This window comes from Pelagovum sp. HNIBRBA483 (genome assembly GCF_040931995.1).
Taxonomy (GTDB): domain Bacteria; phylum Pseudomonadota; class Alphaproteobacteria; order Rhodobacterales; family Rhodobacteraceae; genus JAEPMR01.
Genome location: NZ_CP162412.1, coordinates 1349310 through 1406759 on the forward strand (window position 1 = coordinate 1349310; position 57450 = coordinate 1406759).

50 protein-coding genes and 4 tRNA genes (2 of these 54 running past the window's edge) are annotated in these 57450 nt (G+C 57.1%); 28 read left to right on the top strand and 26 right to left on the bottom strand.

What is annotated here, in order from left to right; genetic code table 11:
* Positions 1 to 866 carry the 3' portion of a tRNA guanosine(34) transglycosylase Tgt gene (gene tgt / locus AB1E42_RS06685; RefSeq protein WP_368346209.1) on the top strand. It extends 262 nt beyond the left edge of the window, so only the last 866 of its 1128 coding nucleotides appear in the window; the start codon falls outside the window, past its left edge; its stop codon occupies positions 864 to 866.
* 2 nt (positions 867 to 868) lie between these two features.
* On the opposite strand, the gene AB1E42_RS06690 is transcribed toward tgt, so the two are convergent.
* The gene (locus tag AB1E42_RS06690) at positions 869 to 1927 is read right to left on the bottom strand and encodes a Hint domain-containing protein (protein ID WP_368346210.1); all 1059 of its coding nucleotides are present in this window, start codon (positions 1925 to 1927) and stop codon (positions 869 to 871) included.
* Between the two features lie 306 nt (positions 1928 to 2233).
* Here AB1E42_RS06690 and lon point away from each other — a divergent pair, with 306 nt between their 5' ends.
* The 5 genes from lon (at position 2234) to AB1E42_RS06715 (ending at position 6060) form a co-directional block, all read left to right on the top strand.
* Positions 2234 to 4651, top strand: coding sequence for an endopeptidase La (gene lon / locus AB1E42_RS06695; RefSeq protein ID WP_368346211.1), 2418 nt, complete (start codon positions 2234 to 2236; stop codon positions 4649 to 4651).
* A 132-nt stretch (positions 4652 to 4783) separates the two neighbouring features.
* The gene (locus tag AB1E42_RS06700) at positions 4784 to 5176 is read left to right on the top strand and encodes an HU family DNA-binding protein (RefSeq protein WP_368346212.1); all 393 of its coding nucleotides are present in this window, start codon (positions 4784 to 4786) and stop codon (positions 5174 to 5176) included.
* A 35-nt stretch (positions 5177 to 5211) separates the two neighbouring features.
* Positions 5212 to 5286, top strand: a tRNA-Val gene (locus AB1E42_RS06705).
* A gap of 74 nt (positions 5287 to 5360) precedes the next feature.
* Complete coding sequence (locus AB1E42_RS06710; protein ID WP_368346213.1) at positions 5361 to 5939, top strand: histidine phosphatase family protein; 579 nt, start codon at positions 5361 to 5363, stop codon at positions 5937 to 5939.
* Positions 5940 to 5984: 45 nt separating this feature from the next.
* Positions 5985 to 6060, top strand: a tRNA-Val gene (locus AB1E42_RS06715).
* Positions 6061 to 6146: 86 nt separating this feature from the next.
* Here the strand turns inward: AB1E42_RS06715 and AB1E42_RS06720 are convergent.
* The gene (locus AB1E42_RS06720) at positions 6147 to 6845 is read right to left on the bottom strand and encodes a LytTR family DNA-binding domain-containing protein (RefSeq protein ID WP_368346214.1); all 699 of its coding nucleotides are present in this window, start codon (positions 6843 to 6845) and stop codon (positions 6147 to 6149) included.
* Positions 6846 to 7244: 399 nt separating this feature from the next.
* Positions 7245 to 7931: a polysaccharide deacetylase family protein gene (locus tag AB1E42_RS06725; protein WP_368346215.1), complete on the bottom strand. Its 687-nt coding sequence runs from the start codon at positions 7929 to 7931 to the stop codon at positions 7245 to 7247.
* 208 nt (positions 7932 to 8139) lie between these two features.
* Between AB1E42_RS06725 and AB1E42_RS06730 the strand changes: the two genes are divergently transcribed.
* A tRNA-Asp gene (locus AB1E42_RS06730) sits at positions 8140 to 8216 on the top strand.
* Positions 8217 to 8241: 25 nt separating this feature from the next.
* Positions 8242 to 8318, top strand: a tRNA-Asp gene (locus AB1E42_RS06735).
* A 40-nt stretch (positions 8319 to 8358) separates the two neighbouring features.
* On the opposite strand, the gene AB1E42_RS06740 is transcribed toward AB1E42_RS06735, so the two are convergent.
* Positions 8359 to 9738, bottom strand: a complete 1380-nt coding sequence (locus AB1E42_RS06740) for a M20/M25/M40 family metallo-hydrolase (RefSeq protein WP_368346216.1) — start codon at positions 9736 to 9738, stop codon at positions 8359 to 8361.
* A 188-nt stretch (positions 9739 to 9926) separates the two neighbouring features.
* On the opposite strand from AB1E42_RS06740, the gene hemA reads away from it, so the two are divergent.
* The 3 genes from hemA to ispG all read left to right on the top strand — a co-directional run bounded on the left by hemA (position 9927) and on the right by ispG (position 13693).
* A complete protein-coding gene (gene hemA / locus AB1E42_RS06745) occupies positions 9927 to 11150 on the top strand; it encodes a 5-aminolevulinate synthase (protein WP_368346217.1) in 1224 nt (407 codons plus the stop codon).
* A 111-nt stretch (positions 11151 to 11261) separates the two neighbouring features.
* On the top strand, positions 11262 to 12473 hold the full coding sequence (locus tag AB1E42_RS06750) for a helix-turn-helix domain-containing protein (protein ID WP_368346218.1): 1212 nt from the start codon (positions 11262 to 11264) through the stop codon (positions 12471 to 12473).
* A gap of 104 nt (positions 12474 to 12577) precedes the next feature.
* The gene (ispG, locus tag AB1E42_RS06755) at positions 12578 to 13693 is read left to right on the top strand and encodes a flavodoxin-dependent (E)-4-hydroxy-3-methylbut-2-enyl-diphosphate synthase (protein ID WP_368346219.1); all 1116 of its coding nucleotides are present in this window, start codon (positions 12578 to 12580) and stop codon (positions 13691 to 13693) included.
* A gap of 12 nt (positions 13694 to 13705) precedes the next feature.
* On the opposite strand, the gene AB1E42_RS06760 is transcribed toward ispG, so the two are convergent.
* Positions 13706 to 14464: a DsbA family protein gene (locus tag AB1E42_RS06760; RefSeq protein ID WP_368346220.1), complete on the bottom strand. Its 759-nt coding sequence runs from the start codon at positions 14462 to 14464 to the stop codon at positions 13706 to 13708.
* A gap of 169 nt (positions 14465 to 14633) precedes the next feature.
* Between AB1E42_RS06760 and AB1E42_RS06765 the strand changes: the two genes are divergently transcribed.
* From AB1E42_RS06765 to AB1E42_RS06785, 5 genes are all read left to right on the top strand, one after another.
* Positions 14634 to 15776, top strand: coding sequence for a pyridoxal phosphate-dependent aminotransferase (locus AB1E42_RS06765; RefSeq protein WP_368346221.1), 1143 nt, complete (start codon positions 14634 to 14636; stop codon positions 15774 to 15776).
* A gap of 5 nt (positions 15777 to 15781) precedes the next feature.
* On the top strand, positions 15782 to 16996 hold the full coding sequence (locus tag AB1E42_RS06770; RefSeq protein WP_368346222.1) for an N-acetylmuramoyl-L-alanine amidase: 1215 nt from the start codon (positions 15782 to 15784) through the stop codon (positions 16994 to 16996).
* Positions 16997 to 17104: 108 nt separating this feature from the next.
* Complete coding sequence (locus AB1E42_RS06775) at positions 17105 to 19624, top strand: penicillin-binding protein 1A (RefSeq protein WP_368346223.1); 2520 nt, start codon at positions 17105 to 17107, stop codon at positions 19622 to 19624.
* 88 nt (positions 19625 to 19712) lie between these two features.
* Complete coding sequence (gene prfB, locus AB1E42_RS06780; RefSeq protein WP_368346224.1) at positions 19713 to 20840, top strand: peptide chain release factor 2; 1128 nt, start codon at positions 19713 to 19715, stop codon at positions 20838 to 20840.
* Between the two features lie 71 nt (positions 20841 to 20911).
* Positions 20912 to 21703 (top strand): DUF2189 domain-containing protein, encoded by a 792-nt coding sequence (locus AB1E42_RS06785; RefSeq protein WP_368346225.1) that lies wholly within the window; start codon positions 20912 to 20914, stop codon positions 21701 to 21703.
* Between the two features lie 51 nt (positions 21704 to 21754).
* Here AB1E42_RS06785 and AB1E42_RS06790 read toward each other — a convergent pair whose 3' ends face one another.
* The 4 genes from AB1E42_RS06790 to bcp all read right to left on the bottom strand — a co-directional run bounded on the left by AB1E42_RS06790 (position 21755) and on the right by bcp (position 25076).
* A complete protein-coding gene (locus tag AB1E42_RS06790) occupies positions 21755 to 22258 on the bottom strand; it encodes a polymer-forming cytoskeletal protein (protein ID WP_368346226.1) in 504 nt (167 codons plus the stop codon).
* Positions 22248 to 23552, bottom strand: a complete 1305-nt coding sequence (locus AB1E42_RS06795) for a DUF5930 domain-containing protein (protein ID WP_368346227.1) — start codon at positions 23550 to 23552, stop codon at positions 22248 to 22250. The genes AB1E42_RS06790 and AB1E42_RS06795 overlap by 11 nt, the downstream gene beginning before the upstream one ends.
* A 177-nt stretch (positions 23553 to 23729) precedes the next feature.
* The gene (locus AB1E42_RS06800) at positions 23730 to 24557 is read right to left on the bottom strand and encodes a ferritin-like domain-containing protein (RefSeq protein ID WP_368346228.1); all 828 of its coding nucleotides are present in this window, start codon (positions 24555 to 24557) and stop codon (positions 23730 to 23732) included.
* Positions 24558 to 24602: 45 nt separating this feature from the next.
* On the bottom strand, positions 24603 to 25076 hold the full coding sequence (gene bcp / locus AB1E42_RS06805) for a thioredoxin-dependent thiol peroxidase (protein ID WP_368346229.1): 474 nt from the start codon (positions 25074 to 25076) through the stop codon (positions 24603 to 24605).
* 208 nt (positions 25077 to 25284) lie between these two features.
* Here bcp and AB1E42_RS06810 point away from each other — a divergent pair, with 208 nt between their 5' ends.
* The 5 genes from AB1E42_RS06810 to lpdA all read left to right on the top strand — a co-directional run bounded on the left by AB1E42_RS06810 (position 25285) and on the right by lpdA (position 33314).
* The gene (locus tag AB1E42_RS06810) at positions 25285 to 28503 is read left to right on the top strand and encodes a DUF3971 domain-containing protein (RefSeq protein ID WP_368346230.1); all 3219 of its coding nucleotides are present in this window, start codon (positions 25285 to 25287) and stop codon (positions 28501 to 28503) included.
* 16 nt (positions 28504 to 28519) lie between these two features.
* Positions 28520 to 29593, top strand: a complete 1074-nt coding sequence (gene queA / locus AB1E42_RS06815) for a tRNA preQ1(34) S-adenosylmethionine ribosyltransferase-isomerase QueA (RefSeq protein WP_368346231.1) — start codon at positions 28520 to 28522, stop codon at positions 29591 to 29593.
* A 104-nt stretch (positions 29594 to 29697) separates the two neighbouring features.
* The gene (locus AB1E42_RS06820) at positions 29698 to 30975 is read left to right on the top strand and encodes an MFS transporter (protein ID WP_368346232.1); all 1278 of its coding nucleotides are present in this window, start codon (positions 29698 to 29700) and stop codon (positions 30973 to 30975) included.
* A 64-nt stretch (positions 30976 to 31039) separates the two neighbouring features.
* Positions 31040 to 31630 carry a DUF924 family protein gene (locus tag AB1E42_RS06825; RefSeq protein ID WP_368346233.1) on the top strand — a complete coding sequence of 197 codons (591 nt, stop codon included), beginning with the start codon at positions 31040 to 31042 and terminating at the stop codon, positions 31628 to 31630.
* A 289-nt stretch (positions 31631 to 31919) separates the two neighbouring features.
* Entirely contained in the window at positions 31920 to 33314 is a 1395-nt protein-coding gene (lpdA, locus tag AB1E42_RS06830; protein ID WP_368346234.1) for a dihydrolipoyl dehydrogenase, read from the top strand.
* 56 nt (positions 33315 to 33370) lie between these two features.
* Here lpdA and AB1E42_RS06835 read toward each other — a convergent pair whose 3' ends face one another.
* On the bottom strand, positions 33371 to 33706 hold the full coding sequence (locus AB1E42_RS06835; protein WP_368346235.1) for a rhodanese-like domain-containing protein: 336 nt from the start codon (positions 33704 to 33706) through the stop codon (positions 33371 to 33373).
* Positions 33707 to 33869: 163 nt separating this feature from the next.
* Here AB1E42_RS06835 and uvrA point away from each other — a divergent pair, with 163 nt between their 5' ends.
* On the top strand, positions 33870 to 36728 hold the full coding sequence (gene uvrA, locus AB1E42_RS06840) for an excinuclease ABC subunit UvrA (protein ID WP_368346236.1): 2859 nt from the start codon (positions 33870 to 33872) through the stop codon (positions 36726 to 36728).
* Positions 36729 to 36777: 49 nt separating this feature from the next.
* On the opposite strand, the gene AB1E42_RS06845 is transcribed toward uvrA, so the two are convergent.
* Both AB1E42_RS06845 and AB1E42_RS06850 read right to left on the bottom strand, forming a co-directional pair.
* Positions 36778 to 38127 (bottom strand): alpha-amylase family glycosyl hydrolase, encoded by a 1350-nt coding sequence (locus AB1E42_RS06845; RefSeq protein WP_368346237.1) that lies wholly within the window; start codon positions 38125 to 38127, stop codon positions 36778 to 36780.
* A 213-nt stretch (positions 38128 to 38340) separates the two neighbouring features.
* On the bottom strand, positions 38341 to 39840 hold the full coding sequence (locus AB1E42_RS06850) for a CoA-acylating methylmalonate-semialdehyde dehydrogenase (protein WP_368346238.1): 1500 nt from the start codon (positions 39838 to 39840) through the stop codon (positions 38341 to 38343).
* Positions 39841 to 39951: 111 nt separating this feature from the next.
* Here AB1E42_RS06850 and AB1E42_RS06855 point away from each other — a divergent pair, with 111 nt between their 5' ends.
* From AB1E42_RS06855 to coaD, 3 genes are all read left to right on the top strand, one after another.
* A complete protein-coding gene (locus tag AB1E42_RS06855) occupies positions 39952 to 40830 on the top strand; it encodes a LysR family transcriptional regulator (RefSeq protein ID WP_368346239.1) in 879 nt (292 codons plus the stop codon).
* Between the two features lie 55 nt (positions 40831 to 40885).
* Positions 40886 to 41320 (top strand): CBS domain-containing protein, encoded by a 435-nt coding sequence (locus AB1E42_RS06860; RefSeq protein ID WP_368346240.1) that lies wholly within the window; start codon positions 40886 to 40888, stop codon positions 41318 to 41320.
* A gap of 72 nt (positions 41321 to 41392) precedes the next feature.
* Positions 41393 to 41884, top strand: coding sequence for a pantetheine-phosphate adenylyltransferase (gene coaD, locus AB1E42_RS06865; RefSeq protein WP_368346241.1), 492 nt, complete (start codon positions 41393 to 41395; stop codon positions 41882 to 41884).
* 68 nt (positions 41885 to 41952) lie between these two features.
* Here the strand turns inward: coaD and gap (AB1E42_RS06870) are convergent, their stop codons facing one another.
* Together gap (AB1E42_RS06870) and gap (AB1E42_RS06875) are read right to left on the bottom strand one after the other, a co-directional pair.
* Positions 41953 to 42954: a type I glyceraldehyde-3-phosphate dehydrogenase gene (gene gap, locus AB1E42_RS06870; RefSeq protein ID WP_368346242.1), complete on the bottom strand. Its 1002-nt coding sequence runs from the start codon at positions 42952 to 42954 to the stop codon at positions 41953 to 41955.
* Between the two features lie 326 nt (positions 42955 to 43280).
* Entirely contained in the window at positions 43281 to 44282 is a 1002-nt protein-coding gene (gap, locus tag AB1E42_RS06875) for a type I glyceraldehyde-3-phosphate dehydrogenase (protein ID WP_368346243.1), read from the bottom strand.
* Positions 44283 to 44500: 218 nt separating this feature from the next.
* On the opposite strand from gap (AB1E42_RS06875), the gene AB1E42_RS06880 reads away from it, so the two are divergent.
* Complete coding sequence (locus AB1E42_RS06880; RefSeq protein ID WP_368346244.1) at positions 44501 to 45466, top strand: DUF808 domain-containing protein; 966 nt, start codon at positions 44501 to 44503, stop codon at positions 45464 to 45466.
* Positions 45467 to 45513: 47 nt separating this feature from the next.
* Here AB1E42_RS06880 and tkt read toward each other — a convergent pair whose 3' ends face one another.
* Positions 45514 to 47535 (bottom strand): transketolase, encoded by a 2022-nt coding sequence (tkt, locus tag AB1E42_RS06885; protein WP_368346245.1) that lies wholly within the window; start codon positions 47533 to 47535, stop codon positions 45514 to 45516.
* A gap of 200 nt (positions 47536 to 47735) precedes the next feature.
* On the opposite strand from tkt, the gene AB1E42_RS06890 reads away from it, so the two are divergent.
* Positions 47736 to 48221, top strand: a complete 486-nt coding sequence (locus tag AB1E42_RS06890) for a hypothetical protein (protein WP_368346246.1) — start codon at positions 47736 to 47738, stop codon at positions 48219 to 48221.
* On the top strand, positions 48221 to 48565 hold the full coding sequence (locus AB1E42_RS06895; protein ID WP_368346247.1) for a cell division protein ZapA: 345 nt from the start codon (positions 48221 to 48223) through the stop codon (positions 48563 to 48565). The genes AB1E42_RS06890 and AB1E42_RS06895 overlap by 1 nt, the downstream gene beginning before the upstream one ends.
* Before the next feature lie 122 nt (positions 48566 to 48687).
* On the opposite strand, the gene grxD is transcribed toward AB1E42_RS06895, so the two are convergent.
* From grxD to AB1E42_RS06950, 11 genes are all read right to left on the bottom strand, one after another.
* Entirely contained in the window at positions 48688 to 49047 is a 360-nt protein-coding gene (gene grxD / locus AB1E42_RS06900) for a Grx4 family monothiol glutaredoxin (protein WP_368346248.1), read from the bottom strand.
* A 15-nt stretch (positions 49048 to 49062) separates the two neighbouring features.
* The gene (locus tag AB1E42_RS06905) at positions 49063 to 49305 is read right to left on the bottom strand and encodes a BolA/IbaG family iron-sulfur metabolism protein (protein ID WP_368346249.1); all 243 of its coding nucleotides are present in this window, start codon (positions 49303 to 49305) and stop codon (positions 49063 to 49065) included.
* A gap of 571 nt (positions 49306 to 49876) precedes the next feature.
* Complete coding sequence (locus AB1E42_RS06910) at positions 49877 to 50572, bottom strand: RraA family protein (protein ID WP_368346250.1); 696 nt, start codon at positions 50570 to 50572, stop codon at positions 49877 to 49879.
* On the bottom strand, positions 50565 to 51278 hold the full coding sequence (locus AB1E42_RS06915; RefSeq protein ID WP_368346251.1) for an alpha/beta fold hydrolase: 714 nt from the start codon (positions 51276 to 51278) through the stop codon (positions 50565 to 50567). The genes AB1E42_RS06910 and AB1E42_RS06915 overlap by 8 nt, the downstream gene beginning before the upstream one ends.
* A 3-nt stretch (positions 51279 to 51281) precedes the next feature.
* Positions 51282 to 52406 carry a cobalamin-independent methionine synthase II family protein gene (locus AB1E42_RS06920; protein WP_368346252.1) on the bottom strand — a complete coding sequence of 375 codons (1125 nt, stop codon included), beginning with the start codon at positions 52404 to 52406 and terminating at the stop codon, positions 51282 to 51284.
* Positions 52407 to 52460: 54 nt separating this feature from the next.
* Positions 52461 to 53426: a cupin domain-containing protein gene (locus AB1E42_RS06925; RefSeq protein ID WP_368346254.1), complete on the bottom strand. Its 966-nt coding sequence runs from the start codon at positions 53424 to 53426 to the stop codon at positions 52461 to 52463.
* 302 nt (positions 53427 to 53728) lie between these two features.
* Positions 53729 to 54712 carry an ester cyclase gene (locus tag AB1E42_RS06930; RefSeq protein ID WP_368346255.1) on the bottom strand — a complete coding sequence of 328 codons (984 nt, stop codon included), beginning with the start codon at positions 54710 to 54712 and terminating at the stop codon, positions 53729 to 53731.
* Positions 54712 to 55728 (bottom strand): LacI family DNA-binding transcriptional regulator, encoded by a 1017-nt coding sequence (locus AB1E42_RS06935; protein ID WP_368346256.1) that lies wholly within the window; start codon positions 55726 to 55728, stop codon positions 54712 to 54714. Before AB1E42_RS06935 ends, AB1E42_RS06930 begins: the two co-directional genes overlap by 1 nt.
* The gene (locus AB1E42_RS06940) at positions 55728 to 56492 is read right to left on the bottom strand and encodes an SDR family NAD(P)-dependent oxidoreductase (RefSeq protein ID WP_368346257.1); all 765 of its coding nucleotides are present in this window, start codon (positions 56490 to 56492) and stop codon (positions 55728 to 55730) included. The genes AB1E42_RS06935 and AB1E42_RS06940 overlap by 1 nt, the downstream gene beginning before the upstream one ends.
* Positions 56489 to 56920 (bottom strand): VOC family protein, encoded by a 432-nt coding sequence (locus AB1E42_RS06945; RefSeq protein WP_368346258.1) that lies wholly within the window; start codon positions 56918 to 56920, stop codon positions 56489 to 56491. The genes AB1E42_RS06940 and AB1E42_RS06945 overlap by 4 nt, the downstream gene beginning before the upstream one ends.
* Positions 56920 to 57450 carry the 3' portion of an ester cyclase gene (locus AB1E42_RS06950; RefSeq protein ID WP_368346259.1) on the bottom strand. The gene runs 510 nt beyond the window's last position, so only the last 531 of its 1041 coding nucleotides appear in the window; its start codon lies off the right edge, out of view — the gene reads right to left on this strand; its stop codon occupies positions 56920 to 56922. The genes AB1E42_RS06945 and AB1E42_RS06950 overlap by 1 nt, the downstream gene beginning before the upstream one ends.

Sequence of the window (57450 nt, forward strand, 5' to 3'; positions counted from 1 at the left end):
CGATCTTGACGGATTCAGGCGGCTTTCAGGTGATGAGCCTTGCGGAACTGCGCAAGCTGACTGAGCACGGCGTCACGTTCCGCAGCCATATCGATGGCTCGCGACATGAGATCACCCCTGAGCGCTCAATGGAGATTCAGAAGCTGTTAGGGTCTGATATCGTCATGGCGTTTGATGAATGTCCTGCGCTTCCCGCAAGCGAAGAGCGCGTGGCCGAGAGCATGCGGCTATCGATGCGATGGGCGCAGAGGTCGCGCGATGCGTTTGGCGACCGTCCGGGGCATGCGCTGTTTGGGATCCAGCAAGGGGGCGTAACGCAAGAACTGCGCGCGGAGAGTGCCGAAGCCTTGGTATCAATCGGGTTTGATGGATACGCGGTTGGTGGCCTTGCCGTGGGAGAGGGGCAGGAGGCGATGTTTGGTGTGCTCGACTATGCACCGGATATGCTGCCGCAAGACAAACCTCGTTATTTGATGGGCGTGGGAAAGCCGGATGACATCGTGGGTGCCGTCAAACGCGGGATTGATATGATGGATTGCGTGCTGCCTTCGCGCAGCGGTCGGACGGGACAGGCATGGACCCGTCGCGGGCAGGTCAACATCAAGAATGCCCGCCACGCCGATGACCCAAGGCCACTGGACGAGGCGTGTACCTGTCCGGCCTGCCGGAATTACTCACGCGCTTATTTGCATCATGTGTTCCGGTCTGGAGAGATGATTTCAGGTATGCTGCTGACTTGGCATAACCTGCATTATTATCAAGAGCTTATGCAGGGCATGCGCGATGCAATCGAGGTAGACAGTTTCGATGCGTTCGAGCGTGAGTTCCATGCACTGCGCGCGGGTGGCGATATCGAGCCGCTCTAGGCTCAGGCAGCGAGCGCCTCGACCGTCGGCTGCAGATCGCTGCATCCATTGGTAAGTTTCAGGCCGCAAGCTTCGATTAGAACCCGTGCTTCATGGGCGCGGAGCGCTTGATGTGCGTCGGGGCGTGCTGTCGGCACAGTTGGTGCATCGGGGAAGAGTGCCGATATCTCGGCGGCGTCGTCAGGGCTGAGGCTGCCTAATCCGCGCGTTCCCGGCTGGAAGCTCTCGCTGGCAAGGCCGTTCGCGAGGATCACCTCATGCTGATCGAAAAGCAGGTGGAAGTACTCGACGCCCATTTCCGGTGCCGCTGGTACAACACCATCCATGAGGAATTTCGCAGCGAAGAGAACTTCCGTCGCGCCGAAAAGGACTTCGGTCTGCCAACCGCCAAAGGAGATGCGGTGTTGCGGGGAAAGCGTCAGCGGGCGGTTGGGGAGCCCCGGGCCGAACTGGTCACGCGGTATCGTAATCGGGCGCAATGCTGGGAACAGTTTTAGCTGTAGCGGGGAAAGCGCCTTTTTTCCGATCCAACGGATGGGAACTGCGCGGCCATCTTGCGTTAAAACAAGGTCACCAACTGAAAGATGCTCGACCGGAATATCGCCATAGGGTGTGGTGATGCGCGTACCGCCGCCAAAACAGATGAGAACAGGGCCAGTAGAGGACAGGTTTTCAATGGCATGCGCGCCGTTCGGAAAAGCATCCATTGTCGCGTAATCGCCATTCCCAGAACTGAGAAAGAAATAGCGTTGGCCTTCTTCGGTTGTGATGACGACGATCTCTTCGCCTTGTAGATTTTGACCGTTCACGTTGGAGAGGCGCTGCGTGATCGGCAGGGTCCCCGAAAACTCAACTGTGAACTGCATTTCGACGCCATCCACGAATACGGTGGTATCGGGGTCAAAGCTGCCAGCGTTGTAGTCAAGCTCGATGTCGCCGCTGGTACCTGATGAAAACGTCAACTCCGCGGTGGCTGTGGTTGTCGTGCCTTGCGCATTCAGAGCGGCATTCGCAGCCGGACCGCTGTCACCTCGAGCGTAGAATGTCATTGTATTTGCCATGTTTGCCACCGCAACCTTCTCTACCTTGCGTTGATAAGAGCCGAGGCATGCGACCTATGCGGGGCGCAAATCGGGCAGGAATGGGGAATTATGCGATGAGTTAGGCAAAATTTTCTTTTGCGGGGCCGAAGTTGCGCCAAATGTGCGGCGGGTGCTTGCTCAATCCGGAAGTCCTAGGCACAGTGGAGTTGAAGGGAAAGCAGTTGAAAGTTTCGCGCTGCCGCCCCATGTCATAGCATCTAACGAGGAGATAGGCGCGCCGCCGCAATCGGGGCCGCTATGTCTGCCGAACCGAAGGATACGAGCATGCCAGAACAAGAACACCAGACATACCCAGTGTTGCCGCTGCGCGATATTGTTGTCTTTCCCCATATGATCGTGCCGCTGTTTGTGGGGCGTGAGAAGTCTGTCCGCGCACTTGAAGAGGTGATGCAGGAAGACAAACAAATCCTGCTTTCCAGCCAGATCGACGCTGGTGAAGATGACCCGACCCCAGAGGGGATCTACAGCACGGGTGTGCTCGCCAACGTTCTTCAACTTCTCAAGTTGCCCGATGGCACGGTAAAGGTGCTCGTTGAGGGACAGCGACGGGTGAAAATCGCCGGATATTCCTCCGTCGAGCCGTTCTTTGAAGCGTCCGTCGCAGCGCTCGATGAGACTTTTGGCGATGAAGCTGAAACCAAGGCGCTGCTGCGCTCGGTTTCTGAAGAATTCGAGCGTTATTCGAAGATCAAGAAAAACATTCCAGAAGAAGCACTGGGTGCCGTGGCGGATGCGACTGAACCAGCCAAGCTGGCCGATCTCGTGTCGGGTCACCTCGGTGTTGATGTGCCGCAGAAACAAGATTTGCTCGAGACGCTTTCGGTGACCGAACGCCTTGAGAAGGTTTTTGGCCTGATGCAGGGCGAGATGTCGGTGCTGCACGTCGAGAAGAAGATCAAATCGCGTGTGAAGAACCAGATGGAGAAAACCCAGCGCGACTACTATTTGAATGAGCAAATGAAGGCCATTCAAAAGGAGTTGGGCGAGGGCGAGGACGGGGAAGGCGAAATCGCTGAACTTGAACAGCGGATCGCGGAAACAAAGTTCTCCAAGGAAGCGCGGGAGAAGGCAGAGGGGGAGCTGAAAAAGCTCAAGAACATGAGCCCCATGAGTGCCGAGGCGACAGTCGTGCGCAATTACCTCGACTGGATGCTTTCCATCCCGTGGGACAAAAAGAGCCGTACCAAGAAAGATCTGCGACGCGCAGAGGAAATTCTGGATGCGGATCATTACGGGCTTGAGAAGGTCAAGGAGCGCATTGTCGAATATCTCGCGGTGCAGCAGCGTTCTGCGAAGCTGAAAGGCCCGATCATGTGCCTTGTAGGCCCGCCGGGCGTTGGCAAAACGAGCCTCGGTAAATCGGTCGCCAAGGCTACTGGGCGCGAGTTCATCCGCATCAGCTTGGGTGGTGTCCGTGACGAGTCGGAGATTCGTGGCCATCGCCGGACCTATATCGGCTCGATGCCGGGCAAGATCATTCAGGCATTGAAAAAAGCCAAGACGACAAACCCGCTGATCCTCCTCGATGAGATCGATAAAATGGGGCAGGACTTCCGTGGTGATCCGGCCAGTGCGATGCTGGAGGTTCTGGACCCCGAGCAGAACGCGACTTTTGTCGATCATTACCTTGAGGTCGAGTATGATCTTTCAAACGTGATGTTCCTGACAACGGCGAACAGCTATAACATGCCTGGCCCGCTGTTGGACCGGATGGAGATCATTCCGCTCTCTGGTTACACCGAAGATGAGAAGCGCGAGATCGCCAAGCAACACCTCATCAGCAAGCAGCTCAAGAACCATGGTCTGAAGGCGAAAGAGTTTCAAATTGATGACTCGGCGCTGACGGCGGTGATCCGGAGTTACACGCGCGAGGCAGGTGTGCGGAACCTCGAGCGTGAGCTTGCCAAAGTCGCGCGCAAGGCGGTGACCAAGATCGTCAAGAAAGAAGCTGACAGTATTGCTGTGACCAGCGAGAATATTGATGACTATCTGGGTGTGCCAAAATACCGGTTCGGATTGGCTGAAAAGGAAGACCAGATCGGCGTCGTGACCGGGTTGGCCTATACCAGCGTTGGGGGTGAGTTGCTTTCGATCGAAGCGCTGCGCTTGCCCGGCAAAGGCCGTATGAAAACAACCGGCAAACTTGGCGATGTGATGAAGGAATCAATCGATGCGGCGTCGAGTTATGTCCGGTCGATTGCACCCAGAATTGGCGTCAAGCCACCGCAGTTCGAGAAGTGGGACATTCACGTTCATGTGCCCGAAGGGGCGACGCCGAAGGATGGCCCGAGCGCGGGCCTTGCTATGGTGACCTCGATTGTTTCGGTACTGACCCAAATTCCCGTGCGCAAGGATATCGCGATGACGGGCGAGGTGACGCTGCGCGGTAACGCGCTGGCTATTGGCGGCTTGAAAGAGAAGCTGCTTGCGGCTTTGCGGGGTGGCATCAAGACGGTTTTGATCCCGCAAGAGAACGAAAAAGACCTCCCGGACATTCCTGACAACGTTAAGGCCGGGCTGACGATCATTCCGGTCAGCCATGTGCGGGAGGTGCTTGAGCACGCGCTTGCGCATCAGCCTGAACCGATCGAATGGGATCAGGAGGCCGAAGAGGCTGCTGCGGCGAAGGCGAGCCTTGGCACTGCGGACGATGGCGCGACAGCGGGCAAGATCGCCCATTAGATCTCATCATATTCAATTGGGGAACCCGGCATACTAGCGTGTGTCGGGTTTTTCTTTTTCCACTAGGGGTAGCGCGACCTTGCAAGTTATGTGTAAAGTCGACGTGGAAAGGACTAAATGAGGGATAGTGTGGTGGCGAAGTCTGAAAATTCGGGCGTTAAATCCGAAACGGCAAAGCCAAGAAAGGCGTCTGTAAGAAAGTCAAATACGGCTCCCGTGGTTCCAGAGTTAAAGGTTGTGTCTGCCGAAGTTGAAGAGACGGATTTTCAAGAGGTTTTGAAGAAGAAAGAGCTTGTTGAGCTGGTAATGGCGCGCACAAGCAGCCGAAAAGGGGTCACGAGAGAAACAGTGGAAGCCTGTCTCGAGGTTCTTGGCGAGATGTTGGTTGAAGGGCGCGAGGTCAGCGTCCCGCCGTTTCACAAGCTGCGCGTCGCAAAGATGAAAGAGGGCAGTGGAGGTCATCTGCTAACGATCAAAGCCCGCGTGAAGAGCCCGAAGGTGGAAATTTCCGACCTGCCTACTTGAAGGACGGAAAAACAGCGGCTAAACGCTCCTCCGACGGGTGATTAGCTCAGTGGTAGAGCGCTTCGTTCACATCGAAGATGTCAGGAGTTCAAATCTCTTATCACCCACCAGAATTCAGCGCACCCGAACTCGGGTGCGCTTTTCTTTTGATAATTGGCCGCTTATCCCTAGGGTGAGGTGGCAGATGATTTATCCCGAAATCTTGATTTTGAGGCACGGTGAAACTGAATGGAATCGCGAGGGGCGGTTTCAGGGAGGGTTCGACTCGCCGCTGACGGAAAACGGCCGCGCGCAGGCTGTTGCCATGGGGGAATTGCTCCTTTCCTGCGGCGTTTCCACGGAGACGCATGACTTCTGGACGAGCCCACAGGGGCGGGCAATAGAAACAGCGCGTCTGGCGCTTGCGCCAATCGGTGCGACGGCCCGGCATGAGCCGTTGCTCAGCGAGATCGGTATGGGTGAGTGGTGTGGCCGCTCGCGCGCCGAAATTGCAGAAAAGTGGCCCGGTCCGGCTGATGAAACCTATATCGAAATGTATGCGCGCGCACCCGGTGGGGAGCCATTTGACAGGTTATGGGAGCGTGTTGGAGCGGTGTTGCAACAGGTGAAACGGCCAACGGTTATCGTCACTCATGGGTTTACCTCGCGCTTCTTACGCACACGGGCAATGGGGTTGGGATTGGATGATCTGGACCGTTTGCCGGGCGGGCAGGGGGTCATTTTCCGGATTCGAAACGGAGAACATGAAAAGCTTACTGAATAGGGCTTGCAGGCGCCAAAAGAGCGCGGTAAAGGCACGCCAGTAAGTGGGTGATTAGCTCAGTTGGTAGAGCGCTTCGTTTACACCGAAGATGTCGGGAGTTCGAGTCTCTCATCACCCACCATTAATCCACATAGTGCAGGTCGTTCGATCCGTCCTTTGGAGGGTGTTCTCGCGAGGCGCGCATCGGTTTGATGCGCATATCATCGGCTAGTCGAGATTCTGGCTTTCAATCCATTTCTTCAATTTGGACATACGGCCACGCGCGACGGGTACCTTTGTACCGTCGACGAGGACAACATGCGGCTTGCCGTTGATACGCCGATAGCGTGGCTTGCTCAGTGGCGCGATCCACCAAGAACGGTGCGGTTGGACGCCACCAACTTCCTCGAGGTTGGGGATAATTGTCGTCAGTGCCGCTCGTTCGGCGAAACTGTCGGTCGTAGTTGTGACGTTGAGGTAGTGTTCCTCGGATCGGATATAGAGCAAGGTTTCGGCAATGATCGTCTTCGAACCAATTTTGATGACCGTTTTGCGTGGCGTGGATGCGGCTTGGCTGTTCTCGGGTAGTGGTGCAGGTCTTCCATCCGCGCGCTCGGCTGTTGTTTTGATCAGCGCGGGTATTCCAAATCGCACGAATCCCAGCTCAATCAGCCAGATTGTCAGGAGGTAGTAGGGATAGTTCGAGAGTATCTCCGGATCTTTGCCTGAAGGTGTCGCTGCGCGTGCGAGCCAATCCATCAAAACCGCGACGCCGCCATACTCAATCGCTGTGGAGATGGGCATATAGTAGGGGAGACGTATCTTCCAAAATGATAATACTGCCCAGACGGAAAGCATGGCGACCTTGAAAACAAGGAAGCTCAGAGATCCAACGATCCAGATCGCGAAGGCCGAATAAAGCGGCATGATATCTCTGAAGCCGTGTGGGTCCGCGCCGAATAGGGCGATGCCTACAAAAATCGCGAAGCTGATCGTTAACTTACTGTTAATTATTCTGAAAATTTCGCGATGCGTAAAAATTTGCGATGCGCCGAACGCGTCAATAATGCGCATTTCGTGACAAACGACTTTGTTCGCGAAGTGAAAAAGGGGCAATTTGGGACCGTTCAATAGTTTGAGCGGCGTGGCTCAAGAGATTATCTAGTATTCAGTTTACAATTTAGTTTGGTACATGCCAGCGACTGTTACCCAGAGGCGGCTTCCCCCAAAAGAAGCCGCCTCTCCCTTTTTTGCAAGTAAAAATCCCTGCTGATTAAATATACGGCGCTTTGCGTGGCATTCCATCAGCTTTTGGTTGCTCTTTTGTTAGGCCAGCGTTGGCGAAACAAGCGTTGTCGCGAGGTTGCGTGCGCGCAGACCGGCGATCGTCGCGGGCATGGCGGCGACTGTTCCCCAGTGGATGTCGTGGGTCAGAATGATCGAACCGGGCCGCGCCATTTGCAGAATACGGCGGGCGACCTCATCAGGGCCTGGGCGCCGCCAGTCATGTGGATCGACAGACCAGAACACGGTGGTCATGCCACGCTCGACAGCGAGTCGGGCGCTTTGCCTGCCAGTGAACGATCCGTATGGCGGGCGAAACACATGAGGTGACTTTCCCGTTGTGTCTTCAATGATCCGATTGGTGCGATCAATTTCTGACAGAACTGACGCGAAGGGCATCTCTGCGAGAAATGGATGGTTCCATGTATGATTGCCCACCTCATGCCCTTGCTCGACGATCTGGCGGGCAATCTGGGGGTAGGCAGCAACGCTGCGACCGATCAAGAAGAAGGTCGCTTTTACGCCTTCATTGCCCAAGATATCGAGTAGGCGAGGGGTGTGATCTGGATGCGGCCCATCATCGAAGGTGAGCGCGACCCCACTCGGCGCATTAGGTAACGTAACGACCCAAGGGTAGCCTGGCGTACGCACGACGGTCGTTTCAGCGAAAGATGGTTTCGCCGAAAATGCCAAAGTTGATGCTATGAAACCGCGTCGGGTCCAGCTCATCTTATCTCCCAGGTGGCGCTTTTGGGCGCGCCACCTATAAGTTTCCGTTTGGGAGCTGAAGGCAAGCGATAAAATGAATATTGGAAGGCGCAATAGTGTTGGTTTCGAACTTCCTCTGGGCTTTGTGTTTTTTGTTTCGAACACGCTTGACGAGGCCATGTACTGCCCATAGAAGGCACGAACATTCGATGTTTTGGATGACAGATACGCGGTTGTAGCTCAGTTGGTTAGAGTACCGGCCTGTCACGCCGGGGGTCGCGGGTTCGAGCCCCGTCAACCGCGCCACTGTCACCTGAAACGAATGAGATGCGCGGTTGTAGCTCAGTTGGTTAGAGTACCGGCCTGTCACGCCGGGGGTCGCGGGTTCGAGCCCCGTCAACCGCGCCACTTCTCCGAAAAAGCAGACGGTCGACAGGGCCTTTGTGGTCTAAGCGGACGTGTTGAGTGCGGCGAGCACGCGCGCCCAACTGCGCGTACCCTTGTGGAAGCTGCGCAGGTCATATTTTTCGTTTGGCGAATGAATGGCGTCATCGTCGAGCCCGAATCCAATAAGCAAGGCGTCCATATCCAAAATGGTTTTGAAGTAGCCTGCGATAGGGATTGATCCCCCAGAGCCGACATAGGCGGCTTCGCGCGGCCATTCATCGGAAAGTGCGCCGCGCGCTCGTTCAAAGGCCGGATTGTCCAACGCCATGACCGATGCTGGCGCCGCGCCGTGTGAGAGGAACGCGACCTTGCAATCTGGCGGCAACATCGCGCGGACATAGGCGCGGAAGTTTTCGCGGATGGCATGCGGGTCTTGTTTGCCAACAAGGCGGAAGCTGATCTTTGCACGCGCCTGTGAGGGCAGCACTGTTTTGAAACCGTCGCCTGTATAGCCGCCAGTGATACCGTTCACCTCACAAGTCGGACGGGACCAGATCATTTCGAGCGCGGAGCGGTCCTGCTCGCCAGCGGGGTGGGAAAGATCAACGGCGCCGAGGAACCCTTTGGCATCGAAACCCAATGCCTCCCATTGCGCCTTTACTGCTGGGTCAAGCTCATCAACGCCCTCGTAAAACCCAGGCACGGTAACGCGGCCGTTTTCGTCATGCAGCGATGCGATGATATTTGACAGGACACGGATCGGGTTCATTGCCGCGCCGCCGTACATGCCGGAATGGAGGTCTTTGTCCGGCCCCGTGACAATGATTTCTTCACCCAGCAGCCCGCGAAGCATGGTGGTGATTGCAGGAGTGTCCGAGTCAAAAAGGCCTGTATCGCAGATCAGCGCGACATCTGCTTTCAGCTCTTCCGCATTTTCTTTCATGAACGGTATCAGTGAAGGGGAGCCGCTCTCCTCCTCACCCTCGAAGAAGATGGTGATCCGAAAGGGCAGCTTACCATGCACCGCCGTCCATGCGCGGCAGGCTTCCACAAAGGTCATTAACTGGCCTTTGTCGTCAGATGTTCCGCGCCCGCGAATGACTTGTCCTTTTTCGGTGTCCTCCAATACCGGATCGAAGGGATCCCGATCCCAGAGATCGAGCGGATCGACCGGCTGCACATCATAATGACCGTAGAAAAGCACATGCGGGCCACCTTCACCCCCGTGCGCGACGACCATAGGATGCCCCGTCGTCGCGCGTTTTTCTGCGGTGAAACCGATGCTGGCGAGGTCGGCTACAAGCCAGTCTGCGGCCGTTTCGCAGTCATTCTTGTAGGCTGGGTCGGTCGAGATCGAGGGAATGCGCAATAATTCCTTCAGCCGTTCGGTCGCCGGCAGAAGGTCATCATCAATTTGCGAAAGGACTGGATCAACGGACATAGGGCCTCCTTTAAATTTGATGCGATGGTGGCGCGTAGGGCTGGGACTGTCCAGCGGTCAAACGTGTTGTTGACCTTGGTGCAGCGTCATTTTGTCGTGTATTGTCCGGCGGGGCTCCAGCCTATATGAAGCTAGAACGATTTTAAGCTATGCGCCATGAGCCCTGCGGCGTGTGGAAAGGAAAGCCCGTGGATTATAACGCACGACTCGATGCTGCTATTGCGACACTGCACGAAGAAGGCCGGTACCGGACCTTCATCGATATCGAGCGGAAGAACGGGCAGTTCCCACATGCTGTCTGGCATCGGGAAGACGGCACCGAGCAGCCAATCACCGTTTGGTGTGGCAATGATTACCTCGGTATGGGGCAGCATCCGGACGTTCTGGCTGCGATGCACGAAGCGCTTGATGCGACTGGCGCGGGGTCTGGTGGCACGCGGAACATTTCCGGCACCACGGTCTATCATAAGGAATTGGAAGCGGAACTTGCGGACCTTCACCAGAAAGAAGCCGCGCTGCTGTTTACCTCTGCCTATATCGCGAATGATGCGTCGCTGAGCACATTGCCGAAGCTGTTCCCTGGGCTGATCATCTATTCCGATTCCCTTAATCATGCGTCGATGATCGAAGGGATCCGCCGCAACGGTGGTGCGAAGCGGATTTTCAATCATAACGACCTTGACGATCTCCGCGCCAAGCTTGCTGCGGACGACCCAAATGCGCCGAAGTTGATTGCCTTTGAGTCGGTTTACTCAATGGATGGTGACTTCGGTCCGATTGAAGCGATCTGCGATATTGCTGATGAATTCGGTGCTTTGACCTATCTCGATGAGGTCCATGCTGTTGGCATGTATGGCCCACGGGGCGGCGGTGTTGCAGAACGTGACGGACTTCTCGGTCGGATCGACATCGTTAACGGGACGCTCGGCAAGGCGTTTGGCGTTCATGGTGGCTACATCGCTTCATCGGCAAAGATGTGTGACGCGATAAGGTCCTATGCACCGGGCTTCATTTTCACGACCTCGCTTCCGCCCGTGGTTGCAGCGGGTGGCGCTGCGTCAATCCGCGTGCTGAAATCTGATTCTTCGATCCGTCAGCGGCATCAAGAACAGGCGGCTGTTCTTAAGTTGCGACTCAAGGGGCTTGGTCTGCCGATCATCGATCATGGCAGCCATATCGTGCCGGTTATTGTTGGCGACCCGGTGCATACCAAGAAGCTGTCGGATATGTTGCTTGACCAGTTTGGGATCTATGTCCAGCCGATCAACTTCCCCACCGTACCTCGGGGCACCGAGCGGCTCCGGTTCACGCCTTCTCCGATCCACGGACCTGAAGAGATCGACCGGCTTGTTCATGCGATGGATCGGCTTTGGTCCCATTGTGCGCTGAATCGCGCCGAAATGGCAGGTTAACTTTATATCTGGATGCATAGGATATTGGTGTATGCTATCCCCCTGCACATAACGTGCTGAGAGCGAATCGTTCATCGGCGCTGGTTTGGGGAAACGGGCAGGTCTGCTTTCATGATTGGCAGAAGCTTTAGGCGGAAAAACGCGGCTAAGGAGCCAGGAGAGGCGAAAGGCTTTGACGCCTATGAGCTTCGACTGGGCGACCTTATGCGCGGCGAGCGCGCGACAATGGGGAAATCCCTGTTGGACGTTCAGCGCGAGCTTAAGATTAAGGCCGCCTATATTGCCGCTATCGAGAATGCCGATCCGTCTGCATTTGATACTCCGGGCTTTATTGCCGGATATGTCCGTTCCTACGCGAAATACTTGCAGATGGATCCTGAATGGGCGTTTGAAACCTTCTGCCGCGAGAGTGGTTTCACCACCGCGCATGGTTTGTCCAAGGATGCATCTTCACCGAAGAAGGTGAGCCGTGAAGAGCGCCTTGGCGCGCGGACGAGCGATGATATTTTCGATGAGCCGACGACACCTTTCATTCCTAGCGGCGAAAGCATTTTTGCCCGGATTGAACCGGGTGCGATTGGGTCTTTGACGGTTCTGGCAGGTTTGCTTGCCGGGTTGGGCTATGGGGGCTGGTCGGTTCTGCAAGAGGTACAAAAGGTACGCTTTGCGCCGGTTGAGCAGCCGCCCGTCGTGATTGCAGATGTTGATCCGCTTGCGGGTAATGGCAATTTCGGGAGCGATATGACCGAAACGGTGGCCGCCGTCGGCCCAACGGTGGAAGCGATGACGCGAATCCTGCGCCCTGAAGCGCTGGAAGCGCCGGTTTTGACCCCGCGCGATGGCCCGATTGCCGCCCTGCAACCGGGTGCTTTGGGTGCATTGGCGCCACAGGAGTTACCTGAGGTAGATGCGGTAACGGCGGCGCTGGCGGAGGCCAGTGGACTTGAAGTGCAGCCTTCTGCTGTGGCTGCGCCACAGGTAACAACCTCTGAAATCCCAGAAATTGCGCTTGTAGCCGTGCGGCCCTCGTGGGTGCGTATCACTGCATCTGACGGGACGATCCTTTTTCAGGATATACTTGATTCTGGTTCGGTTTATTCAATGCCGCAGACGGATATCCCGCCGACGGTTCGTGTGGGCGAGTCGGGCGCTGTCTATTTCCGTATTGGTGACGAGCATTATGGCCCCGCGGGCGATCCCGGTCAGGTGACTTCTAATCTGGCAATGTCTGCCGATTTCCTGACCGAACGGTATGAACTGGCAGATCCGCAGCAAGACAACGATCTTGCGGTGATGGTGAATGTCGCCGACGCGAGCCAGTAAAACCCTAATTTGTGAACTTGTTCGCTGACGGCAGCCGTTGTCGTTTGCGATTCGACGCCATAGAAGACTTCTCAACGCGAGTTCTCACAGGCGAGGCAGGTTTCATGTCCCATAATCCCGTGCGCCCCTGGCGCAATATCGACCGCAGAAAATCTCGGAAGATCATGGTGGGCAATGTACCGGTCGGGGGAGACGCGCCGATTACGGTGCAGACGATGACGAACACTCTGACGACCGATATTGCGGCCACCATCGATCAGGTTCAGCGTGCGGCAGAGGCGGGCGCGGATATTGTTCGTGTGTCGACCCCTGATCAGGAAAGCACGCGCGCGCTGAAAAAGATCGTCGATGAAAGCCCTGTACCGATCGTTGCTGATATCCACTTTCATTACAAGCGGGCTATTGAAGCCGCCGAGGCTGGTGCAGCATGTTTGCGCATTAATCCGGGTAATATCGGGGATGAAGTGCGGGTACGGGAGGTCATTAAAGCCGCGCGGGACCATAACTGTTCGATACGCATCGGCGTTAATGCTGGTAGCCTAGAGCGCGATTTGTTGGAAAAATATGGCGAGCCTTGCCCCGAAGCGATGGTCGAGAGCGGCTTGGATCATATCAAAATCTTGCAGGACAATGATTTTCACGAATTCAAAATCAGCTGTAAAGCGTCGGATGTTTTCATGGCCGCTGCCGCCTATCAGCAATTGGCTGACGCCACAGATGCGCCGATCCATTTGGGGATCACCGAGGCCGGTGGCCTTATGTCCGGCACGATCAAATCAGCGATTGGGTTGGGCAATCTGCTCTGGGTGGGGATAGGCGATACGATCCGCGTGAGCCTTTCTGCCGATCCGGTCGAAGAGGTAAAAGTTGGTTATGAGATCCTGAAAAGCCTTGGTCTGCGTCATCGCGGGGTGAATATTATTTCATGCCCCTCCTGCGCGCGGCAGGGCTTCGATGTGATTAAGACGGTCGAAGTTTTGGAAAAGCGTCTTGAGCATATCAAGACGCCAATGAGCCTTTCGATCATCGGTTGTGTGGTGAACGGGCCAGGCGAGGCGCTGCTAACCGACGTAGGCTTTACCGGCGGGGGCGCAGGTTCCGGCATGGTTTATCTTGCTGGGAAGCAGAGCCACAAACTCTCGAACGAACAGATGGTCGAGCATATCGTTGAGCAGGTAGAGAAACGCGCAGCAGAGATTGAGGCTGAGAGCGCGGAATAACGCCCAAAAGTCTTAGTTTTTGGCCTCGCGTGCGGCGTCCACGCGCTTTTGCATTTCCGCCAATGGCAGGTAACCGCGTAGCAGCTGATCGCGCAAGACGAAGGTCGGCGTTCCGGTGATCTGTAGCTGGCTCGCCAACTGGTGGTTCGCGTTGATGATATTCGCCGTGCGCTCAGATTGCATTTCGTCCGAAATCGCCGATGGGTCCAGGTCAAAGGCGATCGCAAGACGCTCGAGATTTTCTGGCGTTGAATCTGTGCGCATGGTTATCAGTGCGTCGTGGATTTCTTTGTACATTTCATCACCGTAAAGCTCTTTGACGGCGATGACGAATTGTGACGAGATCGTCGATTGTTCGCCAAGGATGGGAAACTCTTTCAGGATGAAACGGATGTTACCGTCCGCTTGAAGGAGCTGTTCGATTTCGGGATGGGCCTGGCGGCAATATCCACAGCGATAATCGGAGAATTCGACGAGTGTGATGTCGCCGTCGGGGTTACCCCCAACCCATGAAAACCCATCATCAAAGATAGAATCGGCAAGAAATTCGAGAACAGCCGCCTCATTGGCGCGGGCGGCTTCAGCTTGCCGTTCTTCCAAAACCGAGATGGCTTCCATCAGAACTTCGGGGTTATCTAGAAGGTAGGACCGGACCTCTGCGCGGAAATCGGCCCGCTCATTGTCACTCATTGCGCCTAAATCCAAAGCCGACGCCGCATGCGCTCCAAAAGCGAAAAAGGTAGCGGCGGTCATCACGCGCAAGAATTTCATGGTCACTTCCTCATCTTTTCTCGATGCCTGACAGATCACAACTCTTTGATATTGCCAACCCACGGTCGCGTGATCGGGTCGGAAATTTGGGATCATCCATTGACCCCTTTCTTGTGAGCGGGCAGATCAGGTGCAAGCGCTCAGGAATGCTGAACCAGAAGGAAATCCAATGCGGCTGTCAAAACGTGGTGATCTCGATCCATTTATCGTGATGGACGTTGCGGAAGCTGCGCGCAGAGCCGAGGAAGCCGGGCGGCACATCATTCATATGGAGATCGGCCAACCTGGGACAGGCGCTCCGCAGGCGGCGCTGGAGCGGTTGAAGGTAAGTTTGAACGAAGATCCTATGGGTTATACCGTATCGCTCGGGTTGCCTGAGTTGCGTGCGCGGATCGCCCGTCTGTATGGCGAGTGGTATGACGTGGATCTGGATCCTGCGCGGGTTGTGATTTCAAGTGGTGCTTCGGGCGCTTTCGTTCTGGCATTCACGGCGTTGTTTGACAGTGGCGCGCGGGTTGGATTGGGCGCGCCCTGCTACCCCTCCTACCGGCAGATTCTGAGGGGCCTAGGGTTTAATCCCGTGGTTATGCGCACGCGTGAAGAGACGCGTTTTCAGCCCGAGCCGGAAGATATTAAGCGTCATAAACTTGATGGGTTGATTGTGGCGTCTCCGGCCAACCCAACCGGGACGATGCTCGACAAGGCGGCTCTATCAGCGCTGAGTGACGCCTGCGCTGACGCGGGAGCTGCATTCATTTCTGACGAAATCTATCATGGCATTGAATATGATGCGCCGGCCGCTACCGCGCTGTCGGTCACCGACGATGTCTATGTGGTGAATTCCTTCTCCAAATACTTCAGCATGACGGGGTGGCGCGTGGGATGGATGGTCGTCCCGCCTGCGCATGTGCGGACAGTTGAGCGGATCGCGCAGAACATGTTTATTTGCGCACCCCATGCGGCGCAAAAACTGGCATTATTTTCAATGGATTGTGACGATGAGCTCAGACAAAACCTCGCGGTTTATCGGCGTAACAGGGAGATGATGCTGGCAGGGCTTCCCAAGGCTGGTTTTGACAAATTCGCACCACCAGACGGGGCATTTTACGTTTATGTTGATGTGAGTGAGCATTGCGACGACAGCCGCGCATTCGCCGCCGAATTGCTAGAGGGCGCGGGTGTCGCTGTCACGCCAGGGCTGGATTTTGACGCTGAAGAAGGCGGCAAATGGCTGCGCTTTTCATATGCGCGGGATACGGCTGATATCGAGGAAGGGCTGCGCCGTTTGCGAGCCTATATGCAGGTGGGATGAGCCTGATGCGACGGTTCATGCTTTTGCTGGCAATGATGATCTTCAGCACCGTTGCGGCTGCTCAGGATTTCGCGGCGCTTGCGCGGATCGATGGTGCGACAAGTCACATCAGGGACACTCGTAGCGGTGTGGAAATATCCCTGCGGCTCAGTCAAATCGTGCCCTATCGGGTCTACACGTTAGACGCGCCGCGCCGGTTGGTGGTGGACTTTAAAGAGGTGGCATTTGGTGATCTGCGGGGGGATGACATCCTTCGTGCACGAAAGATCAGGGAGGTGGCTCTGAGTGCGTTCCGTCCTGGCTGGAGCAGGATGGTTGCCATGTTGGAAGCGCCGCTTGCGCTGGAGACAGCTGAGATCCTTCAAGATCCAAAGGGGCGGTTTGTCGATGTGCGGATTACCTTGGCCGATGTCGATGACGAGGTGTTCTTAGCGCAGGTTGGTGCGCCGCCGGATCTAGCGGTTTGGGAGCTGTCACCCGTCGCTACGGACCCGCAAACGCCTCCACCTACTGATGAGTTGGTTATAGCCATAGATCCCGGGCACGGCGGCATTGATCCGGGTGCGACAAGGGATGGCGTCGAGGAGGCGCAGGTGATGTTGGCTCTGGCGCGTGAGGTGGCTGAGGCCGTCAATCGTTCCGGCGCGGGGCTAAGGGCTGTGCTGACGCGCGATTCAGACCGTTTCGTTTCGCTGGATGAACGGATGACCATTGCGCGTGCCGCCGGCGCGCGGGCGCTGGTGTCACTGCACGCCGATGCGCTGGAGGGGGGAGGCGCTTCTGGTGCATCGGTTTATACGCTCACGGAAGACGCGGAGGACCGCGCAGCCGAACGTATGGCCGAGCGTCACGGTCGGGGCGACCTGCTCGCGGGGTTGGACCTCACAGGGCAGGATGACGGGGTTGCCGTTGCTTTGATGGAACTGGCACGGCAGGAAACCGGACCTGCAAGCGACAGGCTCGCGGAAACACTTGTTGAAACGTTCGAGGACGTAAATGTGCGGTTGAACACGCGCCCCCGCAGGGAAGCAGGATTGGCGGTGTTGAGGTCGCCGGATTTTGCTTCGGTTCTGTTGGAAGTTGGTTTTCTGTCAGACGACGCAGACAGAGCAATGCTTGCTGATGCGGACACGCGCGTGCCGCTCGTTGCCGCTATTGTGGTCGCGCTGCGGCGGTGGGCGGAGCAGGAAGCTACATTGGCGCCGCTGCACCGCAACTAGCGCTTTCGTGGTTCGGGTGGCAAATAGTAGCCCATCGCGGGCTTTCGGCTTTTGACCCTTCTCCGGCGGCACCCTATAAGCGACAGGCAATTCGACTGAGGCCAAGCTGTGCTGCGACTGATCCTGTCTTTCTTTGGAGCGATATTCTCGGCGCTCACGCTCGGAATGGTTCTGGGCGCGGTGTCGCTTGGCGCGATCTTCTACATGTATGGGAAGGATTTGCCCTCCTACGCGACGTTATCGCAGTACACACCCAAGATGATCAGCCGGATCTACTCGGGCGAGGGGCAGATCATCGACGAATTTGCCATCGAGCGCCGTCTCTTCACCCCTGCTGAAGAAATCCCGGATATCGTGAAGCAGGCGTTCATTTCAGCCGAAGACAAGAACTTTTATGAGCATAATGGCTTTGATGCGCGGGGCATGGTTGCGGCATTTGTTGATGCCGTTCAGTCCCGTGGCCGAGATTTGCGCGGGGCGTCGACGATCACGCAGCAGGTGATGAAGAACTTCCTGCTCGACAGTTCTGTAACCGCCGAGCGCAAGATCAAAGAACTTATTCTCGCGGTGCGTATCGAAGGCGCGATGCCGAAGGAAAAAATCCTTGAGCTGTATCTCAACGAAATTTTCCTCGGGCAAAACTCATACGGGGTGACGGCTGCCGCGTTGACCTACTTCAACAAGCCCCTGACGGAGCTGTCGCCGGCGGAGGCTGCGTATCTGGCTTCGTTGCCCAAGAGCCCGTCAAACAGGCACCCTGTCCGCAACCGCGATACCGCGATCTTTTGGCGGAACAATACTCTGCGGGAAATGTTTGAGAACGGCTATCTCGACGAAGCGAGCTATAACGCTGAGAAAGAAAGCCCGCTTTTGACGGTGCAGAGCGGCGATTATGAAAGCTTCCGCGCGGCACTTCCGCCGAGGGATTATTTCACGGATGAAATCCGACGCCAATTAAGCCAGAACTTTGGTGAGGACGAATTTTTCTCGGGTGGCCTTTCAATCAGGGCAACGATTGATCCTGACTTGCAGGTACAGGCCGCACATGCCCTGCAACGTGCTTTGGAAAAATATGACCGTAGCCAAGGCGTTTGGCGCGGAACCGAGGTTGATCTGCCCGCCGAGGTGCTTGCATCCGAGGAACAATGGCGAGAAGCCCTGAGGCAAGTTGATCTGCCCCGCGATATCTCGCTGGATAATCCTTGGCACCTCGCTGTCGTGCTCGAAGTGGGGAACGAGGAAGCTCGGCTTGGTATCGAGGGGGTTGAGGCTGGGACGTCCGTGCCGTGGACAGTTCCATCGCGTGATCTGGATTGGGCTGAAGGTGGTCTTCGCGATAATCTAGCTGTTGGCGATGTCGTATACGTCAGACAAATAACATCGGATGAGGACGGATCGTTCGTCCGCTGGTCCCTGCGCCAGATTCCGGAAGTGCAGGGCGGTTTCATGGCGATGGACGTGAATACCGGTCGCGTTTTGGCAATGCAGGGCGGGTTTTCTTACCAGCATTCAGTGTTCAACCGCTCCACGCAGGCGATGCGGCAGCCGGGCTCGGCATTCAAGCCGTTAGTCTATGCGTCTGCCCTCGACAGCGGATATTCACCAGCAACGATCATTGTCGACGCGCCGATTGAGATTGATACGCCTGACGGGCTTTGGCGCCCGCAGAATGCGTCTAATCAGTATTATGGGCCGACTCCGCTCAGAACGGGCATCGAACGGTCCAGAAACTTGATGACCATTCGTTTGGCGCAAGAGGTCGGGCTCGACGTGATTGCCGAATATGCTGAACGGTTCGGGGTTTATGACAACATGAACCAGTTCCTCTCGTCATCTCTCGGCGCTGAGGAGACGACGCTCTTCCGCACAGTGGCGGCCTATGCCATGTTTGCGAATGGCGGGGAACGGGTTGAACCGACGCTCGTTGACCGCGTTCAGGACCGCTATGGAAAAACCGTTTATCGCCATGACCAGCGCGATTGTCTGGATTGCGGGTTGCTCGATCTGGAGGGTGGCACCAGCCCGCGTATTCAAACCAACCGCGAACGGATCATGGACGAGGTTACGGCCTATCAGTTGACGTCGATGATGCAGGGCGTGGTCGAACGTGGGACAGCCAGTGGCGCGGTCAATTTGCCGGTCCCGATTGCGGGCAAGACAGGCACGACAAATGACGCCAAGGACGTTTGGTTCGTTGGTTTTTCCTCCGACATCGTGGCGGGCTGTTATATCGGTTATGACGTTCCGCGCGGGCTTGGGCGCGGTGCTTCTGGCGGTGCAATTTGTGCACCCGTGTTTAATGAATTCATGACAGAGGCCATCGCGCGATTTGGTGGTGGGCCGTTCGAAGTGCCTTCGGCCTGCCGCTTCATCAAAATTGACAGGTTTACTGGCGCCCGCCTTCCGGATGAGGCGGAAGGAGATCATGTAGTCTCTGAATGTTTCCGCGAAGGTGAGGAACCGGTGTTCGGTATCGCATTCGATGGTGGTTTTGCGATGACTGAAAACCTGCCGTTGGTCGATGAAATCCCCGAAGTCAGCCGCAACGTCCTGACCTCTACTGGAGATACGGCGACGGTTGGTCCGAAGGCCACTTATGGAACGCTGTCCTCTGGCGGGCTTTACTGAGGGCTACTTGCTCCCTTGGGTGGAGCGGGATATGACGCCTTGAAATGCCGCGCGATCAATTGCGCGAGAAGACATATGGACGAACGAAATGCGCGCCGAAATTCAGAACGTTGTTTCTGCCATTGAAAAATCGCTTGGGCTGCTTGCCCAGCGGATGAATTGGGAAACCGCACAATATCGGCTCGAAGAATTCAATGCGCGGGTCGAAGACCCGAACCTGTGGAATGATGCCGAGGCGGCCCAGAAGCTGATGCGCGAACGGCAGATGTTGGTTGATGCGATTGCGGGATACGAGGCAATCCGGCAGGAACTTGACGATAACGTCGAGTTGATCGAACTGGGTGAAATGGAGGATGACCAGGAGGTCATCAAAGAAGCCGAGGAGGCGCTTAAAGCGCTGAAGGATCGGGCTGGTCAGAAAGAGATCGAGGCTCTGCTGGATGGAGAGGCCGACGGCAACGATACATTCCTTGAAATCAATTCTGGCGCTGGCGGGACCGAAAGTTGCGACTGGGCGTCGATGCTTGCGCGGATGTATGTCCGCTGGGCTGAAAAGCATGGCTATAAGGTCGAGTTGCAGTCCGAAAGCCCCGGCGAAGAGGCTGGAATCAAGTCAGCGGCTTACAAGATAAGTGGCCCAAATGCTTATGGCTGGTTGAAGTCCGAAAGCGGTGTGCACAGGCTTGTGCGCATATCGCCCTATGACAGCTCCGCAAGGCGCCATACATCCTTCAGCTCGGTTTGGGTTTATCCGGTGGTCGATGACAACATCGAGATCGAGATCAACCCTTCGGAAATCCGGTTGGATACCTATCGCTCCTCGGGTGCGGGCGGGCAGCACGTTAATACCACCGATTCTGCCGTGCGGATTACCCACATTCCCACAGGGATCGTCGTTACGTCATCCGAGAAGTCGCAGCACCAGAACCGCGACATCGCGATGAAGGCATTGAAGTCGCGTCTTTATCAGATGGAGTTGGATAAGCGAAATGCGGCCATTAACGAAGCCCATGAGGCCAAGGGCGAAGCGGGCTGGGGCAACCAGATCCGTTCCTATGTTCTCCAGCCCTACCAAATGGTGAAAGACTTGCGGACAGGGTTCGAGACATCTGATACGCAAGGCGTCTTGGATGGCGATCTGGATGGACTCATGGCAGCGACCCTCGCCCATGGCGCATCGGGTAAAAGCCGCGCAGAGGCTTCAGCGGAAGACTGATCCGCGTGGTTTGATCTCGGTCGTTGACAGAACGTTGTGCTCTGGGCCTGATAGAGGGTGGAGGAACCCTCATGACGGAAACAACATCGCCTCAGGCCCCGCCACCAGCATCACCGCTGCCCGAGATCGCGCGACTCACCCTGAGAGAATTGATCGTTGTCCTTAAACACGGCTTGGATGATTTCCGCGCCGCACCACAGTTCGGCCTGTTCTTTTCAGCGGTCTACGTTTTAGGTGGCTTCTTCATGGTATGGCTCAGCGCCGGGCATGTGACTTGGGTTTTGGCAACGTCTTTGGGCTTTCCGCTGGCTGCGCCTTTTGCGGCCGTCGGCCTTTACGAGGTGAGCCGCAGGCGTGAAGCTGATTTGCCCTTGGTCTGGTCCGAAATCCTTGGCGTGGTTTGGGCGGAGCGTACACGCCAAGTCCCTTGGATCGGCGCTGTCATCGTCATCTATTTCCTGTTCTGGACCTTCCTTGCGCATATGGTTTTTGCCCTGATGATGGGGCTGACGACACTGACGAACATTTCTTCAAGCTTCGATGTGTTCTTGACAGGTGACGGGCTGAAGATGGTTGCCGTGGAGCTGGTCTTGGGGGCAATCCTCGCGCTTCTGCTCTTCGCGCTCACTGTCGTGAGCCTGCCGCTCGTTCTTGAGAAAGAGGTTGATTTCGTATCAGCGATGATTTTGAGCGTTCAGGCATTCAAGCAGAATGCATTTGTCATGCTCATTTGGGCAGTTGTCATCGCCAGCTTGACCTTGGTTGCGATGATTCCCTGGTTCTTAGGGTTGATGATCGTTTTGCCGGTGCTGGGTCATGCAACCTGGCACCTTTACCGGCGCGTTTTATACGATACCCAATAAAAATGTCCGCGCAGAGGGGCTCTGCGCGGGCTCGCATTCTTATCAAAAATCTCAGGCTTCTTTGGTCGCTTGGGCTGCTGGTGCCACTTTGGCGTTATTGCCTGTGAGCGGATCTTCGTGGCGCTGAACCGAGCCTTCGAAATGCGCACCGCTCTCGATCGCAATGGTCTTATGAATGATGTCGCCTTCAACCCGCGCGGTTGAAGTCAAACGGACCTTAAGGCCGCGAACGCGCCCGACGATACGACCGTGAATGACAACGTCATCGGCAACGCATTCGCCTTTGACAGTCGCTGTTTCACCGATCGTCAGCAGGTGGGCGTGAATATCACCTTCGACCTGACCTTCGATCTGGATATCGCCAGATGTGCGAAGGTTGCCTTTGACGGTCAAGTCCGACGACAGGACCGATGCCGGCGGCTTGGCCTTCGGCGCGGTAGAAGCAAAGTCGCTGCCGCTCGGCTTTGGCGTGTCACCAGCCGGAGTGGTAGAGGTTGCAGGTTTTACTTCGGGGGTCTTCGGACCCGGATCATTTATTTTGCTCTTAGAAAACATCTCTTCCAGCTCTTATGAATGTCATTGGATTGACAGGATTACCGTTCACGCGGATCTCATAGTGGAGATGCGGCCCAGTGGACCTTCCTGAGTTTCCCATATCACCGATACGATCCCCGCGCGAGACTCTTTGGCCAACTTCCACACGAATAGCGTTAAGATGCGCATAGCGGGTCTCAACCCCGAAGGAATGGCGGATCTTAATCAAGCGGCCGTAGCCCGAGAGCCAGCCAGCGTGGGTAACAACACCATCGGCTGTGGCATAGATCGGCGTACCGACGGGCGCGGCAAAGTCTGAGCCCGCGTGCAGGCGCCCCCACCTTTGTCCAAAGCCGGAAGTGAATCGGTAGGAATCAAATACAGGCATCGCAAAAGGGGCCCGCTCGGCCGCGATGCGGTACATATTGATACGGTCCATCGAGTCGAGGATCGTACCCATGCGGAGTTCATCAGGGCTTGGCTCGGAACCTCGCGTGGACATCTGGAACATGAACTCCGGCCCACCGAGGCCGGAATAGCCGGATCGCACTTGATCTATCAATTGATCGGGATTCATGCCGGCTGCGCGGAACATATTGTCTAACGGTTCCACCGAAACGAGCATTGCCTCTTCCAGTTGACGGAAGATTGCGTCGTTGCGCTCCTCCATCAAACGCATTTCCAGTTCCAGCTCTTCGGCGCGCGCAAGCGCGAGAGCGGCATCTTCAGACATCAAGTCTCGTTCGGTGGCGGTTTTTGCCAGTGCTTCGGCAAGGATATCAACCGCGTCGACCACTTCGGCTTCGGGGGAGGCGGCGAGGGGGGCCATTTCCCCGTTCTCAAGGCTGGCTCTGAGATCTGCGAGTTCTTCACGCGCCGCTTCACGGTCGTCCATGATGCGGCCGAGGGTTGTCCGGATGGTTGTGACAGCGGCTTCCAACTCGCGGCGTTTGGCTTCGGACGCCAGCAATTCGCTTTGCATGATGGATATTTGCCCCATCGCCGCTTTGAACCGCTCTTGAAATGCAGACGCCTCGGCGGCGCGTGTGTCGCGTTCTTCGGACATGGCATTAAGGCGATCTTCGTAGATCATCTGATCCCGTTCCGCCTGCGCGCGGAAATTACCAGAGCCGATGCTGTCCATTACGATGATGGCTGTTGCTATGATGGTCCAGCCAATAACAAGACAGCCGATGCTCCAGACGAGCAGCTGTATCTCCGAGCTGAGGCGCACATAGCGGGTTTCGTCGTCCGTACGCAGAAAAATGCGCCTCTCGGGGAGGCGTTTTTCCAGCGTGGCGTGAAGCGGTTTCAAAAGCCTTGATCGCAAACGACCGTGTTCCCATCCCTGTGATCGACTGAGGCTGGCAGCCTTCAACGTCCCGTGAGTTTCTAGTCCATAGAGAGTATGCGCTGCAAGTGCATAGCGGCCCCTTTCGGCCGTCGGATCAAGGGCAGCGCGGCGTCGGCGGTGAATTGCCGATTGCCGCCGCTATTTACGCGGCGCGCGTTGCTGTTCGGCGAGCGGCCAATAGAAGTCCGGCGGAAGCCCTGCCTCGGCTCTTTTTTCTTCGTTGAATGGTGGTTTCAATGCGCTGTGGAAGTATGTTTGCACGAGATCGTGGAACGCCGTTTTCGGGTCAAGATCGTGCCGGCCGCAGAGAAAATGAAACCACTTCGATCCATAGGCCACATGGTGAACCTCTTCGGCGTAGATGATTTCAAGTGCGGAGACGACATTATCCAGTGACGCGCGTTTGAAGATTTCGATCATCCCCGGAGTTACGTCGAGTCCGCGTGCCTCTAAGACCATCGGAACGACCGCCAACCGCCCCATAAGATCGTCTTTGGTATCTTCTGCGGCGCGCCACATACCAGCATGCGCGGGCAGGGCGCCGTAGTAGCTCCCCAATTCTTCGAGGCAATCGCATATCAGGTTGAAATGCTTCGATTCTTCGTCTGCGGCTTTTACCCAGTCGTCAAAGAAACCAATCGGCAAAGCAGTATGTGAGAACCGAGCGATGATATCCCAATGCAGGTCGACGGCATTCAGTTCGATATGTGCGACCGCATGGAGCATCGCGATTTGCCCGTCGCGTGAGCCGGGCCGCCGACGCGGGACGAATCTTGGCTCAAGCAGCACAGGTTCATCGGGGCGCGCTGGCGCATCCGGCGGCGACGCCGCCCCAATAGGAAGCGAGTTGCCGTTTTCACGGCTTTCGAACCAGGTTTTGGCGCTTTGCTGGGAGAGAGAGGTCTTGTCGCGCCCGTTTGGAGTGCGAAGGACGTCTTCGGCGCGTTGTGCGAGAGATTTTGTCATTCGCCTTTCATGGCCGGCAAAGCGCCCTTTTTCAACTTGGAAGGATCAGCTTGTTGCGCGAATGGTCTGAAGAACCTCTGCCACATGACCGGGCACTTTGACCTTACGCCAGCTGTGGGCGACGTTTCCATTCTCATCGATTAGGAATGTGGCGCGTTCGATTCCCATGTAGGTTTTTCCGTACATACTCTTTTCGACCCACACGCCGAATTTTTCGCAAGTGTCGCTCTCTGCATCCGAAAGTAAGATGACCGAAAGAGCGTGCTTGTCGCGGAACTTTTCGTGTTTTGCGACGGTATCTTTGGAAATGCCCAACACAGTAACGCCGAGCGCGGCAAATTCCTCCGCTGCTTCGGTGAAGCTGATAGCTTCTTTGGTGCAGCCGGGGGTGTCATCCTTTGGGTAGAAGTAGACGACCACTTTTTGACCGCTAAAATCTGAAAGAGAAACCTCGCCGCCACCATCGCGAGGCAGGGTAAAAGCGGGTGCCGGTTGTCCGACGGTAAGCAAATTTGACATACTAAAAGTCCTTTGCGCTGGTACTTTCTTTTCAGAACTTGTTTTAGTCTTCTACGAGGCGGTTGAAAGGGGCTGTGCTCGATTTTGCCCCCAAGAGGACGTTTTGGCGCGAGAAGCAGACAACGAAAAAGGCGCAGAAACGCCTATTGAGGAACCGGCAGCCAGGCAAAGCCTGCGCCGACGGTCTGCGCCGCACACGGTGCGTGTTTTGTTCCTAACGAGCGTATTATTCCCGCTTGTTTTCGGTGCTGTTCTGTTGCTGTCGCTCATTGAACGTGAGGTTGACGCACCCAGCTGGATCGCAAAGCGGGTTGCCTCTGAGACCAGCCTGATGCTGGGCGGAGGCGGCTTGGAATTCGACGGCATGACCATAACTTTCGGTCGTGATCTCCACCCGAAAATAGCAATGCGACAAGTTGAACTGCGCGATGCCGAAGGCGCGGTGATCGTGCGCGTCCCGAAAGTGGAAGTTGTGGTATCGCCGCGTGGGATCGTATTTGCGCGCTCTATTCTAGTGCAGCAGGTCAATCTGACTGGGATGCAAATTTTGGTGCGGCGTGAAAGTGACGGCGGCATAGCGGTTTCGTTCGAAATGGGGGCAGGGACGGTTGGCCAAGCGCCCAGTTTTGCTGCACTGCTCGACCAATTGGATGCATCATTTGCGCGGCCGGCGATATCGGCGCTCGAGTTTGTCCGCGCCGATGGTCTGATCATCAATTACGAGGACGTACAGTCAGGGCGAAGCTGGACCCTCGATGGCGGTCAGGTTGCGCTAGAGAACGCGAATGACGGCTTATCGTTGAGATTGCGCGCCGCGCTACTTTCAGGGCGGAGTTATGTCAGCGAAATTGCGTTGCAGTTCACCAGTAACTTTGATGAAGGCGAGCGCCTGATCAGTGTTGACCTGCGGGACGTCGTTGCGACCGATCTTTCGACGCAACTTGCTGCGTTAAGCTGGCTTGATGTGCTGGACGCGCCGTTGAGTGGCACATTGCGTACATCCATTAACCAAGCCGGAAAGCTGGGCGCACTCAATGCGACTTTGGATATCGGGGCGGGGGTCGTAAGGGCTGCTGGGTCAGGCCGGACAGTGCCTTTCGACAGCGCAAAAGCGTATTTGACCTATCTTCCCGATGAGAACCGTATTGTCTTTGACTCGCTCACCGCACGCAGCCCTTTTGGTGGGATCGTGGCAACAGGCAGAGCTCAGCTTGAAAATGTTTCTGGTGCGTTGCCAGAGGAAATCCTTGGCACGTTGGAAATATCTGAACTGACATTACCGACAACGGTACTTTGGGAAGAACCGCCTGTGATCGATGGCGCAACAGCTGCATTTCGGTTGAAACTTCGACCATTCGCGCTCGAAGTCGGGCGCTATTCCGTGACTTCGGAGGGTACGACGTTAACTGGTGGGGTCGAGCTTGAGGCGCGGCAGGAAGGTTGGTCCGTCGCGGTCGATGTCGACACGCCTTTTGTCTCGCGCGGCAAGGCGATGAGCCTCTGGCCCGAACGTTTCTTGCCGATGACGCGGAGATGGCTTGATCGGAACATTCTTCAGGGAACAGCCGAGGGCTTTGCGCTACGTCTAAGGAAACATCCGAATGAGCGCATTGATGTCGGTATGAGTTTCGACTTTCATAGCGCATCATTGCGTCCACTGAACCATTTGCCAGTCATCGAAAATGCACGCGGTCGGGTTGCCCTCCTCGACGGCGCGATTTCAGTCGGCGTTGATAAGGCGTCTATGATTAGCAGTTCAGGGGGGCAGGTTGAGCTCGGTGAAGGGGGTTTTTTCATCGAGAATATCTTTGAAAGCCCCGCTACCGCCAACTTGGAGTTTTCAGTTGCGGGAACGGCAACGGCGGTCCTGACCATTCTGGATGAACCTCCTTGGGCGTATGTTGACCGCGCAGGGCTGGCGCCCGATGTGGTCGACGGAATCGCCGAGGGACGCGTGAAAGTCGCGTTCCCGTTGAAGGCGCCCCCATTTAATGCGGGAGACATTTCTATTGATGTCGATGCGACTGTTGCTAATGTCACGAGCACAGCAATCGTTCCAGGGCGGACCTTGGCATCGTCCCTGCTTGATGTATCGATCGAAGGCGGCGTGCTGGCGATTGGTGGCCCTGCGCGGTTGGACGGAATACCGCTCCGGCTGGATATTTCATCGGTGCTTTCCGGTGGCGCTCCTCCCAAAATCTATGCAGCTTTTGATATAACCCCGCAGACTTTGGATGCCCTCAATATCCGTTTGGACGGGATCGACGTCCAAGGGAGTGCGCGGGCACAGCTTGAAATTCTGCAAGAAGACGGGCGCAGGAGGGCGGTCGTAATTTCCGATCTTGTCGGGCTCTCTTTGGATGCACCTGCACTAATTTGGCGCAAGCCCAGCGAGGCCCCCGGCATGTTGGAGGTCGAGATCGCGCTCGATCAGCCGGCGATGAGCGTTCCGCGGATTTTATTCGAGGCGAATGGGGTCAGGCTAGATGGGGCGGCCCAGGCTTTGGAAAACGGTACCACTGAGATTGTGTTCGCGAATGCGCGCATGGCTGATGTCGGTGAGACGTCGCTCACCATCGAAGCGGGCGCGGGCGATGCGCCGCCGAAAATCCGCGCTTCTGGCGGTTGGTTCGACCTTCAACACTTCCTTCAGGATCGGGCGCCTGTTGACACGGGCCCAACGCCACCCATGGACATCGCGGTCAACGAGCTTTGGGTGACCAATGAAATATACCTTGGTGATTTCAGAGGTGAATTGCTGGGTGGACGTGGCCTGTCCGGGCAATTCACGGGACGCCTCAACGGCGACGCCCGCATTCAAGGAACGGTCGCGCCCGCGAATGGCGGATCGTCAATATCCATTCAAGCTAATGATGCCGGGCGTGTTATCATGGCTATGGGCTTGTTGGACGAAGCATCGGGTGGAAACTTGTCTGTTCGGCTGTTGCCTGGACAAGACGGCGCCCGGTTCGAGGGAACAGCCCAGATCAGTGATCTTTGGGTACAAAGTGCGCCCGTTCTTGCAGAGATGTTGAACGCAATATCGGTGGTCGGTTTGCTGCAGCAAATGGGTGGCCAAGGGATATTGTTCAGTGAAGTAGACGGGCAATTCACCATCTGGTCGGATCGTATTGACGTCCATCAGCCGTCCAATGCTATCGGTCCGGGGCTTGGTCTGTCGATGGATGGTGTTTACCTGACGGACAGCGGCGCGATGGATTTTCAGGGTGTTGTATCGCCGCTTTATTTGGTCAACGGGCTGGGATCCATTCTTGCAAGGCCAGGTGAGGGGTTGATCGGCTTCAACTATCACCTTTATGGACCGGAGGGCGACCGAACTGTTGGCATCAATCCTCTCTCTATCCTGACGCCGGGGATTTTTCGCGACCTTTTTCGCTCACCCAGTGCGACGACAGACCAACCGTGATTTTTGGAGAAAAGACTTGAAGCTCAGTGAGTTCGACTTCTTCCTGCCTGAGGAATTGATCGCGACACGACCGGCAAAGCCACGCAGTGCGGCTCGGCTTCTCGTCGCACGACCGGATGCGACTCAAGATATGAGGGTGAGCGACTTGCCGTCCTTGCTTCGAAGGGGTGATCGCTTGGTTCTGAACGATACCAAAGTGATTCCTGCCCGGATCACTGGTCAGAGGCGCCGCAGCGGCCCTGAGGGAGAAACTTCCGCACGGATTGAGGTGACACTTCTTGAGCCCCAGGCCGACGGCACTTGGAGCGCGTTGATCAAGCCTTTGAAGAAAATACGCGATGGCGAGAACATTCAATTCAAAGACGGTTTTGAAGCAACACTCGAACGGCGCGAAGGGGGGCAGGGGTTTGTTCGTTTCAACGTTACTGGTGACGATTTTGACAATGCTTTGAATGAGGTTGGTGCAATGCCCTTGCCGCCATACATAGCGGCAAAGCGGGCGGCTGACGAGGCGGACAAAGAGGACTACCAGACCGTTTGGGCGCGTAATCTCGGGGCCGTCGCCGCGCCAACGGCCTCGTTGCATTTTGACGAAGCGTTGCTGGCGGAATTGAAAATGCGTGGGGTTTCATTGAGCTTCGTTACCCTGCACGTCGGCGCGGGGACGTTCCTTCCGGTCAAGGTGGATGACATCACCCATCACAAGATGCATTCGGAATGGGGTGCGGTCAGTGCTGAAGCAGCTGATGAAATCAACAAGACCCGCCAAGAAGGTGGTCGAATTATTCCGGTTGGGACGACTGCTTTGCGGTTGATCGAGAGCGCGGCGCATGATGGTGCATTGCGTCCGTGGTCTGGGGATACCGATATCTTCATAAAACCCGGCTTCAAGTTCCAGATCGCTGATGGTTTGATGACTAATTTCCACCTGCCCAAATCCACCCTCATGATGCTGGTATCGGCGGTGATGGGGGTGGGCCGAATTCGCGAGATTTATGCGCACGCGATCGCGGAGAAATATCGCTTTTTCTCCTACGGTGATGCATCGCTCCTCCTTCCGGCCTCCTTTGAAAATGAACCCGCGCCTTAGCGTTCACGAGATTTGGCTGAAATTGACCGAATAGGTCGTTCACTGTCCTCGCGTTTGGAAAAATTCATCCATAGGGTTATGCTGTCGAACGAAAGGCGATTGTGATGTTTCAGGTTCTTAGCAGCTCTTGGGCGCTTCTTTTGGGCATGTTCATGCTGATGATCGGAAACGGTCTTCAAGGGACGCTTTTGGGGATTCGTGGCGAGATAGAGGGCTTCTCGACGCTCTCGATGTCGATCATCATGTCTGCTTATTTCGTTGGCTTTCTCTTCGCCTCTCGGATGGTTCCTGACATGATCCGCCGTGTCGGGCATGTTCGCGTATTCGCGGCCCTCGGATCGGCGATCTCGGCAGTGTTGATACTCTATCCCGCATTGACGGAACCGTGGGCATGGACAGTTGGGCGCGTGATCATAGGATTCTGTTTTTGCGGCGTGTATGTGACCGCAGAAAGTTGGTTGAACAACGCTGCCAATAACGAGACACGCGGCAAGGCGCTCTCGCTTTATATGATCGTGCAGATGGCGGGCATCGTTTTGGCGCAGTATATTCTGGTGCTTGGCGATGTTAACGGTTTCGTTCTTTTTATCGTTCCATCGGTTCTTGTGTCGCTTGCCTTCGCGCCGATCCTGCTCTCGGTCCGCCCAACACCTGCTTTTGAAACAACAAAGCGGCTCTCACTCAGGGATTTGATTGAGGCATCACCGCTCGCTTGCGTGGGGATGTTCGTGCTTGGCGGCGTATTTGCGGCGCAGTTCGGGATGTCGGCGGTTTATGGTGCGCGCGTTGGCCTCAGCGTTGGGCAAATCTCTTTCATGGTATCGATGATTTATGTCGCTGCTTTGTTTGCTCAATATCCGATAGGATGGCTCTCGGACCGCATGGACCGGCGTATTCTCATTCTCGCGATCGCAGCAGTTGGCGCAGGCGGAGCGGTTTTGGCGTTGCTGGGTGGCAACAGTTTCCTGTTGATCGTTTCGGGCGCTGCGGTGATGGGGGCAACCTCCAACCCGCTCTACGCTCTCCTCATTGCCTATGCGAATGATTACCTAGAACATGAGAACATGGCAGCCGCATCGGCGGGGCTCTTGTTCATCAATGGAGTTGGAGCCGTGGCGGGGCCTTTGATCGTTGGTTGGTTCATGGAAACACTTGGGCCACAAGGCTTCTGGGTCTATGTTGGTGCGCTTATGTTCGGCCTCACGATCTACGGCCTCTGGCGTATGGTGCGCAGACCGTCGCGCACAGGAGCCAGCGATAACGTTTCCTACACGCCCGTCATGGCCAATGCGTCACCGATTGCCGTTGAGGTTGCCCAAGAAGTGTATATCGAAACCGAGCTTGAAGAACAAAATGAAGGCGAGAGCCTAAATCAAGGTTGATCCTTCGCAATTCGTCTGTCACCGTTTTGTTACACTTGGGGACAACAGGCAAGGAGTAAGGGCAATGGTACAGCCCGACGATATCCTGAGTTTCTGGCTCGACGAGGTCGATCCCAGCGAGTGGTATAATTCGAACGAAGAGCTGGACGCCAAGATCCGCGAAAAATTCGGGGGCGCGTGGCAGGACGCGATGGAAGGTAGTTTCGGGCTTTGGCTGACCTATCCGACAGGCACGCTCGCATATATCATTCTTCTCGATCAATTCTCTCGGAACATATTCCGTGGCGACAGCCGCTCCTTCGCGTCTGATGCCGCTGCACGCGCAGCGGCGAAGGTGGCAATACATCGTGACTGGGATTTGAAAATCGACGAGCCAGCACGACAGTTCTTTTATCTTCCGCTCATGCACTCTGAGAATCTAAGTGATCAGGACCGTGCCGTGAGGCTGTTTTGTTCTCGCATGCCGAAGTCCGGAGCAGGGAACCTCCTTCATGCGAAAGTGCATCGGGAAATCATACGCAAATTCGGGCGGTTTCCGTATCGCAATGATGTCTTGAGTAGGCAAACCACGACGTTGGAACAACAGTTCCTAGAAGCGGGCGGCTACGGAGAGATTATGCGCGCGTTACAGGAAAAATCCGCTGCTGTTGCATAGGTATTTTCGGTAGCAGATTTGACGACAGTTTGAATTGTATTGCCCTCGGCGTTGCCGCCTGAAACTTTTGGATTGGGTGCGCACGCTAGCTTTTTCCTTGGGGCGATTGGAACGAAGCGAGCTTCGTGCGTCTACTTGTACAAACCTCTGCGATGCGATGTCGCGGAAGCTGTCTGCTTCCAATTTGAAAAGTCTTCCTTTCAATTCATAACAGGCATGCAGACAGCGCACTGGCAACGCGCCTGGAAATGGTTTAAAGCTAAACTAATTTGCTATCGAGGAGGGCCGGATGGCTGCGAAGAATTTTGACCTTATCGTCATTGGCGCCGGACCAGGGGGCTATGTTGCCGCAATCCGTGCCGCTCAATTGGGTATGAATGTTGCCTGTGTGGAGCGGGAACATCTGGGCGGTATCTGTCTCAACTGGGGGTGTATCCCGACCAAAGCTCTTCTGCGTTCTGCGGAAGTCTACCATCTCATGCATCGCGCGGGCGAGTTCGGTTTGAAGGCAGATGGTGTGTCTTTCGACCTCGATGCAGTTGTGAAGCGGTCGCGCGGTGTGGCCAAACAGCTCTCGGGCGGGATCGGACATTTGTTCAAGAAGAACAAGGTGACATCCATCATGGGCGAGGCGAAGCTGGCTGGGAATGGCAAAGTCATCGTCAAGAAAGATGGCGGAACCGAAGAGCTGAGCGCAAAGAACATCGTCTTAGCGACAGGCGCGCGCGCGCGGGAATTGCCTGGGCTGGAAGCTGATGGCGACTTGGTTTGGACTTACAAGCACGCGCTGATGCCGGTTCGGATGCCGAAGAAGCTATTGGTGATCGGTTCCGGCGCTATCGGTATCGAATTCGCGAGCTTTTACAATACACTGGGCGCAGACACGACTGTCGTTGAAGTCATGGACCGTGTTCTGCCCGTAGAGGACGCTGAAATTTCGGCCTTTGCGAAGAAGCAGTTCGTCAAGCAGGGCATGACGATCATGGAAAAAGCCATGGTCAAGCAACTTGATCGCGGAAAAGGCAAAGTCACTGCGCATATTGAAACGAATGGTAAAGTTCAGACACAAGAATTTGATACAGTCATTTCGGCAGTTGGTATCGTTGGTAATATCGAAGGTCTGGGCCTCGAAGAACTGGGCGTGAAAGTCGATCGCACGCATGTTGTAACCGATGAGTTCTGCCGGACGGGTGTTGAGGGGCTTTACGCAATCGGTGATATCGCCGGCGCACCGTGGCTGGCCCATAAAGCGAGCCATGAAGGTGTGATGGTTGCCGAATTGATCGCGGGAAAACATGCTCACCCCGTCAAGCCAGAAAGCATTGCTGGTTGCACATATTGCCAGCCGCAGGTCGCTAGCGTCGGCCTCACCGAAGCAAAAGCCAAAGAGCAGGGCTATGAAATCAATGTCGGACGCTTCCCATTCATCGGAAATGGTAAAGCGATTGCGCTTGGCGAGCCCGAAGGCATGATCAAAACGATTTTTGACAAGAAGACGGGTGAGTTACTTGGCGCGCATATGGTGGGCGCGGAAGTCACCGAGCTCATTCAGGGGTATGTCGTTGGTCGCCAGTTGGAGACAACTGAAGAAGACCTTATGAACACGGTCTTCCCGCATCCGACGCTGTCAGAAATGATGCACGAGAGTGTACTTGATGCTTACGGCCGTGCGCTGCACTTCTAGGGCAAAATGATCACTGTTAATTGACAAAAAGGGCGCGAAATTTTCGCGCCCTTTGCCTATTCAATTTCGCCGCCAGCTTGTTGCCAGTGCGCCAGCCCACCGATGTTGTGGATATCATTATAGCCCATTTGCCCAAGAAATTGCGCAGCCATCGCGGCGCGACCACCTGAAGCGCAGTACAGGACCACAGGTTTGCCGCAGGTTAGTTCGGATGGGCAATCAGGGCTGTTTGGGTCGGCCCGCATTTTTAGCGCCGCAAGGGGCAGGCTAATCGCGCCGCGTGCTTTCCCGCTTGCCAGAATTTCTGATGGCTCTCTGATATCGACAAGCGTGATCTTCCCGGCGCGGTGCAGTTCAACCGCTTCCGCCGCCGAAATAGAAGGTTTTTTCATGAAACTACCGAACATTTTAACACCTCACATTACATTGAGTGCTTAATACATTACAAAAATGAAATGTAAAGGATATTTACGGTGTTCTGATTATGTTCTCATAATTTTGTTGGAGACTCGCTCCTTTTCCCCTATGTGACAAGCCAGTTGATCGAGGGTTAACATGGCTGAGTTAAAGAAGATCGAAGTTCGCGGCGCGCGCGAGCATAATCTCAAGAACATCGATGTGGATATTCCGCGTGATGAACTTGTGGTGATTACCGGCCTTTCAGGGTCTGGCAAGTCCAGCCTAGCCTTCGATACGATCTACGCCGAAGGACAGCGCCGCTATGTGGAAAGCCTTTCGGCCTACGCGCGCCAGTTCCTTGATATGATGGAAAAGCCAGACGTTGATCATATCAGCGGCCTCAGTCCTGCAATTTCTATCGAGCAAAAGACGACGAGCAAGAACCCGCGTTCGACGGTTGGTACTGTCACCGAGATTTACGATTATATGCGTCTGCTTTTTGCCCGTGTCGGGACACCCTACAGCCCGGCGACCGGTCTTCCGATCGAAGCGCAGCAGGTACAGGATATGGTTGATCGTGTCATGACCATGGAGGAGGGCACGCGCGGTTATCTGCTCGCGCCGATCGTCAGGGATCGCAAAGGCGAATACCGCAAAGAGTTTTTGGAACTGCGGAAGCAGGGTTTCCAACGTGTAAAGGTTAATGGCGCGTTCTACGAGTTGGATGAGCCGCCAACACTCGACAAGAAATTTCGACATGACATCGACGTTGTCGTGGATCGAATCGTGGTGCGGGATGGGCTTGAGACACGCTTGGCTGATAGTTTCCGAACAGCGCTGGACCTTGCAGACGGTATCGCGATTTTGGAGACGGCCCCGAAGGACGGCGACCCGGAGCGGATCACCTTCAGTGAGAATTTCGCTTGTCCGGTCAGTGGTTTCACCATCCCCGAGATTGAGCCGCGTTTGTTTTCGTTTAACGCGCCTTTCGGTGCCTGCCCAGAATGTGATGGTCTTGGCGTAGAGTTGTTCTTTGACGAGCGTCTTGTCGTTCCCGACGTTGTCTTGAAAATCAGCGATGGCGCCTTGGCGCCGTGGAGAAAGGGTAAGAGTCCTTATTTCCTCCAAACAATTCAGGCCATTGCGAAGCATTATGAATTCGACGCGAATGCGCGATGGAAAGATTTGCCGGCCCATGTGCAGCAAGTCTTTCTTTATGGGTCGAACGGTGAGGAGATTCAGTTCAGATACGATGAGGGCGGCCGTGTCTATCAGGTTAAGCGCGCGTTTGAAGGGGTTATCCCCAATATGGAAAGGCGCTATCGCGAAACCGATTCCAATTGGGTTCGCGAAGAGTTTGAGCAGTATCAGAATAACCGCTCATGCGGCGCCTGTGGCGGGCATCGGCTTCGTGAAGAAGCACTGGCAGTAAAGATCGCCGGCTGTCATATCGGTGACGTTGTCAAAATGTCGATCAAAGAGGCGCTCGTTTGGATTGAAGCCGCGCCAGAATCTCTTTCAGCGCAGAAGAACGAGATTGGTAAGGCCATTTTGAAAGAGATCCGTGAACGGCTTGGCTTCCTGAACAACGTGGGTCTAGATTACCTGACTTTGAGCCGAAATGCGGGGACTCTTTCCGGTGGTGAAAGTCAACGGATCCGTTTGGCAAGCCAGATTGGGTCAGGTCTGACAGGGGTGCTCTATGTGCTCGATGAGCCATCGATCGGACTGCATCAGCGTGATAACGATCGGCTGCTGACCACACTTAAAAATCTGCGCGATCAGGGCAATACCGTGATCGTTGTCGAGCATGACGAAGAGGCGATCCGCGAGGCGGATTATGTTTTTGATATCGGCCCAGGTGCTGGTGTTCATGGGGGGCAAGTCGTGGCTTGCGGAACCCCTGCCGAGATAATGGAAAATAAAGCGAGCGTCACAGGTGACTATCTTGCAGGGCGTAAGGCGATTGAAGTCCCCAAGCTGCGTAGAGATGGCAACAGTAAGGAGCTCGTCGTCGTCAAGGCAACTGGAAATAACCTCCAATCCGTGACGGCGCATTTCCCGCTCGGCAAATTTGTTTGTGTTTCGGGTGTTTCCGGCGGTGGTAAGTCCACGCTGACGATCGAGACATTGTTCAAAACGGCTTCGATGAAACTGAACGGTGCGCGGCAAACACCGGCTCCATGCGAGACGATCAAAGGGCTGGAACATCTCGATAAGGTGATTGACATTGATCAGCGCCCGATCGGCAGAACCCCGCGCTCGAACCCCGCCACATACACTGGCGCATTTACGCCAATTCGCGATTGGTTCGCTGGGCTGCCGGAAGCCAAGGCGCGGGGATATAAGCCCGGTCGCTTCTCATTTAACGTGAAGGGTGGCCGCTGTGAGGCCTGCCAAGGCGATGGTGTTATCAAGATCGAGATGCACTTCCTGCCCGACGTTTATGTGGAATGCGAAACCTGCAAAGGAGCGCGCTACAATCGGGAAACGTTGGAGATCAAGTTCAAGGGCAAGTCCATTGCCGATGTTCTTGATATGACGGTGGAGGAAGCGCAGGATTTCTTCCGCGCGGTGCCTTCAATTCGCGAGAAAATGGATGCATTGATGCGCGTCGGGCTGGGCTACATCAAGGTTGGCCAGCAGGCGACGACCTTGTCAGGCGGAGAGGCGCAGCGGGTCAAGCTTTCCAAAGAACTTGCGAAACGGTCGACGGGCCGAACGCTGTACATCTTGGACGAGCCAACGACCGGCCTGCACTTTGAGGATGTTCGGAAACTACTCGAAGTGCTTCACGAACTTGTCGAGCAAGGGAACTCGGTGGTCGTGATCGAACATAACCTCGACGTGATCAAAACCGCGGATTGGATTATTGATATCGGGCCAGAGGGCGGTGATGGCGGCGGGCAGATTGTGGCTGAAGGAACACCTGAGGTGGTTGCTGAAAATGCTGACAGTCACACAGGGCGCTATCTCAAACCGATGTTGAAATCACGCTCTGTCGCGGCTGAGTAGAGTCAGATTTTCCGGCGGTCTGGGAGCAGCATTTCGCTTTTCTTTTTGGCTACTCTTCGACGAGACGAAGAATGGTTGCCGACATCGCAGGAATTGATGGGCCGAGTGAGCCGTATATCGCTTCCCATGTGCCCAGTGGTATGGGCGGCAAGGCGGCTTCTTCCTCGCTTCGATTTATAGCGAGCATCATGTTGCCACGCCGGAGTAGAAGAAGACCGGCATTCGCGTGAACGATATCGACCGGCCCTTTGCGCATGTCTGTGAATGAGTGGCGGATACGGACGAGGGTCGCAACGTCCGCCTTCAACTCGCTATCCTCCGCCCGCTCCCAAGGCATATCTTCTCGGTTGTCGGGCCACGGGCCGCCGCGTCTTCCTAATTCCTCGCCCCAAGAGATCACGGGGGGGCCTTCCGCGAACATCAAGAGCGCGAATGCGAGTCTGATTTTCCGTTCGTCGCCCCGAAGCATTGCGAGCAACATCGGCATGTCGTGGTTCGAAAGGAATGGCGCGAGAGTGTAGCCGTTCTCCACATCATGGCGGGAGCGGAAATAGCGTGCGTAGCGGTCAGCTTGCTCGACATTGGTGAGAAACTTGAGTGTTCGGTCCCTAAAGGAAAAGTCGAACAGGGCATCAGCGTGGTCGGCTGCGAATACAGGCTTCGCGAGGTATTTGTCACCATCCCAAAGTTCGGCGAGGAGGAAAAAATCCTCGCCCAGATAGCGTTTTGTTAGGGCGCGGTGTTCGGCCCAGAAGTCACTCTCAATATGTTTGAACGTATCAAGACGGAAGCCGTCAATGCCGGTTCTAAGGGCGAGGCCTATATGAGCATTGAATAGATGTTCGCGTACTTCTGCCAGCTCGGTGCGTAAATCGGGTAGCCCGGCAAGACAGAGCGTGATTTCGTCACCGCCGCATTCGTCGTCCTGACGCAGCCATTCCGGCCGGCTTGTTGTCCAGTCTGCGCCATAGCCGACATGGTTGTAGACAACATCGAGGATCACACGGATGCCGTTCTGGTGGGCGACGTTGACCAGATTGCGCAGGTCATCCTCGCTGCCGTAACGCGGATCGAGTACTGTAAAATCGTCCGCCCAGTAGCCGTGATGCCCGTGGAAGGGCGTTCCGTCGCTATCAATTGGTGTTTGGACCTGTTGGACGACAGGTGTGATCCAGAGGGAGGTGACACCAAGATCTGCCAAATATTCGATCCGATTGGCTAGCCCGACAAGATCGCCGCCATGAAAGGCGAGCGGGTTTTCAAGATCGACGGTTTGATTGTTGGTCGGGTCACCGTCAGCGAAGCGGTCAATCATCGCGAAATAGATTACTTCGTCGCGCCAGTCGGCATGTGCAGGAAGCGCCGAAAGGGTGAGTAGGGCAGCGAGCCAGCGCAGCATGTGACCTCCAGAGTGCGTGCAAATATTGCACTTTGGCGCATGTTTAGCCTGTGTCAGTAGAGAAGGTCGAGAGCAATCGGTATCAGGTCAAAAATCCGAATTTCATGTGATGTAATGTTTGCATTACAGATGATGTTTCCGCGAATGTTTTTGCATTTAAAATGAAACGGGCCACCGCTTGGTGACCCGCTATCTTTTTTGCCGATAAAGCGATCAGTCCATCGCCTTAAAGTTGAATTCTCCGCCTTCCTTGATTCCTGAGAACCAACGCGCAGTCACTGTTTTTGTCTTTGTATAGAAGCGGAACGCATCGGGACCATATTGGTTCAAATCACCGAAAGCTGATTTCTTCCACCCGCCAAAGGTGTGATAGCTCAGCGGCACCGGAATGGGGAAGTTGATCCCGACCATGCCGACATTAACGCGATGTGCGAAATCGCGCGCGGTGTCGCCATCCGCAGTGTAGATCGCGGTGCCATTGCCGTAGTCATTGTCGATGATCAGCTGGAGAGCGTCTTCATAGGTGTCCATGCGAACCGTCGATAGGACCGGACCGAAGATCTCCTGCTTGTAGATTTCCATATCGGGCGTGACATTATCAAACAGGGTCGGCCCAACGAAAAAGCCGTTTTCGTAGCCCTGAAGAGAGAAATCACGGCCGTCGGTTACGAGCGTTGCACCCTGATCGATACCGGAATTGATGAGCCCCAGAACGCGCTCCTTGGCTTGAGCCGTGATCAGCGGGCCGTAGTCGATGTCTTCACCCGCAGTGTAGGGGCCGACGCGCAGCTTTTCGATCCGCGGCAGGAGTTTATCGATCAGCCGATCGGCCGTTTCCTGTCCGACCGGCACAGCGACGGAGATTGCCATGCAGCGTTCGCCGGCCGCGCCGTAGCTTGCGCCGACCAGCGCATCGGCCGCTTTGTCGAGGTCCGCATCGGGCATAATGATCATATGGTTTTTCGCACCACCAAAACATTGCGCCCGCTTGCCGTTCGACGCGGCGCGGCCATAAATGTATTGAGCGATTGGCGTGGAGCCGACAAAGCCTACAGCCTGAATTGTTTCGTTGTCGAGGATCGCATCCACGGCTTCCTTGTCGCCATTGACGACCTGAAGGACGCCATCAGGTAAGCCCGCTTCCTGAAGCAGTTCTGCGAGCATGATCGAAGTGGAAGGAGTCCGTTCAGATGGCTTCAGGATCATCGCATTGCCCGAAGCGAGGGCAGGGGCCATTTTCCAAAGTGGGATCATTGCAGGGAAGTTGAACGGGGTAATGCCTGCAACCACACCCAGAGGCTGGCGCAGGGAATAGAGGTCAATGCCCGGGCCGCCGTCATCGGTGAATTCGCCCTTGAGCATGTGCGGTGCGCCCATGCAGACTTCCACAACCTCAAGTCCGCGCTGCACATCGCCACGAGCGTCGGGAAGGGTTTTCCCATGTTCACGGCTGACGCATTCGGCCAGTTTGTCCATGTTTTCGTTTATCAGTTGGCCGAATTTCATCATAACGCGCGCGCGGCGTTGAGGGTTTGTTGCTCCCCAAGCGATTTGCGCTTTTGCTGCGTCCTCCACGGCGGCGTTGAGTTCGGCAGGCGTAGCAAGCGGAAGCCGCGCTTGGATTTCGCCTGTTGCCGGATTGAAGACATCAGCGAACCTGCCTGAGGTGTCGGCGACGCGCTTACCGTTGATGAAATGGGTTAGTTCTTCCATGGGATTGCCCCCCTTGCGATTTGGATTTGGCGTCACAGTAGTATTGCGTTTTCGCTATATAAAGGGAAAATATCGAAAACTAATTTTGCATTAATGCAAAGGAACGCGACGTTGAATTGGGATGATGTAAGGGTGTTTCTGGCGGTGGCGCGGGGGGAAAGCTTGTCACGAGCTGCGCCGGTTCTGAAGATGGATGTTGCGACGGTTAGTCGTCGTATTGCGCGGCTCGAGGAAAGCATCGGCGGGACGTTGTTTGTGAAATCGCCAAGCGGGTATGCGATGACCGAACTGGGAAGCCGGATTTTCGAGCGGGCCGTGGGTGCGGAGGATGTGCTTTCACAGGCGTTTGACGAGGGACAGTTCCAATCCAGTGGACTGAGGGGCCAGATTAGGATTGGTGCGCCGGATGGGTGTGCCAATTTCCTGTTGCCACAGGTTTGTGCGCGCATTCGGGAGGAAAACCCAGAACTCGAAATGCAGATCCTCGCTCTGCCTCGCGTGGTGAACCTCTCCAAGCGCGAGGCGGATATTGCAATTACAGTTAGCCCCCCACAGGCGGGGAGGCTATTGGTACAAAAGATAACAGACTATCACCTTCATCTTGCGATGCGCTCCGATGAAGATGTCCCAAAAAGCAAGGAAGATCTGAGGGCGCGCACGATTGTGGGCTACATCCCCGATATGATCTTTGACAGCGAACTGGATTACCTAGGCGAACTGGGAACAGGTGCCGTGCAAATGGCATCGAACTCCGTGGCGGTCCAGTTGCAGATGCTCCGGCAAGGGGGCATCGGCTTTGTGCATGACTTCGCCTTACCGTTTGCGCCGGAGTTAGTGCGAACGTTTACGCACGCGGTTTCCCTGAAGCGATCTTTCTACCTGGTGCGTCATGCGGCGGACAGGCGGTCCGAACGTATGCGGCAGATTGCGGGGCTTTTGCAGCGCGAAATTCGGAGTGAAGTTGAAAGCCTCGAAGCACTGGTGCCTTGACATAGTGGCCATCCAGAGAGGACGTTGGGAGGTAGGACCAGAAGGAGATCCTCATATGCTCGTCAAACAAATCCTGAAAGCCAAGCCATTTTCAGAGATCCTGACCATTCAACCGGACGCATCACTTTCCGAAGCTGTTAAGCTTTTGTGTGAAAAGAAGATCGGCGCGGTTGTGGTCGCTAAGGAGGTAGGGGTGCCTATGGGGATCCTCTCCGAGCGGGATGTCGTGCGTGAGTTGGGTAATCGCGGAGCGGCGTGCTTGAGCGACCTTGTTAAGGAGTACATGACCTCCAAGCTGACGACATGCACGGAAGACGACACGGCCGATGCGGTTTTGCAGATGATGACCGAAGGACGGTTCCGCCATTTGCCGGTCATGGACGGTGGAAAGATGGTCGGCTTGATCTCGATCGGTGATGTGGTCAAGGCGCGGCTTTCCGAATTGTCGATGGAGAAGGATGCGCTTCAAGGGATGATCATGGGGCATTAAGCGGCCTTGCATTCCGCTAGGTAATATAGTTGCGTGCGCGCGACGATCTGACCGGCTTAAAGGACCACGAGAATGCGCATAGGACTATATCCGGGGACCTTTGATCCGGTCACTGAGGGCCATATTGATATTATTCGTCGAGCCTGCTCACTCGTTGATCGCTTGGTTATTGGCGTTGCCATTAATCGCGACAAGGGGCCACTGTTCTCATTGGAAGAGCGTGTCGAGATGATCAAAGCAGAATGCGTTCCACTTGGGAAAGAGCATGGTACCGAAGTGGTGGTGCATCCGTTTGAAAACCTGCTGATTGATTGCGCGCGGGATGTCAATGCGACCGTGATTATCCGCGGACTGCGGGCGGTAGCGGATTTTGAATACGAGTTCCAGATGGTCGGAATGAACCGCGCTATGGATCATAGTATCGAGACTGTATTCCTTATGGCGGATGCTAAAAACCAAGCGATTGCATCGAAGCTGGTTAAGGAAATCAGTCGTTTAGGTGGTGATGTTGCAAAGTTTGTTCCGCCATCGGTCAAGGCGGCTTTGGACGAAAAGCGCAAGTAGGATCAGGTTCTTAACCGACAAAAAAGGCCGCCCAAGGGCGGCCTTCGTCATGTGTTGATGGCTGGAAATCAGATCAGCTTGCCCATCGCGACCGCTGTATCGGCCATGCGGTTGGAGAAGCCCCATTCGTTGTCGTACCAGCTGAGAATGCGGCACATGGTGCCATCCATGACCTTGGTCTGGTCGAGGGCGAAGGTGGAGCTGTGCGGGTCATGATTGAAGTCAATCGAAACGTTCGGCCGGTCGGTTGCCGCGAGAACGCCTTTGAGTGCACCGTTGCTTGCGGTGACAATTGCATCGTTGATCTCTTCTACCGTCGTCGCGCGGGCGGCCGTGAAGGTGAGGTCAACAACCGAGACATTTGGTGTTGGTACGCGGATGGCAACGCCGTCCAGCTTCCCATTCAGGGCCGGAAGGACAAGGCCAACGGCCTTTGCCGCGCCTGTTGAGGTTGGGATCATCGACATTGCTGCTGCACGCGCACGGTAGAGATCTTTGTGCATTGTATCCAAAGTCGGCTGATCGCCGGTATAACTATGGATTGTGGTCATGAAACCTTTCTCAATCCCTATCACGTCGTTCAGAACTTTTGCGACGGGGGCGAGACAGTTCGTTGTGCAGGATGCATTGGAGATGACGAGGTCATCCGTGGTCAGTGTGTCATGGTTCACACCGTAAACGATGGTCTTGTCCGCGCCTTTGGACGGGGCGGAGACGATCACGCGCTTGGAGCCGTTTTCGAGGTGGATGGCGGCTTTCTCGCGATCAGTGAAGATCCCAGTGCATTCGAGCGCGATATCCACGCCATCCCACGGCAGCTCGGCGGGGTTGCGGATTGCCGTGACTTCAATCGGGCCACGTCCAACGTCGATGGTGTTTTCGGTGGTTGTGACCTCGCCGGGAAAACGGCCGTGGACGGAGTCAAAGCGGATCAAGTGGGCGTTGGTTTCAACGGGGCCAAGATCGTTGATCGCGACGACCTCGATATCGGTACGGCCGGACTCGATAATGGCGCGAAGCACGTTGCGGCCGATGCGACCAAACCCATTGATAGCTACTTTGACGGTCATGTCTCTTCTCTCCGGAGGCGGAATTATGACAGGTGGAGTGTTGGCGCTAACATCGCGATTTTAGCGCTAACGTCAACAGGCGATTTCGCAGGCGCGGCATCACCGCCAGAGGGCGAGAGAATTGATAAGCGAAATCAGCTTTTTAAGAAGGAGAACCGTGTAGCCCGCCGCAAAATAGAGATCAGCCGCCACGACTGCTGCTATCAGGACCAGCAAAACAATGGCTATCGGGTTCGTCATGAGAAGGCAGGTTTACGGCGCGTCATGCCATAAAAATAGCCTGCCCTTCGTCGGAAGGACAGGCTGAAATTCTGCCACAGGTTGCTTTAGTGCAGGAGCCTGCCCATCGCAGCGGCGACATCTGCCATACGGGCAGAGAAGCCCCATTCGTTATCGTACCAAGCCAGAACGCGGACGGTGCGGCCGACAACCTTTGTTTGGTCGGGGGCAAAAATGCAGGATTCGACCGTGTGGTTGAAGTCGATCGAGACTTTCGGCTCGGGGTCATAGGACATGACCATGCCCATGTAGCCTTCGGCCGCTTCGCGGACGATGTCGTTGATCTCGGTGACGGAGGTTTCCTTACCTGCCACGAAGGTGAGGTCGACGGCGGAAACATTTGGCGTGGGTACGCGCATGGCGGTGCCATCCAGCTTGCCTGCGAGTTCCGGCAGCACTTCGCCAAGCGCCTTGGCTGCGCCAGTGGAGGTGGGGATCATCGCCATCGCAGCGGCGCGCGCGCGGTAGAGATCGTTATGGCGGCGGTCCAAGGTGGGTTGATCGCCGGTATAGCTATGGATCGTGGTCATGATCCCGCTCTCGATGCCGACGCTATCGTTGAGCACTTTCGCCAACGGCGCGAGGCAGTTGGTGGTGCAGGATCCGTTGGAAACCATGCGGTCATCGGCCAGAAGCTGGCGGTGGTTGACGCCATAAACCACGGTGCGCTGGACGTTCTTCGCAGGGGCGGAGATCAGCACTTTCTTGGCGCCGCGATCAAGGTGAACGGCGGATTTGGTGCCATCGTTGAACTTGCCGGTGCACTCAAGGACGACATCGACGCCGGACCAGTCCAGCTCTTCGGGGTTGTAGGTGGACATCATTTCGATCGGGCCGCGGCCGAGATCGAGGTTACCGTCGCGGACGGTGACTGTGCCGCCAAAACGGCCATGCACGCTGTCATACTTCAGAAGGTGGGCGTTCGTCTCGACGGGGCCGGTGGCGTTGATCTTGACCACCTGAACATCATTGCGGCCGCTTTCGGCGATGTGGGCGAGGGTGCTGCGACCGATGCGGCCGAACCCGTTGATGCCGACTGTTACCGTCATGGGGTTATCCTTCCGAGAAACTGTCATTTGCGGGCTGGGTAGCGGCTGGCTGGCGAGGGGGGAAGAAAAAAATGCATGTGTGGCAATATGTTAGCGATAAACTTGCAGAGGTGTCTCAGGTGAGCGCTAACGGTTGCGCCAACACCGGCGATGCGGACAGGGGTTACGCGGGGCCGAGGCTGCGGTAGACCTAAGGAAACGACTCAGGAGAACAGGGCATGAGCGGTTTACTGGCGTTGCTCGATGATGTGGCGGCGATTGCGAAAGTGGCGGCTGCCAGCGTTGACGATGTGGCGGGCATGGCGGCCAAAGCTGGATCGAAAGCGGCAGGCGTGGTGATCGACGATGCGGCGGTGACACCGAAATATGTGCATGGGTTCGAGGCCAAGCGCGAGCTGCCGATCATCTGGAAAATCACCAAAGGATCGCTGTTCAATAAGCTTGTTGTGCTGCTGCCTGCGGCGCTGTTGATGAACAGTTTTGCGCCTTGGCTTGTCACGCCTCTGTTGATGCTGGGCGGCTGTTACCTTTGTTTTGAAGGGGCGGAGAAGGTCTTTCATGTGTTGTTCCCACATGGTGATAAGCATGTGGAGGCGGATTTGGATGTTAAGGATCCAGCGCATTTGGAGGAAACCCGCGTGCGGGGTGCGATCAAGACAGACTTCATCCTTTCCGCCGAGATCATGACAATCTCGCTGGCTGCTATTCCCGAAGCGGCATTCCTGCTGGAAGCGATAACCTTGGCGGTTGTCGGGGTGGGGATCACGGTGGTTGTCTATGGCTCGGTGGCGCTGATTGTGAAGATGGATGATATTGGGCTCTATGTCGCGGCCACCAGTAGGACCACAATGGGCCAGAGTCTTGGACGGGGTTTGGTGAAGGGTATGCCGAAGGTCATGACCTTATTATCGACGATCGGCACCTTGGCGATGCTGTGGGTCGGCGGCTCTATCGTGGTGCATGGGCTGGAGGTGACACATCTTTGGGCGTGGCCCTACGAGACGATCCAACATCTGGCGGAAGCGTTTGCCCATGCCGTACCCGAACAGGTTGCAGGTGCTACGAACTGGCTGACAGTGGCGACGGCCGACGGTGTCTTGGGGCTTTTGCTGGGGATGCTGTTAATCCCTTTTGTGACCCGTGTTGTTGGCCCGGTTCTGGAACGACTGACTGGGGCGAAATAAAAAAGGCTCGGTAAAAACCGAGCCTTTTCAATTGGTTGCGTCGTAAATTACAGGCCGAGAAGCTCTTTGGCTGTTGTGGCGGCTGCATCGGCGGTGATGCCGAACTTCTCGTAGAGAACCTTATCAGGAGCGGATGCGCCGAAGCCGTCCATGCCAATGAACGCGGCTTTGGCTTCGCGGCCGCGCTCGCCAACAAGCCAGCGATCCCAGCCTTGCTGAACGGCCGCTTCGATGGCGATGCGCACCGGACCGGCGGGGAGAACGCGCTTGCGGTACTTTTCGTCCTGCTGGGCGAACAGTTCCATGCAGGGCATTGAGACAACGCGGGTGCCGATGCCTTGGGCCTGCAACTGATCACGCGCGGCCATTGCGATCGACACCTCGGAGCCGGTTGCCATCAGGATCACCTGACGCTTGCCTTCGGCTTCGGCCAGAACATAGGCGCCCTTGGACACAAGGTTGTTGTTCTTGTGTTCGGTACGGACGGTGGGCAGGTTCTGACGGCTCAGGGCCAGAACGGAGGGCGTCGAGGTCTGCTGAAGCGCGCATTCCCATGCCTCGGCGGTTTCGACCGTATCTGCGGGGCGGAACACAAGTGTGTTGGGCGTTGCGCGCAGCATTGCCAGATGCTCGACCGGCTGGTGGGTCGGACCATCTTCGCCAAGGCCGATGGAATCGTGGGTCATTACATAGACCACCGGAACGCCCATCAGCGCCGAGAGACGCATGGAGCCACGGGCATAATCGGTGAAGCACATGAACGTGCCGCCATAGGGGCGGGCGCCCCCGTGCAGCGCCATGCCGTTCATCGCGGCGGCCATGCCATGCTCGCGGATGCCGTAATGGATGTAGCGGCCCTTGCGATTATCAGGGGTGAAGATACCCAGATCGCTAGTTTTGGTATTGTTGGAGCCGGTGAGGTCTGCCGAGCCGCCAATGGTTTCCTGCATCACAGGATTGATGACTTCGAGCGTCATTTCGGAGGACTTGCGGGTCGCGACCTTGGGCTGGGCTTCGCTGTTTTGCTTTTTGAGTGCGCGAATGACCGAAGAAAGGCGCTTAGGCAGTTCGCCAGCATAGGCGCGGTTGAACTCGGCCTGACGGCTTGCGGACAGTTTCGCGAACTCGGCTTCCCATGCGGCGCGGGCCTCAGCGCCACGGGCGCCCATGGCTTCCCATTGTGCTTTCACATCGGCGGGAACCTCGAAGGGGCCGGTGGTCCAGCCGTATGCTTGCTTCGCGGCTGCGAGCTGGTCAGCGTCGGTGAGGGCGCCGTGGCCCTTCGATGTGTCTTGTGCGGCGTGACCGAGGGCGATGTGCGTCTTGCAGGCGATCATCGACGGGCGCGGATCGTTTTGCGCCGCGATGATTGCGGCGTCGATGGCGAGCGGGTCGTGGCCGTCGATCGACTGGACGTGCCAGCCGGAGGCCTCGAACCGCGCAACCTGATCGGTGCGATCCGCCATATCGACAGTACCGTCGATGGTGATGTTGTTGTTATCGAAGAAAACGATGAGGTTCCCCAATTGCTGCATACCTGCGAGGCCGATGGCCTCTTGGCTGACGCCTTCCATCAGGCAGCCGTCACCAGCGATAACATAGGTGCGGTGGTTAATGATTTTCTTGCCGTACCGTGCGCGCTGGATTTCCTCGGCAATGGCGAAGCCGACGGAATTGGCGATGCCTTGGCCGAGCGGGCCAGTCGTGGTTTCGATGCCGGAGGCGTGGCCGTATTCAGGGTGGCCTGCGGTGCGGGCGCCCCACTGGCGGAAGTTCTTGATCTCGTCGAGCGTCATATCCTCGTAGCCGGTAAGGTAGAGCAACGAGTACATCAGCATTGAGCCATGACCAGCGGACAGGATGAAGCGATCACGGTCAGGCCAGTTGGGGGCTTTCGGATCGAAGCGGAGGTGCTTTTCGAAGAGGACGGTGGCGACATCGGCCATGCCCATCGGCATACCGGAGTGGCCGGAATTTGCCGCTGCAACGGCGTCGAGAGTAAGGGTGCGGATGGCAGTGGCTTTCATCCAGTGCTCGGGATGCGCGGAGCGCAGGGCAGCGATATCCAAGGTGATCGTCCTCTTGTTGTGCCAAGGTTGATTTCAGGGTGGTCATAGCAGGGTGCTGTCATAGTGCAAGCACGCCGCGTAAGTCCCTGAGTTGAAAGCGGTGATATTTGCCGCAGGGCAGGCTTTGACATAGGCTTTCGTGAAAAGGGCGCGATTCGCGCCAAGACGGGGCGAAGGGCCCTGACAACAGGAGCGGGCAGATGGCCGATATCAGCGATTTCGAGGCGCGGATTGCGGGGGCGCTTGATCGTATCCGCTACCAGATTGAGCGGCGGGGCAAGGCCGCCGATCAGGCGGGTCCAGAGGCGGGGCCGTCGGTGGACGAGCTGGAGCAAAAACTGGCGGAGGAGCGGGTTGTTACCGCCCAGCTGGAGGAACGGGTCAAGGCGCTGAAAGAGCGGCAGGACAGCAAGATCGCCACACTAGAAAAAGACCTTGAAGCGGTGCGATCTGCGAATGCAGTTTTGGAGATGGACCTCGCCGGATTAAGGCAGGCTTATGCGGAGCTGGAAGGCATGGTCGCCAAGCTGCGCGGCGCTGTCGAGGAAGGCGTGGCAGAGCCGGAGTTGATCAATCGGGCGATGAAGGCCGAGCTTGATGGATTACGCGCGATGCAGGCGGCGGATGCGGCCGAGATCGGCGCGGTACTGGCGGAGCTGAAGAGCGTCGTCGAGGAGGATGTGTGATGCCACAGGTAGCGATTTCGATCGGGGGACGGGTGTTCGAGGTGGCCTGTCAGGAAGGCGAGGAGCCATTCCTGACCGCTGCGGCCGAGATGCTGGACCGAGAGGCCAGCGTGCTGACCGCGCAGGTGGGGCGCTTGCCTGAGAGCCAGATGCTGCTGATGGCAGGGTTGATGCTGGCAGACAAAACAGCCGCGTTGGAGGACAAGGTCAAAGGGCTGGAAGCCAAGGGCGAAACCAAGGTCGAGGTGCCGGTGATCCCGCCGCATGTGACAGAGATGATGGCCGAGTTGGCAGCCCGCGCTGAGGCGATGGCGGAGGCTTTGGAAGAGGGCGATAAGGCCTGAAACTTCCGGCTTCGGAAAAGCAAAACCCGGCCTTGAAGCCGGGTTTTTTCATGTTCTGCGCGACAGGGAATTAACCCCATTTTAATGGGCCAACCGTTAACAAACGGTTACCATGCATATGATCAGGCGTTTGCTTCGCGAATTTTGTCGGCGGCGTCTTTATCGTAGGTGACGCCATTGGCCTCGAACAGCTGGTCAAGCTCGCCGGAGAGGGTCATCTCGGTGATAATATCGCAGCCACCGATGAATTCTCCCTTAACGTAGAGTTGCGGGATGGTGGGCCAGTCGGAGTATTCCTTGATGCCCTGACGGATCTCTTCGTCGGCCAGCACATTTACATCGGCATAATCAACGCCCATGAAATTCAGCACGCCCGCGACGCGGCTGGAAAACCCGCATTGCGGCATGGATTTGGTGCCTTTCATGAAAAGCACGACGTCGTTTCCGGTGACGGTTTCCTTGATCTGGTCTTGAGCACTCATAGCTGAAATATCCTTTTATTCGGGAACTTTAGTGGTCAGGGCGAGGGCATGCAGTTCGCCTTGTGACCCGTCCATTTTACCCTTCAGCGCGGCATAGACTGCACGCTGTTGTTGTACGCGGTTCTGACCGCGAAAGCTTTCGTCAATAACTTCGGCGGCGTAATGGTTCCCGTCGCCCGCGAGATCGGTGATGGTGACTTTGGCATCCGGAAAGGATGCGCGGATGAGGTCTTCGATTTCCTGCGCTTGCATCGCCATGTGGGGCCTCCTGAACTTGCCCAAGATGTAGAGCGGCAAACGGCCGCCCGCAAGGGGCGCTTCTGTGCTGCGGATGCATAAACAGGGAAAAACGGCGGTATGCACAACTGATACACAAGTGATGCACAACTGATGCATATCGCACCCGCAGAAAGATGAAGGACGGGTTAGCGAAGGTGAAGGGCGTGTTAATGGTGAGGCTATGGGCCGAATAGCACCGCAGGTGCCGGCCCATCGCCAGACCGCCCGCACGGGCTGGCGATGTGGTGAGGGTAGATTTTTGGTCAGAGGTCGTTCGGTCGTGGTGGGATAAAGCGCGCTGATCGGGCGGCGATCGCCATCCCGCGGTCTGGCTCGGTGTGGCGCTGGCGCGGAATGGCTGCGTGAGCGGCTCGGCGCTACGGGGGCCGAATAGCACCGGAGGTGCCGGCCTATCGCCAGACCGCCCGCACGGGCTGGCGAGTTGGTGAGGCTTGGCTTTTGGTCAGAGGTCGTTCGGACGTTGTGGGATAAAGTGCGCTGATCGGGTGGTGATCGCCATCCCACGGTCTGGCTGTGTTGGTCCAGCCCTTTACGTCCGCGCCTTCTCGAACGCGGTCCACGCGACCTCGAAGGCATCAAAGTCGAAGCCTTCGGCGCGGGCGGCGTTGAGCACGATCTTCTCGGTGTCCAGCAGCTTACCTATCGCGGTGGTCAGGGCGGGGATCACCTCGGGCGGGATCACCAGAGCGCCGTGACGGTCTGCATGGACCAGATCGCCATCGGCGACGGTCATCCCAAAGAGGTTGACGGGTGCGGCGATGCTGCGCACATGGACGAAAGCGTGGCTGGGGCCGACCGATCCGGCGATGACGGGGAAGCCTTCGGGCAGATCGCCCAGATCGCGCATCACGCCGTTGGTGAGCGCACCTGACAGGCCAAAGCCCTTATGCACGGTGGTGTTGATCTCGCCCCAGAAGGCGCCAACGGCATCGGCTCCGTCGAGATCCTCGATCACCGCCAGCGCGGGGCGGGGGCCGGAGGCCATGTGGCGGTAATAGTCCATGCGGCGGGCGCGGATCACCTCGGGTGCCTCGGTCGGTGGTGCGACGGCAGAGATTTGCGCGGTGCGGGCATAGCCAACGATCGCGCCCTCCTGCGGGGCGGAGCACTGCACGGTGCCGCGGGTGAAACGGTCAAACCCGCGTTTGCCTTGGGCCACTTCGATGGCGTTGCAGACGGTGGGGGTGTCGACGGAGCGCAGGAGCGCGAGGAGGGTGTCATCCATTGGTAATCTCGTCTTCTTCGAGCCAGCGGCGGAGCGCGGCGGTTGTTTGGGCGGGCGTTTCGAGCGTGGGCAGGTGGCCTGCGTTTTCGATAATCGTGAGCGTGGTGCCGGGGATCAGGCTTTGCATCAGCGTATGGCGGGCAACGGGGCAGAGCTTGTCTGCGCGGCCACAGAGGATCAGGGTCGGCACCTGTACGGCGCGGAGGCTGTCCTGATAATCGGGGCGGTCGCGCAGGGCGACGGACTGGCGAATGAACACGGCAGGGCCGAGATCCATCGCCATCTCCATGCAGAGATCGAGCACTTCCTGCCGCTTGGGGCCATCGGCGAGGTAGTTGGGCTTCATCTCGTCGCGCATCACCTCGAAGAGGCGGCCTGCATTGGCCTTGTCGATCTGCGGCTGGCGGCGGGCGCGGACGGTATCAACCTCGGCGCAGGGGTTGGTGTCGAGAAGCGCCAGCTTGCCGACGCGGTCGGGCGCTTGTTTGATCACCTCCATCGCCACGATGCCGCCCATCGACAGCCCCGCCAGCGCGAACCGTTCAGGCGCATTGGCCAGCACATGCGCGGCCATTGCGGGGATGCTGTCATGCAGGCTCAGATCGGCCACGCCCACCGGACGGGAGGGCGAGAGCGCATTGATCTGCGGGCCGAACAAACGCGCGTCGCACATCATGCCCGGCAGGAGGAGGAGCGGCAGGGTCATGAATCAGCCGAGCTGGGCGGCCCCTTTCGCGAGGGTTTCGAGCTTGGCATAGGCGATCTCGGGGTCCACCGCGCCGAAGCCCGCGAAAGTGCCGAAGCCGCAATCGGACCCTGCGATCACGCGTTCCGGCCCGACGATATCGGCAAAGCGTTCGATCCGCTGGGCGACGAGATCGGGATGCTCGACGAAATTGGTGGTGGTGTCGACGACGCCGGGGACAAGGGTTTTATCCTCGGGGATGTCGGCCTTGCGGTCGCGGAAGACGGTCCATTCATGGCCGTGGCGGGGGTTTGACGTCTCGAACAGCACATAGCGTGATTTTGTGGACATCAGCGTGTCGAACATCTTGGACATCGGAATGTCGCAGACATGCGGGCCTTCGTAATTGCCCCAGCAGATGTGGACGCGGACCTTCTCCGCCGGCACATCGGAGAGTGCGTGGTTGAGCGCCTCGACATGGGATTGTGCGACCTTGACGAACTCTGCGTCCGAGAGGTCATTGAACAGCATGTGGCGCGACAGGGCGAGATCGGGGCAATCGAGTTGCAGATCGAGGCCTGCGGCGACGATGGTTTCATATTCGGCCTTCATCGCATCGGCCAGCGCGGCGAGATAGGCCTCGCGGGTTTTGTAGTAGCTGTTTTGCAGGAAGAGCGAGATCACACCCGGGGAGGCGGCGTTCATAAAGCCGCGTTCGGCGCCGTGTTCGGCCATGGCGGCTTTGAGGTTGGCGATGTCTTTTTCCAACTCGCCTTGGCCTTTGGAACGGACCTCGCCCACGCACATTGGGCGGGCGTAGGTGGGGGTGCCGCCGTCATCCTTCAGGCGCTCCAGAAAGGAGGGAAAAAGCTTGAGATCGGCGGGGGCATTGCGGGGGCTGTCGCCCTCGAAGCCGGTATAGCGGTCCTTGACGTAGGTGGCGTAGGAGATTTTCGAGGTTTCGCCATCAGACACGATGTCGATGCCAGCGGCGACCTGACGGCGCACCGTCTCGGACACGGCCGAGGTCATGCAGGCATCGAATGCGGCGGGATCGTAAGGCTCATTGCGCTCGCGGGCGAAGATGAAATCGACGACGGCCTGCGTGCGCGGCAGGGAGCCGACATGGGTGGTCTTGATGCGCGACATTGAAATCTCCCGATATGGTGGGGCGGCGGGGTAGCCCGCCGCCGTGACGTGTGATCATCCCTGCCAGGTCAGGCCGGCGGGGTCTTCGGTGGCGACGATGCGGGAGAGGGACGCCTCGCCGGTCATCGAGGGTAGGACGGTGTAGTCCAGATTTTCCGGCACGCTCATCGTATCGCCCGGGGCGAGTGTGCTGCTGCCGCCGTCCCAAGTGACGCGCCAATGGCCGTGGACGGGCATCAGTACCGTGGGGCGCGGGCTGGAGGTCTTGGTATCCTTGGCGGAGGCGCGGGTCATGAATTCGACCTCAAAGCCCGGTTTATCCCGCAGGCGACCATTTTCACCGATGACAGTGACCGGATCACGGTCAGCGAGCGCCACCAGATCGAGGTAGCGGGCGACGTGGTTGGGGAGCACCTCAGCGGTGGTCGGCTCGGCGCGCTTGGCCAACTCCTCGTCCGACATCAGCGGCATTGGCTTGACGCCTTCGGGGATACGCTCTTGCTTTTTGCTGTCATAGAGCTTGCCGTTTTCGCCCAAGATGAGGCCGTGGGCGGCGGCATCCTCGATCACTTGCGGCGCCCACATGACGCCACCGCCGGCATCGTCGCCGCCGAGGATTGCCATGATCATCCCGTAATCGGTGCCGATATTCTCAAACCCACGGAAAATGCCGGTGGGGATGTTGAAGATATCGCCCTTTTCCATGATGACCTCGCCCGCGTTGCCCCAGCGGCCCCAGAAGAAGCGCCAGCGACCGGAGAGGACGAAGAACGCCTCTGCCGTGCGGTGATCGTGCAGCGAGTTGCGGCATTTAGGGGGTTGGCCCGCCGCGCCGATGTTGAAACCGTGCGGGATGGAGATGTGGACGTGCTGGTCGGGGGATTCAGAGACGCCGCCGCCGATGATGGTGAAGTTTTCTTTCTGATCGGAGCCGGGGGTGTGGGCGTCGATGAAGGCGGTTTTGCAGGGGCGCAGATCGCCGTAGCGGACGATGCGGGTTTCCATTTCTGCGGGTGTCATTTGGGTGTGTCCTTGTTCAAAAGGGGCGTTCATTGGTTTGGTGCTGCATCGGATCGCCTGCGATCCGGTTCGCACCCGACCCCGCCCCCCAGGACGGGTGCGAAATGGCAGCGGCGCCAGAGGGCGCTACGGTGTGCAGGTGTGGATGACCCTCTGCTGACCGTTGCCGCCCCCGGTGCCGGGTGCGAACCTGCTCCGGGCGGATGCGGATTGAGACGCTTGGCACGCAGGCTGGCGCGTTGCGTGTGAAAACGGCGCAGCACGGCGCTGCCGTCCAGATGATATGCGCCGCAGTCGATCATTTAGCCCGTCTTGAGAAGGATCTGTTTCCAGACCGCTGTTTCGTCAAAGACCACAAATTCGCGGCGCAGCTTTGGCGGGGCTTTGCCCAACGTGCCGAACTCGGCGTGGCAGAGGCCCATGACATACACCTCAGCGCCAGTGGGTGTGCCGAAAGCGCCCCAGCCGGAATGTTTGCCGTGCAAGCTCCAACGGATCGCGGCGCGGGGCGGCATGGTGGGGTCGTCGCGGCCAATCACATGATGGATCGTAAATTCGGCATCAGGAAAGGAGGCCCGCAGGCCCATCCAGAATTTATCCGCCCCGTCATGGCTGAGGGTCGAAATACCGCCCGGATATTCGAGATTTGCTGCGCGGTCGTATTCGGAGGGAATGACGGTGAAATCCGCGCCCATGATGCGGGTAAGGATATCGGCGTATTTCGCGCCCCATTCATTATCGTTGCCACGTCCTTTGTAGGGGCCTTCGATGTCGATTGCGGGGGTGAAGGGGCGGACGCAGTTTTCTGGCCCGCCTTCACGCGCGATCAGGTCACGGGCGAAATCCTTGGGATCCCAGCCGAGCTGACGGACGATATGGCCCTGATCGCGGATCAGCCATTCATCGTTGATCTGGTTATTGATCGCGTGGCAGTCGGCGATGATGCGGTAATGCAGTTTCTTGCCGGTGGGCGCACCGTAAACGCCGGGATAGGCGTGGGTGGCGGTGGAATGCAGGCGGTGGGAGGAGAGCATGCCCTCCTCGGGTGTGCCGGACCAGATGACATCCTCGCCAAAGAGCGTGCGGTCGGGGAATTCGGCCAGCGTTGCCATGGTTGCGCCGATGACGCCCTGATTGCCGACGACCACTGAGGCGGGCGAGCGGACGATGATATCAGGGGCGTAGTAGTCGTGCAGTGTGGCGATGCCGCGATCTTCCCAGATCTCTTTGGTGATGCCGATGATGTAGTCGGGAAAATCGGCGAATTTCGGGTCGAAGCCTTTCATCAGGTGCGTCCTTCAGGGTTGCGAGTGGTGCCGCGCAGGATGAGCGGCCCGTCGATTTCGATCTTCTGGGCGGGGCGGTCGGGGTCGCCGATCTTGCCGAGAATGGTTTCGACCGTGGCATCGACCATCCGGTTGACGGGCTGGCGCACGGTGGAGAGGTCGTAGGCGTCCCATGCGGCGAGGGGCACGTCATCATAGCCGATGACGGCGACATCTTCCGGCACTTTCAGGCCAAGGCGGTTGCGCAGGGCGTCGAGCACGGCGAAAGCCATGTGATCGTTGGCGACGAAGATCGCGTCGGGCGGCGTGGCGCGGGACATCAGCTTGAGCGTGGCCTCGGCGGCGAGATCGCGGTCGTAGCGGCCCTCGACCACCGTGAGCGGTTCAAGCCCGTGGGCGGCGAGGCCATCGGCAAAGCCGCGATGACGGTCGCGGCCTGTGGATGAGCCTTCCCAACCGGCGATATGGGCGATGTGTTGATGGCCGGCGCTGACGAGGAATTCCGCGACTTTATAGCCGCCGCGATAGTTTGCGGAGGTGACGGAGGAAATGCTTTCGCCATCCTGACCACGGTTGAACATCACCACAGGGATGCCAGCGGCGGCGCAGCGGGCGGTGAGATCGTTGGAGATCGCGACGCTGGCGGTGACGATGCCATCGACCTGATAATCGAGCAGTTCCTCCATCACGCGGTCGACGCTGTCCTCGGCATTGGGGGCCATGAAGACGAGGATGTGGTAGCCCTCGTTCTGGAGTGCGTTGGAAAGGCGTTCGAGGGCGATGGGGTAGAACTGGTTGTCGAGATAGGCGACGACGAGGCCGATGATGCGGCTTTTGCCGGTGATCATCGCGCGGGCGAGGATGTTGGGGCGGTAGCCCAGTTCCTCGGCGGCTTTGCGAACCTTCTTGACGGTGGCTTGCGAGGCCGATGCGCCGGAGAAGACGCGGCTCACCGCTGACTGGCTTACACCGGCGCGGCGGGCGACATCGAGGGATGTGATCTTTGCCTCTGCCATCAGTCCGCCGTCCATCCGCCGTCAATCAGGAGGGAGGTGCCGGTGATCATGGCGCTGGCATCGGAGGCAAGGAACACCACGCCGCCCATGATATCCTCGACCTCACCAACGCGGCCCAGCTTGATCTTTTCTTCGATCCACTTGACCCGCTCGGGATTGGCGAAGGTGGGCGCGGTGAGCGGGGTGCGGATGAAGGTGGGGCAGACCGTGTTGATGCGGATGCCATATGCGCCCCATTCGATTGCCATGGATTTGGTGAAGCCTTCAACCGCGTGTTTGGTGGCAGAATAGACCGCGCGGTCGATGCCGCCGACATGGGCCATTTGGGACGAGATATTGATCAGGCTGCCGGGTTTGCCAGCGGCCACCAGCCCGCGCGCCACCGCGCGGGTGAGGAAATAAGCGCCACGGATGTTGAGATCACTCACAGCGTCGAAATCCTCTGGCGTGGTGTCCAGCGCGGGGCTGTGGCGGGCGAGGCCTGCGGAATTCACGAGAATATCGAACGGGCCGTTGGCGGCGACGGCGGCTTCGGTTGCTTCGGCATCGGCCACATCAAGGGGCAGGGTGGTGCAGGACATATCCGCCGCCTGCATTTCGGTCGCGGTGGCGTGGAGCTTATCGGCGCTGCGGGCGGCGAGGGTGACTTCGGCACCGGCTTCGGCCAATGCGACGGCACAGGCCTGACCAATGCCGGAGGACGCGCCGGTAACGAGGGCGCGCTTGCCATCAAGGCGGAAGGAGGGCGTGCGGGGCAGGGTCATTGGAAGCCTCCAACGCGGGCTTCGCCATTGGGACCGAGCGGCGAGAAGGGATTATACGCCACTTCCCAGAAATGGCCGTCAGGGTCACGGAAGTAGCCGGAATGCCCGCCCCAGAACACGTCTTGGGCCTGTTTGACGATGGTGGCGCCTGCGGCCTCGGCCTCGGCCAATGTCTCGGCCACCTCTGCGGGGCTGTTGACGTTATAGGCGAGGCAGGCGCTGGGCTGGCCGAATTCCGCGGGCGAGAGGCCGACATCCTCGGCCAGTTTATCCCACGGGTAGAGAGACAGGATGGCGTTTTGCAGGTTGAAAAACGCGATGTCGGTGCTGTCGGGCTGGGCTTCTTCCCATCCGAGGCGGGCGTAGAAGGCCCGCGCGCGGGGCAGGTCGGCCACCCCTAATCCGATCATCGTTACCCGCTGCTGCATCACACCAATCCTCGCTCCCTGATACCGATTGGACCGATGGCGCGGGCTTTGTTGAACTCGCGCAGACGGTCGAACACATCAACGCCGATCTGGCGGTACATGTCCAGCAGGTCCACGAGAACCCAGTTTTCGCGTATGAGGCCGTTTTCGACGCGCCAGAAATCGAGGCTGCGGAGGAGGATTTCCTTATCCACCGGGGGCAGGCCGAGCCAGCCATCGCCCGACAGGGTCAGGCGCATGTTGGGCCAGCCGGTTTCGCAGACATAATCGCCCATGGCGACCCAGTGGGACATGAGATCGCCCATGGCATCGAGCTTGCGATCCGGCATGCCGCGCAGGAAGGGGATTTGGTGCCAGTGGCGGAAGCCCGCCATGCCGCGCGCGGTACCGATACCGGCGGGGCCATACCAGTTGACGCGGGGATCCCAGTAGCGGTCGAGGTTCATCACCTCCGGCCCGCCCTCTGCCGGATGGCGGCAGAGATCGGTGAGCATGGCGATGACGTGATCAAGCGCTGGCTGCCCGTCACC

Excerpts from the sequence above, each read along its gene's own strand:
- AB1E42_RS06690 (WP_368346210.1), bottom strand. The coding sequence starts at position 1,927 with ATGGCAAATACAATGACATTCTACGCTCGAGGTGACAGCGGTCCGGCT.
- lon (WP_368346211.1), top strand. The coding sequence starts at position 2,234 with ATGCCAGAACAAGAACACCAGACATACCCAGTGTTGCCGCTGCGCGAT.
- AB1E42_RS06710 (WP_368346213.1), top strand. The coding sequence starts at position 5,361 with ATGATTTATCCCGAAATCTTGATTTTGAGGCACGGTGAAACTGAATGG.
- AB1E42_RS06720 (WP_368346214.1), bottom strand. The coding sequence starts at position 6,845 with ATGCCGCTTTATTCGGCCTTCGCGATCTGGATCGTTGGATCTCTGAGC.
- AB1E42_RS06725 (WP_368346215.1), bottom strand. The coding sequence starts at position 7,931 with ATGAGCTGGACCCGACGCGGTTTCATAGCATCAACTTTGGCATTTTCG.
- AB1E42_RS06740 (WP_368346216.1), bottom strand. The coding sequence starts at position 9,738 with ATGTCCGTTGATCCAGTCCTTTCGCAAATTGATGATGACCTTCTGCCG.
- AB1E42_RS06750 (WP_368346218.1), top strand. The coding sequence starts at position 11,262 with ATGATTGGCAGAAGCTTTAGGCGGAAAAACGCGGCTAAGGAGCCAGGA.
- ispG (WP_368346219.1), top strand. The coding sequence starts at position 12,578 with ATGTCCCATAATCCCGTGCGCCCCTGGCGCAATATCGACCGCAGAAAA.
- AB1E42_RS06760 (WP_368346220.1), bottom strand. The coding sequence starts at position 14,464 with ATGAAATTCTTGCGCGTGATGACCGCCGCTACCTTTTTCGCTTTTGGA.
- AB1E42_RS06765 (WP_368346221.1), top strand. The coding sequence starts at position 14,634 with ATGCGGCTGTCAAAACGTGGTGATCTCGATCCATTTATCGTGATGGAC.
- AB1E42_RS06770 (WP_368346222.1), top strand. The coding sequence starts at position 15,782 with ATGCGACGGTTCATGCTTTTGCTGGCAATGATGATCTTCAGCACCGTT.
- prfB (WP_368346224.1), top strand. The coding sequence starts at position 19,713 with ATGCGCGCCGAAATTCAGAACGTTGTTTCTGCCATTGAAAAATCGCTT.
- AB1E42_RS06785 (WP_368346225.1), top strand. The coding sequence starts at position 20,912 with ATGACGGAAACAACATCGCCTCAGGCCCCGCCACCAGCATCACCGCTG.
- AB1E42_RS06790 (WP_368346226.1), bottom strand. The coding sequence starts at position 22,258 with ATGTTTTCTAAGAGCAAAATAAATGATCCGGGTCCGAAGACCCCCGAA.
- AB1E42_RS06800 (WP_368346228.1), bottom strand. The coding sequence starts at position 24,557 with ATGACAAAATCTCTCGCACAACGCGCCGAAGACGTCCTTCGCACTCCA.
- bcp (WP_368346229.1), bottom strand. The coding sequence starts at position 25,076 with ATGTCAAATTTGCTTACCGTCGGACAACCGGCACCCGCTTTTACCCTG.
- AB1E42_RS06820 (WP_368346232.1), top strand. The coding sequence starts at position 29,698 with ATGTTTCAGGTTCTTAGCAGCTCTTGGGCGCTTCTTTTGGGCATGTTC.
- AB1E42_RS06825 (WP_368346233.1), top strand. The coding sequence starts at position 31,040 with ATGGTACAGCCCGACGATATCCTGAGTTTCTGGCTCGACGAGGTCGAT.
- lpdA (WP_368346234.1), top strand. The coding sequence starts at position 31,920 with ATGGCTGCGAAGAATTTTGACCTTATCGTCATTGGCGCCGGACCAGGG.
- AB1E42_RS06835 (WP_368346235.1), bottom strand. The coding sequence starts at position 33,706 with ATGAAAAAACCTTCTATTTCGGCGGCGGAAGCGGTTGAACTGCACCGC.
- uvrA (WP_368346236.1), top strand. The coding sequence starts at position 33,870 with ATGGCTGAGTTAAAGAAGATCGAAGTTCGCGGCGCGCGCGAGCATAAT.
- AB1E42_RS06845 (WP_368346237.1), bottom strand. The coding sequence starts at position 38,127 with ATGCTGCGCTGGCTCGCTGCCCTACTCACCCTTTCGGCGCTTCCTGCA.
- AB1E42_RS06850 (WP_368346238.1), bottom strand. The coding sequence starts at position 39,840 with ATGGAAGAACTAACCCATTTCATCAACGGTAAGCGCGTCGCCGACACC.
- AB1E42_RS06860 (WP_368346240.1), top strand. The coding sequence starts at position 40,886 with ATGCTCGTCAAACAAATCCTGAAAGCCAAGCCATTTTCAGAGATCCTG.
- coaD (WP_368346241.1), top strand. The coding sequence starts at position 41,393 with ATGCGCATAGGACTATATCCGGGGACCTTTGATCCGGTCACTGAGGGC.
- gap (WP_368346242.1), bottom strand. The coding sequence starts at position 42,954 with ATGACCGTCAAAGTAGCTATCAATGGGTTTGGTCGCATCGGCCGCAAC.
- gap (WP_368346243.1), bottom strand. The coding sequence starts at position 44,282 with ATGACGGTAACAGTCGGCATCAACGGGTTCGGCCGCATCGGTCGCAGC.
- AB1E42_RS06880 (WP_368346244.1), top strand. The coding sequence starts at position 44,501 with ATGAGCGGTTTACTGGCGTTGCTCGATGATGTGGCGGCGATTGCGAAA.
- AB1E42_RS06890 (WP_368346246.1), top strand. The coding sequence starts at position 47,736 with ATGGCCGATATCAGCGATTTCGAGGCGCGGATTGCGGGGGCGCTTGAT.
- AB1E42_RS06895 (WP_368346247.1), top strand. The coding sequence starts at position 48,221 with ATGCCACAGGTAGCGATTTCGATCGGGGGACGGGTGTTCGAGGTGGCC.
- grxD (WP_368346248.1), bottom strand. The coding sequence starts at position 49,047 with ATGAGTGCTCAAGACCAGATCAAGGAAACCGTCACCGGAAACGACGTC.
- AB1E42_RS06905 (WP_368346249.1), bottom strand. The coding sequence starts at position 49,305 with ATGGCGATGCAAGCGCAGGAAATCGAAGACCTCATCCGCGCATCCTTT.
- AB1E42_RS06910 (WP_368346250.1), bottom strand. The coding sequence starts at position 50,572 with ATGGATGACACCCTCCTCGCGCTCCTGCGCTCCGTCGACACCCCCACC.
- AB1E42_RS06915 (WP_368346251.1), bottom strand. The coding sequence starts at position 51,278 with ATGACCCTGCCGCTCCTCCTCCTGCCGGGCATGATGTGCGACGCGCGT.
- AB1E42_RS06920 (WP_368346252.1), bottom strand. The coding sequence starts at position 52,406 with ATGTCGCGCATCAAGACCACCCATGTCGGCTCCCTGCCGCGCACGCAG.
- AB1E42_RS06925 (WP_368346254.1), bottom strand. The coding sequence starts at position 53,426 with ATGACACCCGCAGAAATGGAAACCCGCATCGTCCGCTACGGCGATCTG.
- AB1E42_RS06930 (WP_368346255.1), bottom strand. The coding sequence starts at position 54,712 with ATGAAAGGCTTCGACCCGAAATTCGCCGATTTTCCCGACTACATCATC.
- AB1E42_RS06935 (WP_368346256.1), bottom strand. The coding sequence starts at position 55,728 with ATGGCAGAGGCAAAGATCACATCCCTCGATGTCGCCCGCCGCGCCGGT.
- AB1E42_RS06940 (WP_368346257.1), bottom strand. The coding sequence starts at position 56,492 with ATGACCCTGCCCCGCACGCCCTCCTTCCGCCTTGATGGCAAGCGCGCC.
- AB1E42_RS06945 (WP_368346258.1), bottom strand. The coding sequence starts at position 56,920 with ATGCAGCAGCGGGTAACGATGATCGGATTAGGGGTGGCCGACCTGCCC.